General features: G+C 70.1%; 52 protein-coding genes (1 of these 52 running past the window's edge). 6 read left to right on the forward strand and 46 right to left on the reverse strand.

What is annotated here, in order from left to right:
* The 13 genes from metK to pyrR form a co-directional block, all read right to left on the reverse strand.
* Positions 1 to 768: methionine adenosyltransferase (metK, locus tag H4N64_RS31265; RefSeq protein WP_186285802.1), on the reverse strand; the 768-nt coding region annotated here is incomplete at its 3' end.
* A 239-nt stretch (positions 769 to 1007) separates the two neighbouring features.
* Positions 1008 to 2210, reverse strand: a complete 1203-nt coding sequence (gene coaBC / locus H4N64_RS31270; protein WP_186285803.1) for a bifunctional phosphopantothenoylcysteine decarboxylase/phosphopantothenate--cysteine ligase CoaBC — start codon at positions 2208 to 2210, stop codon at positions 1008 to 1010.
* 101 nt (positions 2211 to 2311) lie between these two features.
* Positions 2312 to 2584, reverse strand: coding sequence for a DNA-directed RNA polymerase subunit omega (rpoZ, locus tag H4N64_RS31275; RefSeq protein WP_003988945.1), 273 nt, complete (start codon positions 2582 to 2584; stop codon positions 2312 to 2314).
* A 50-nt stretch (positions 2585 to 2634) separates the two neighbouring features.
* On the reverse strand, positions 2635 to 3192 hold the full coding sequence (gene gmk, locus H4N64_RS31280; protein WP_186285804.1) for a guanylate kinase: 558 nt from the start codon (positions 3190 to 3192) through the stop codon (positions 2635 to 2637).
* 60 nt (positions 3193 to 3252) lie between these two features.
* On the reverse strand, positions 3253 to 3576 hold the full coding sequence (locus tag H4N64_RS31285; RefSeq protein ID WP_003977346.1) for an integration host factor: 324 nt from the start codon (positions 3574 to 3576) through the stop codon (positions 3253 to 3255).
* Positions 3577 to 3873: 297 nt separating this feature from the next.
* Positions 3874 to 4716: an orotidine-5'-phosphate decarboxylase gene (pyrF, locus tag H4N64_RS31290; RefSeq protein WP_186285805.1), complete on the reverse strand. Its 843-nt coding sequence runs from the start codon at positions 4714 to 4716 to the stop codon at positions 3874 to 3876.
* Entirely contained in the window at positions 4713 to 5819 is a 1107-nt protein-coding gene (locus H4N64_RS31295) for a quinone-dependent dihydroorotate dehydrogenase (protein WP_186285866.1), read from the reverse strand. The genes pyrF and H4N64_RS31295 overlap by 4 nt, the downstream gene beginning before the upstream one ends.
* 68 nt (positions 5820 to 5887) lie before the next feature.
* The gene (gene carB / locus H4N64_RS31300) at positions 5888 to 9196 is read right to left on the reverse strand and encodes a carbamoyl-phosphate synthase large subunit (RefSeq protein ID WP_186285806.1); all 3309 of its coding nucleotides are present in this window, start codon (positions 9194 to 9196) and stop codon (positions 5888 to 5890) included.
* Positions 9189 to 10346 carry a glutamine-hydrolyzing carbamoyl-phosphate synthase small subunit gene (gene carA / locus H4N64_RS31305; RefSeq protein WP_186285807.1) on the reverse strand — a complete coding sequence of 386 codons (1158 nt, stop codon included), beginning with the start codon at positions 10344 to 10346 and terminating at the stop codon, positions 9189 to 9191. The genes carB and carA overlap by 8 nt, the downstream gene beginning before the upstream one ends.
* The gene (locus H4N64_RS31310; protein WP_186285808.1) at positions 10343 to 10903 is read right to left on the reverse strand and encodes a PH-like domain-containing protein; all 561 of its coding nucleotides are present in this window, start codon (positions 10901 to 10903) and stop codon (positions 10343 to 10345) included. The genes carA and H4N64_RS31310 overlap by 4 nt, the downstream gene beginning before the upstream one ends.
* Positions 10900 to 12186, reverse strand: a complete 1287-nt coding sequence (locus H4N64_RS31315; RefSeq protein ID WP_186285809.1) for a dihydroorotase — start codon at positions 12184 to 12186, stop codon at positions 10900 to 10902. Before H4N64_RS31315 ends, H4N64_RS31310 begins: the two co-directional genes overlap by 4 nt.
* A gap of 4 nt (positions 12187 to 12190) precedes the next feature.
* A complete protein-coding gene (locus H4N64_RS31320; RefSeq protein WP_186285810.1) occupies positions 12191 to 13168 on the reverse strand; it encodes an aspartate carbamoyltransferase catalytic subunit in 978 nt (325 codons plus the stop codon).
* Between the two features lie 88 nt (positions 13169 to 13256).
* Positions 13257 to 13814, reverse strand: coding sequence for a bifunctional pyr operon transcriptional regulator/uracil phosphoribosyltransferase PyrR (gene pyrR, locus H4N64_RS31325; RefSeq protein WP_186285811.1), 558 nt, complete (start codon positions 13812 to 13814; stop codon positions 13257 to 13259).
* Between the two features lie 252 nt (positions 13815 to 14066).
* On the opposite strand from pyrR, the gene bldD reads away from it, so the two are divergent.
* The gene (gene bldD / locus H4N64_RS31330) at positions 14067 to 14567 is read left to right on the forward strand and encodes a transcriptional regulator BldD (RefSeq protein WP_003956405.1); all 501 of its coding nucleotides are present in this window, start codon (positions 14067 to 14069) and stop codon (positions 14565 to 14567) included.
* 200 nt (positions 14568 to 14767) lie between these two features.
* On the opposite strand, the gene nusB is transcribed toward bldD, so the two are convergent.
* The 13 genes from nusB to H4N64_RS31395 form a co-directional block, all read right to left on the reverse strand.
* Positions 14768 to 15199 carry a transcription antitermination factor NusB gene (gene nusB / locus H4N64_RS31335; RefSeq protein ID WP_186285812.1) on the reverse strand — a complete coding sequence of 144 codons (432 nt, stop codon included), beginning with the start codon at positions 15197 to 15199 and terminating at the stop codon, positions 14768 to 14770.
* A gap of 2 nt (positions 15200 to 15201) precedes the next feature.
* Positions 15202 to 15768, reverse strand: coding sequence for an elongation factor P (gene efp, locus H4N64_RS31340; RefSeq protein WP_015661807.1), 567 nt, complete (start codon positions 15766 to 15768; stop codon positions 15202 to 15204).
* Positions 15769 to 15817: 49 nt separating this feature from the next.
* Positions 15818 to 16924, reverse strand: coding sequence for an aminopeptidase P family protein (locus H4N64_RS31345; RefSeq protein WP_186285813.1), 1107 nt, complete (start codon positions 16922 to 16924; stop codon positions 15818 to 15820).
* A gap of 143 nt (positions 16925 to 17067) precedes the next feature.
* On the reverse strand, positions 17068 to 17934 hold the full coding sequence (locus H4N64_RS31350) for a Pro-rich N-terminal domain-containing protein (protein ID WP_186285814.1): 867 nt from the start codon (positions 17932 to 17934) through the stop codon (positions 17068 to 17070).
* Positions 17935 to 18099: 165 nt separating this feature from the next.
* On the reverse strand, positions 18100 to 19740 hold the full coding sequence (aroB, locus tag H4N64_RS31355) for a 3-dehydroquinate synthase (protein WP_186285815.1): 1641 nt from the start codon (positions 19738 to 19740) through the stop codon (positions 18100 to 18102).
* Complete coding sequence (gene aroC, locus H4N64_RS31360; protein ID WP_186285816.1) at positions 19737 to 20921, reverse strand: chorismate synthase; 1185 nt, start codon at positions 20919 to 20921, stop codon at positions 19737 to 19739. The genes aroB and aroC overlap by 4 nt, the downstream gene beginning before the upstream one ends.
* A gap of 183 nt (positions 20922 to 21104) precedes the next feature.
* Positions 21105 to 21386 carry a hypothetical protein gene (locus H4N64_RS31365; RefSeq protein ID WP_186285817.1) on the reverse strand — a complete coding sequence of 94 codons (282 nt, stop codon included), beginning with the start codon at positions 21384 to 21386 and terminating at the stop codon, positions 21105 to 21107.
* A 48-nt stretch (positions 21387 to 21434) separates the two neighbouring features.
* Positions 21435 to 22274, reverse strand: a complete 840-nt coding sequence (locus tag H4N64_RS31370; RefSeq protein WP_186285818.1) for a shikimate dehydrogenase — start codon at positions 22272 to 22274, stop codon at positions 21435 to 21437.
* Between the two features lie 22 nt (positions 22275 to 22296).
* Complete coding sequence (gene mltG, locus H4N64_RS31375) at positions 22297 to 23964, reverse strand: endolytic transglycosylase MltG (protein WP_186285819.1); 1668 nt, start codon at positions 23962 to 23964, stop codon at positions 22297 to 22299.
* 121 nt (positions 23965 to 24085) lie between these two features.
* The gene (ruvX, locus tag H4N64_RS31380; RefSeq protein ID WP_186285820.1) at positions 24086 to 24550 is read right to left on the reverse strand and encodes a Holliday junction resolvase RuvX; all 465 of its coding nucleotides are present in this window, start codon (positions 24548 to 24550) and stop codon (positions 24086 to 24088) included.
* A complete protein-coding gene (gene alaS / locus H4N64_RS31385) occupies positions 24550 to 27222 on the reverse strand; it encodes an alanine--tRNA ligase (RefSeq protein WP_186285821.1) in 2673 nt (890 codons plus the stop codon). Before alaS ends, ruvX begins: the two co-directional genes overlap by 1 nt.
* Entirely contained in the window at positions 27222 to 27572 is a 351-nt protein-coding gene (locus H4N64_RS31390; RefSeq protein WP_186285822.1) for a hypothetical protein, read from the reverse strand. The genes alaS and H4N64_RS31390 overlap by 1 nt, the downstream gene beginning before the upstream one ends.
* A 7-nt stretch (positions 27573 to 27579) precedes the next feature.
* On the reverse strand, positions 27580 to 28026 hold the full coding sequence (locus H4N64_RS31395; RefSeq protein ID WP_186285823.1) for a DUF948 domain-containing protein: 447 nt from the start codon (positions 28024 to 28026) through the stop codon (positions 27580 to 27582).
* 159 nt (positions 28027 to 28185) lie between these two features.
* Between H4N64_RS31395 and H4N64_RS31400 the strand changes: the two genes are divergently transcribed.
* A complete protein-coding gene (locus tag H4N64_RS31400) occupies positions 28186 to 30357 on the forward strand; it encodes an ATP-binding protein (RefSeq protein ID WP_186285824.1) in 2172 nt (723 codons plus the stop codon).
* 30 nt (positions 30358 to 30387) lie between these two features.
* On the opposite strand, the gene rpsD is transcribed toward H4N64_RS31400, so the two are convergent.
* The 5 genes from rpsD to H4N64_RS31425 form a co-directional block, all read right to left on the reverse strand.
* The gene (gene rpsD, locus H4N64_RS31405; protein ID WP_015661793.1) at positions 30388 to 31002 is read right to left on the reverse strand and encodes a 30S ribosomal protein S4; all 615 of its coding nucleotides are present in this window, start codon (positions 31000 to 31002) and stop codon (positions 30388 to 30390) included.
* A 302-nt stretch (positions 31003 to 31304) separates the two neighbouring features.
* On the reverse strand, positions 31305 to 32660 hold the full coding sequence (locus H4N64_RS31410; RefSeq protein WP_186285825.1) for an AAA family ATPase: 1356 nt from the start codon (positions 32658 to 32660) through the stop codon (positions 31305 to 31307).
* A gap of 43 nt (positions 32661 to 32703) precedes the next feature.
* Entirely contained in the window at positions 32704 to 33360 is a 657-nt protein-coding gene (locus H4N64_RS31415; RefSeq protein ID WP_186285826.1) for a vitamin K epoxide reductase family protein, read from the reverse strand.
* A 272-nt stretch (positions 33361 to 33632) separates the two neighbouring features.
* Complete coding sequence (gene hisS, locus H4N64_RS31420; RefSeq protein ID WP_186285827.1) at positions 33633 to 34895, reverse strand: histidine--tRNA ligase; 1263 nt, start codon at positions 34893 to 34895, stop codon at positions 33633 to 33635.
* 11 nt (positions 34896 to 34906) lie between these two features.
* On the reverse strand, positions 34907 to 35614 hold the full coding sequence (locus tag H4N64_RS31425) for an MBL fold metallo-hydrolase (RefSeq protein WP_186285828.1): 708 nt from the start codon (positions 35612 to 35614) through the stop codon (positions 34907 to 34909).
* Between the two features lie 180 nt (positions 35615 to 35794).
* Here H4N64_RS31425 and H4N64_RS31430 point away from each other — a divergent pair, with 180 nt between their 5' ends.
* Both H4N64_RS31430 and H4N64_RS31435 read left to right on the forward strand, forming a co-directional pair.
* Complete coding sequence (locus tag H4N64_RS31430) at positions 35795 to 36643, forward strand: peptidylprolyl isomerase (protein ID WP_186285829.1); 849 nt, start codon at positions 35795 to 35797, stop codon at positions 36641 to 36643.
* A 135-nt stretch (positions 36644 to 36778) separates the two neighbouring features.
* Positions 36779 to 38008: a DUF349 domain-containing protein gene (locus H4N64_RS31435; RefSeq protein ID WP_186285830.1), complete on the forward strand. Its 1230-nt coding sequence runs from the start codon at positions 36779 to 36781 to the stop codon at positions 38006 to 38008.
* Positions 38009 to 38098: 90 nt separating this feature from the next.
* Here the strand turns inward: H4N64_RS31435 and H4N64_RS31440 are convergent, their stop codons facing one another.
* The 15 genes from H4N64_RS31440 to pgsA form a co-directional block, all read right to left on the reverse strand.
* Positions 38099 to 40633 (reverse strand): RelA/SpoT family protein, encoded by a 2535-nt coding sequence (locus H4N64_RS31440; protein WP_186285831.1) that lies wholly within the window; start codon positions 40631 to 40633, stop codon positions 38099 to 38101.
* A 275-nt stretch (positions 40634 to 40908) separates the two neighbouring features.
* The gene (locus H4N64_RS31445; RefSeq protein WP_186285832.1) at positions 40909 to 41448 is read right to left on the reverse strand and encodes an adenine phosphoribosyltransferase; all 540 of its coding nucleotides are present in this window, start codon (positions 41446 to 41448) and stop codon (positions 40909 to 40911) included.
* Positions 41445 to 42560, reverse strand: a complete 1116-nt coding sequence (gene secF / locus H4N64_RS31450) for a protein translocase subunit SecF (RefSeq protein WP_186285833.1) — start codon at positions 42558 to 42560, stop codon at positions 41445 to 41447. Before secF ends, H4N64_RS31445 begins: the two co-directional genes overlap by 4 nt.
* Before the next feature lies 1 nt (position 42561).
* Complete coding sequence (gene secD, locus H4N64_RS31455) at positions 42562 to 44313, reverse strand: protein translocase subunit SecD (RefSeq protein ID WP_186285834.1); 1752 nt, start codon at positions 44311 to 44313, stop codon at positions 42562 to 42564.
* A 131-nt stretch (positions 44314 to 44444) separates the two neighbouring features.
* Positions 44445 to 44930, reverse strand: a complete 486-nt coding sequence (yajC, locus tag H4N64_RS31460) for a preprotein translocase subunit YajC (RefSeq protein WP_186285835.1) — start codon at positions 44928 to 44930, stop codon at positions 44445 to 44447.
* Between the two features lie 186 nt (positions 44931 to 45116).
* A complete protein-coding gene (gene ruvB / locus H4N64_RS31465) occupies positions 45117 to 46187 on the reverse strand; it encodes a Holliday junction branch migration DNA helicase RuvB (RefSeq protein ID WP_186285836.1) in 1071 nt (356 codons plus the stop codon).
* 21 nt (positions 46188 to 46208) lie between these two features.
* Entirely contained in the window at positions 46209 to 46814 is a 606-nt protein-coding gene (gene ruvA, locus H4N64_RS31470; RefSeq protein ID WP_186285837.1) for a Holliday junction branch migration protein RuvA, read from the reverse strand.
* The gene (ruvC, locus tag H4N64_RS31475) at positions 46811 to 47380 is read right to left on the reverse strand and encodes a crossover junction endodeoxyribonuclease RuvC (RefSeq protein ID WP_186285838.1); all 570 of its coding nucleotides are present in this window, start codon (positions 47378 to 47380) and stop codon (positions 46811 to 46813) included. Before ruvC ends, ruvA begins: the two co-directional genes overlap by 4 nt.
* 119 nt (positions 47381 to 47499) lie before the next feature.
* A complete protein-coding gene (locus tag H4N64_RS31480) occupies positions 47500 to 48252 on the reverse strand; it encodes a YebC/PmpR family DNA-binding transcriptional regulator (protein ID WP_186285839.1) in 753 nt (250 codons plus the stop codon).
* A 48-nt stretch (positions 48253 to 48300) separates the two neighbouring features.
* The gene (gene pdxT, locus H4N64_RS31485; RefSeq protein WP_186285840.1) at positions 48301 to 48906 is read right to left on the reverse strand and encodes a pyridoxal 5'-phosphate synthase glutaminase subunit PdxT; all 606 of its coding nucleotides are present in this window, start codon (positions 48904 to 48906) and stop codon (positions 48301 to 48303) included.
* Complete coding sequence (gene pdxS / locus H4N64_RS31490) at positions 48906 to 49811, reverse strand: pyridoxal 5'-phosphate synthase lyase subunit PdxS (protein WP_186285841.1); 906 nt, start codon at positions 49809 to 49811, stop codon at positions 48906 to 48908. The genes pdxT and pdxS overlap by 1 nt, the downstream gene beginning before the upstream one ends.
* A gap of 116 nt (positions 49812 to 49927) precedes the next feature.
* Positions 49928 to 50470 carry a LemA family protein gene (locus H4N64_RS31495; RefSeq protein WP_186285842.1) on the reverse strand — a complete coding sequence of 181 codons (543 nt, stop codon included), beginning with the start codon at positions 50468 to 50470 and terminating at the stop codon, positions 49928 to 49930.
* A gap of 310 nt (positions 50471 to 50780) precedes the next feature.
* A complete protein-coding gene (locus H4N64_RS31500; protein WP_186285843.1) occupies positions 50781 to 51944 on the reverse strand; it encodes a glycosyltransferase in 1164 nt (387 codons plus the stop codon).
* Positions 51941 to 52861, reverse strand: coding sequence for a phosphatidylinositol mannoside acyltransferase (locus tag H4N64_RS31505; RefSeq protein WP_186285844.1), 921 nt, complete (start codon positions 52859 to 52861; stop codon positions 51941 to 51943). Before H4N64_RS31505 ends, H4N64_RS31500 begins: the two co-directional genes overlap by 4 nt.
* Positions 52858 to 53592 (reverse strand): phosphatidylinositol phosphate synthase, encoded by a 735-nt coding sequence (pgsA, locus tag H4N64_RS31510; RefSeq protein ID WP_186285867.1) that lies wholly within the window; start codon positions 53590 to 53592, stop codon positions 52858 to 52860. Before pgsA ends, H4N64_RS31505 begins: the two co-directional genes overlap by 4 nt.
* Before the next feature lie 206 nt (positions 53593 to 53798).
* Between pgsA and H4N64_RS31515 the strand changes: the two genes are divergently transcribed.
* Together H4N64_RS31515 and H4N64_RS31520 are read left to right on the forward strand one after the other, a co-directional pair.
* A complete protein-coding gene (locus H4N64_RS31515; RefSeq protein ID WP_186285845.1) occupies positions 53799 to 55997 on the forward strand; it encodes an elongation factor G-like protein EF-G2 in 2199 nt (732 codons plus the stop codon).
* Between the two features lie 210 nt (positions 55998 to 56207).
* Positions 56208 to 57671, forward strand: the 5' portion of a protein-coding gene (locus tag H4N64_RS31520) for a hypothetical protein (RefSeq protein WP_186285846.1). Its footprint extends 192 nt past the window's final position; the window shows 1464 of its 1656 coding nt (coding positions 1-1464); the start codon lies at positions 56208 to 56210; the stop codon falls past the right edge of the window.

Below are 57671 nucleotides of genomic sequence, written 5' to 3' on the forward strand. Positions count from 1 at the left end.
GTCGCCCATCGGGCCGCCGATCTCGAAGCGGCCGGTCGGGTTGACCAGCAGGCGGTAGCCCTCGGTGTCCAGCTTGATGCCCTCGTCCAGGAGCGCCTTCAGCTCGGGCTCCACGACGAACTCGCGGATGTCGGGGGCGAGCAGCGACTCCAGGTCGATGTCGGAGGCGTGCTGCGAGGAGACGACGACCGTGTCGAGGCGGACGGCCTTGTCGCCGTCGTACTCGATGGTGACCTGCGTCTTGCCGTCGGGGCGCAGGTAGGGGATGGTGCCGTTCTTGCGGACCTCGGACAGGCGCTTCGACAGACGGTGCGCCAGGAAGATCGGCAGCGGCATCAGCGTCGGCGTCTCGTCCGTCGCGTAGCCGAACATCAGGCCCTGGTCACCCGCGCCCTGGCGGTCCAGCTCGTCCTCATCGCCCTCGACGCGGCTCTCGTACGCCGTGTCGACGCCCTGCGCGATGTCCGGGGACTGCGCGCCGATGGACACCGAGACGCCACAGGACGCGCCGTCGAAGCCCTTCTTCGAGGAGTCGTAGCCGATCTCAAGGATCTTGTTGCGGACCAGCGTCGCGATGTCCGCGTACGTCTTGGTCGTGACCTCGCCGGCCACATGGACCAGGCCGGTGGTGATCAGCGTCTCGACGGCGACCCGGGAGGTCGGGTCCTCGCGCAGAAGCGCGTCGAGAATGGTGTCGCTGATCTGGTCAGCGATCTTGTCTGGGTGACCCTCGGTCACGGACTCCGAGGTGAACAGGCGACGGGACACAACGCTCCCTGGGTTTGCAGCGGCTGCTGGCTGATCATGGGCGGACGGGCTCGGGGGCTGCGCCCGGCGTCGTCCGAGAACAGTTTATCGGTCGCGCTCGGCCGCGGGCCCACCTGTCTCGCCTCTCGGGAGCGCTGTGACCTGCGGCACGGGCATTCTGCCCAATCCCCCACGGCCTTGGCCAGGGGCGCCACGCCCCAATGTGGGGGTTTCAGCAGGTCGTGAAACGAATGCGACATTCAGCTCAGCCGTTCGGCCACCAGATCCCACACGGTTTCGGCCAAAGCCTCCTTGGGGCCGTACGGTACGGGCGTCTCGGTGCCGTCGGCGCCCAGCACCACGGCCTCGTTCTCCTCGGAGCCGAAGGTCTTGCGCTCGCCCACCTCGTTCACCACCAGCAGGTCGCAGCCCTTGCGTGCCAGCTTGGCACGGCCGTTTGCCAGCACATCGTCCGTCTCGGCGGCGAACCCGACGACCACCTGGCCGGGGCGGGCCCGGTCGGCGGAGATCTCCGCGAGGATGTCCGGATTCCGCACCAGGACGATCGGGTCCGGGTCCTGCCCGTCCTTCTTCTTGATCTTCCCGGCGGCGTAGGTCCCCGGGCGGAAGTCCGCGACCGCCGCGGCCATGACGACCGCGTCGGCGTCGGCAGCCGCCTTCAGCACCGCCTCCCGCAGCTGCACGGCGGTGCCGACCTGGACGACGTCCACGCCCGCCGGGTCCGGCAGTCCGGTGTTCGCGGCGATCAGCGTGACGCGGGCGCCCCGCGCGGCGGCGGTGCGGGCGAGGGCGTAGCCCTGCTTGCCGGAGGAGCGGTTGCCGAGGAAGCGGACGGGGTCGAGGGGCTCGCGGGTGCCGCCGGCGCTCACGACGACGTGCCGGCCCGTGAGGTCGGGCTCGGTGACGCCTCTGGCCAGCACCCGGCGGCAGATCTCGAAGATCTCCGCGGGGTCCGGCAGCCGGCCCTTGCCGGTGTCGACGCCGGTGAGACGGCCGACGGCGGGCTCGATGACGACGGCGCCGCGGCGGCGCAGCGTCGCCACGTTCTCCTGGGTGGCCGGGTGCTCCCACATCTCGGTGTGCATGGCCGGAGCGAAGACGACCGGGCAGCGGGCGGTGAGCAGGGTGTTGGTCAGCAGATCGTCGGCGAGGCCGTGGGCGGCCTTGGCGAGCATGTCCGCGGTGGCCGGGGCGACCACGACGAGGTCGGCGTGCTGGCCGATGCGGACGTGCGGCACCTCGTGGACGTCGTCCCACACCTCGGTCGAAACGGGGTTGCCGGACAGGGCCGACCATGTGGCGGCGCCGACGAAGTGCAGAGCGGAGGCGGTGGGCACGACGCGGACGTCATGACCGGACTCCGTCAGCCTTCGCAGCAGTTCACAGGCCTTGTAGGCGGCGATGCCGCCGCTGACCCCCAGAACGACCTTCGGCTTGTCCACGGTCTCTCCCCGGCTCGATAAACGTACATCCCCATGACACACCACAGGCCCGGCAGCACGACTGCCGGGCCTGTGGAAAAGACTGCTGCAAGCAGGAAATACTACTGCGCCGGGCCTTCAACGGCCTCGGACGTCAGCAGCCCCGCGTTGATCTCGCGCAGCGCGATCGAGAGCGGCTTCTCGTGGACGTGGGTGTCGACGAGCGGACCGACGTACTCAAGGAGGCCCTCGCCGAGCTGCGAGTAGTACGCGTTGATCTGTCGGGCCCGCTTGGCCGCGTAGATCACGAGGCTGTACTTCGAGTCCGTGGCCTCGAGAAGCTCGTCGATCGGCGGGTTGATGATGCCCTCGGGCGCGGAGATGGAAGAGGACACGCTCTACCTTCCGATGGATGGGAAAGATTCAGTCAGGCGATCAGAGACGATCACACAACGTCCATCAAGGCTAGCAGCTCGCGCGCCACGTCCTCGACGGAGGTGTTGACCAAGGTCACGTCGAACTCCGGCTCGGCGGCCAGTTCGACCTGCGCCGCCTGGAGGCGACGCTCGATCACCTCGGGCGGCTCGGTGCCCCGGCCGGTGAGCCTGCGCACGAGCTCCTCCCAGGAGGGAGGAGCCAGGAACACCAGATGAGATTCCGCCATGGACTCGCGGACCTGCCGGGCACCCTGGAGGTCGATCTCCAGCAGCACGGGCTCACCCGCCTCCAGGCGCTCCAGCACCGCCGCGCGCGGCGTGCCGTAGCGGTTGCCGGCGAACTCGGCCCACTCCAGCAGCTCGCCGTTGGCGATCAGCTTGTCCATCTCCTCGTCGGTGACGAAGAAGTAGTGGACCCCGTGCTTCTCGCCGGGGCGGGGCTTGCGGGTCGTCGCCGACACCGAGAGCCAGACCTCGGGGTGTTCCTTGCGCATATGGGCGACGACCGTGCTCTTGCCGACCCCTGAGGGACCGGAGAGCACGGTCAGCCGCGGACGTTCACTCATGCAGCGATTATTCCAGCAATCCCGGGGTGCCCGGGACTCCCTTCCCGGCAGTGCCCGGGATCAGGAGCCGGTGCTGCCGAACTCACGCTCCAGGGACGCGATCTGGTTGGAGCCGAGGCCACGCACGCGGCGGCTCTCGGAGATGCCGAGTCGCTCCATGATCTGCTTGGCGCGGACCTTGCCCACGCCCGGCAGGGACTCAAGGAGGGCGGAGACCTTCATCTTGCCGATGACGTCGTTCTCCTGGCCCTGCTTGATGACCTCGTGAAGGGAGGCGCCGGAGTGCTTGAGTCGATTCTTGACCTCGGCCCGCTCCCGGCGAGCCGCGGCGGCCTTTTCGAGCGCGGCTGCGCGCTGTTCAGGGGTAAGGGGCGGAAGAGCCACGCCTACGTCACCTCGGATGTTGAACTGTCGGATACGGACCGGTGAGGAACCTAGTCGCCCCACACCTGGGGAGCCACGAGCAACACGCTTGCCCGTTCTCTGCTCGGAGACTAGCGGGCAAGTCCGCCAGAGTCAGCGAGAACAGCGGAAAAGTCCTGGTCAGCCTCCGCCAGGACGGACATTTCAGAGATACTGCCCCGGATTTGAGGATGTATTCAGACTCAAGTCGATCCGCGGCCACTCATCGGAGGACTCGAACAAGCGTCTAAATACTCCCGGCCGACCGCCCCGCACGACTCACCCGGCCGTCACGGCCGCCCGGATCTCCTCCGCGAACCGCTCCGCGGCCGCACGCAGCGCTCCGACGTCGGGACCGTGCCGCAGCACCCCCCGGCTGACGTTCGGCACGACATTGCGCACCGCCGCCCCGAAGACCCGGGGAAGGTCCGCCGGGGTGGCTCCCTGGGCGCCGATGCCGGGCGCCAGGAGCGGACCGTTGATCCTCAGGTCATAGGACGACAGGTCGCCGAGCGTGGCACCGACGACCGCTCCGAAGGAACCGAGCGGCTCCTCCCCCTCGTTCTCGGCGGCGAGGTGGGCCAGCATCGTCGCGCCGACGTTACGGCCATCGGCCCGCACCGCGTGCTGGACCTCGCCCCCCTCCGGGTTGGAGGTCAGCGCCAGCACGAACAGCCCCGCGCCGCTCTCCCGCGCGAGCGCCACGGCCGGCGAGAGCGACCCGTAGCCGAGATACGGCGAGACGGTCAGCGCGTCCGAGAACAGCGGGGAGTCCTTGCGCAGGAAGGTCTCGGCGTACGCGGCCATGGTCGAGCCGATGTCGCCGCGCTTGGCGTCCATCACGACCAGCGCACCGGCCGCCCGCGCCTCCTCGACCGACTTCTCCAGGACGGCGACCCCGCGCGACCCGAAGCGCTCGAAGAACGCGCTCTGCGGCTTCAGTACGGCGACCCGGTCGGCCATCGCCTCGACGACCGTACGGCTGAACCGCTCCAGACCGGCGATGTCGTCGTTCAGGCCCCACTCCGAGAGCAGCGAGGCGTGCGGGTCGATGCCGACGCAGAGCGGGCCCCGCTCGTCCATGGCACGGCGCAGCCGCGCGCCGAAGGGTTCCAGAGTCATGCGGCGTTCCTTACGTCGGCGCCGACCGCGTCGGCGAGGGTGGCGTACGGGCTGGTGCGCAGGCGGGCGGCGAGGCCCTTGTGGATGGCGCGGCCCCAGAAGGGCCCCTCGTAGATGAAGGCGCTGTACCCCTGGACCAGCGTGGCGCCGGCCAGGATGCGCTGCCAGGCGTCCTCGGCGTTCTCGATGCCGCCCACGCCCACCAGGGTGATGCGGTCGCCCACGCGCGCGTACAGGCGGCGCAGCACCTCCAGGGAGCGTGCCTTGAGCGGGGCGCCGGACAGCCCGCCGGTCTCCTGGACCAGCGCGGGTGCGGAGGTCAGACCGAGTCCCTCGCGCGCGATGGTGGTGTTGGTGGCGATGATCCCGTCCAGACCGAGCTCGACGGCGAGGTCGGCCACGGCGTCGATGTCCTCGTCGGCGAGGTCCGGCGCGATCTTGACCAGCAGCGGGACGCGACGCGTGGTGACGGTACGGTCGGCGGCCTCGCGCACGGCGCTGAGCAGCGGGCGCAGCGCCTCGGTGGCCTGGAGGTTGCGCAGGCCGGGCGTGTTCGGCGAGGAGACGTTCACGACCAGGTAGTCGGCGTACGGGGCCAGCCGCTCGGTCGACTTCACGTAGTCGCCGACCGCCTCGGCCTCCGGCACCACCTTGGTCTTGCCGATGTTCACACCGACGACCGTGTTGAAGACGGGCGTACGGGAGGCCAGACGGGCGGCGACGGCCAGCGAGCCCTCGTTGTTGAAGCCCATGCGGTTGATCAGCGCCCGGTCCGGCACAAGCCGGAACAGCCGCTTCTTGGGGTTGCCGGGCTGTGCCTCCCCGGTGACCGTGCCGATCTCGACGTGGTCGAAGCCGAGCATCGACATTCCGTCGATGGCGACGGCGTTCTTGTCGAAGCCGGCGGCGAGCCCGAACGGCCCGTGCATCCGCAGTCCGAAGGCCTCGGTGCGCAGCTCCTTGTGGCGGGGCGCGAGCGCGGCGGCGATGAAGGTGCGCAGCACCGGGATACGCACGGCGAGCCGGATCCAGCGGAAGGCGAGGTGGTGCGCCTGCTCCGGGTCCATCCGCTTGAAGACGAGGTTGAAGAAGATCTTGTACATGGTCCTCACCAGGAATGGGTGTCCTCACCAAGAGGGGGACACCGTTTCCGGTGTCCCCCTCAGGGCTGCTAGTCGCGGGCCGCGGTCAGGTGTTCGGCGTGTTCCTGGAGGGAACGGACGCCCACGTCGCCGTGGTTGAGGGCGTCGATGCCCTGCACCGCGGCGGCCAGCGCCTGCACGGTCGTCAGGCACGGCACGGACCGCGCCACGGCAGCCGTACGGATCTCGTAGCCGTCCAGGCGGCCGCCGGTGCCGTACGGGGTGTTGACGATGAGGTTGACCTCGCCGTCGTGGATGAGCTGGACGATGGTCTTCTCGCCGTTCGGGCCGGTGCCCTCGGACTGCTTGCGGACCACCGAGGCGGTGATGCCGTTGCGCTTGAGGACCTCGGCGGTGCCGGAGGTGGCCAGCAGCTCGAAGCCGTGCGCGACCAGCTCACGGGCCGGGAAGATCACCGACCGCTTGTCGCGGTTGGCCACCGAGATGAAGGCGCGGCCCTTGGTGGGCAGCGGGCCATAGGCGCCGGCCTGCGACTTGGCGTACGCCGTGCCGAAGACGGAGTCGATGCCCATGACCTCGCCGGTGGAGCGCATCTCCGGGCCGAGGACCGTGTCGACGCCGCGGCCGTGGATGTCGCGGAAGCGCGACCACGGCATGACGGCCTCCTTGACGGAGATCGGCGCGTCCAGCGGCAGCTCGCCACCGTCCCCGGCGCGCGGCAGCAGCCTCTCGGCCCGCAGTTCGGCGATGCTCGCGCCCAGCGAGATCCGGGCGGCGGCCTTCGCCAGCGGCACCGCGGTCGCCTTCGAGGTGAAGGGGACCGTACGGGACGCGCGCGGGTTGGCCTCCAGGACGTAGAGGATGTCACCCGCCATCGCGAACTGGATGTTGATCAGGCCGCGGACGCCGACGCCACGGGCGATGGCCTCGGTGGAGGCCCTGAGCCGCTTGATGTCGAAGCCGCCCAGCGTGATCGGGGGCAGCGCGCACGCGGAGTCGCCGGAGTGGATGCCGGCCTCCTCGATGTGCTCCATCACGCCGCCGAGGTAGAGCTCCTCGCCGTCGTAGAGCGCGTCCACGTCGATCTCGATCGCGTCGTCCAGGAAGCGGTCGACGAGGACCGGCCGGGAGGGGCTGATCTCGGTCGACTCGGCGATGTAGGACGACAGCCGGGTCTCGTCGTAGACGATCTCCATGCCGCGCCCGCCGAGGACGTACGACGGCCGGACGAGGACCGGGTAGCCGATCTCGTCGGCGATGGCCTTGGCCTCGGCGAAGGTGGTGGCGGTGCCGTGCTTGGGGGCCGGGAGGCCGGCCTCCTTCAGGACGCGGCCGAAGGCGCCGCGGTCCTCGGCGGCGTGGATCGCCTCCGGGGAGGTGCCGACGACCGGCACGCCGTTGTCCTTCAGCGCCTGCGCGAGGCCCAGCGGGGTCTGGCCGCCGAGCTGCACGATCACACCCGCGATCGGGCCGGCCTGCGCCTCCGCGTGGACGATCTCCAGCACGTCCTCCAGCGTCAGCGGCTCGAAGTACAGGCGGTCGGAGGTGTCGTAGTCCGTGGAGACGGTCTCCGGGTTGCAGTTGACCATCACGGTCTCGTACCCGGCGTCACTCAGCGCGAAGGAGGCGTGGACGCAGGAGTAGTCGAACTCGATGCCCTGGCCGATGCGGTTGGGGCCGGAGCCGAGGATGATCACCGCGGGCTTCTCGCGCGGGGCGACCTCGGTCTCCTCGTCGTAGCAGGAGTAGAAGTACGGCGTCTTCGCGGCGAACTCGGCGGCGCAGGTGTCGACCGTCTTGTACACCGGGCGGATGCCGAGCGCGTGCCGCACCTCGCGGACGACGTCCTCGCGCAGCCCGCGGATCTCGCCGATCTGCTGGTCGGAGAAGCCGTGCCGCTTGGCCTCGGCGAGCAGTTCGGGGGTCAGCTCACGCGCCTCGGCGAGCTCGTCGGCGGTCTCCTTGATGAGGAAGAGCTGGTCGACGAACCAGGGGTCGATCTTCGTGTACTCGAAGATCTCCTCGGGCGTGGCGCCGGCGCGGATGGCCTGCATGACGGTGTTGATCCGGCCGTCGGTGGGCCGGACGGACTCGGCGAGCAGCGCGGACTTGTCGCCGGGGTCGCCGACGAAGATGAACTGGCTGCCCTTCTTCTCCAGCGAGCGCAGCGCCTTCTGGAACGCCTCGGTGAAGTTGCGGCCGATGGCCATGGCCTCGCCGACCGACTTCATGGTGGTGGTCAGCGTGGAGTCGGCCTGCGGGAACTTCTCGAAGGCGAACCGGGGGGCCTTCACGACCACGTAGTCGAGCGTGGGCTCGAAGGAGGCCGGGGTCTCCTGGGTGATGTCGTTCGGGATCTCGTCGAGGGTGTAGCCGACGGCGAGCTTGGCCGCGATCTTGGCGATCGGGAAGCCGGTCGCCTTGGAGGCCAGCGCCGAGGAGCGCGACACGCGCGGGTTCATCTCGATGACGATGACACGGCCGTCGTCCGGGTTCACCGCGAACTGGATGTTGCAGCCGCCGGTGTCGACGCCGACCTCGCGGATCACGGCGATGCCGATGTCGCGCAGGATCTGGTACTCGCGGTCGGTGAGCGTCATCGCCGGGGCGACGGTGATGGAGTCACCGGTGTGCACGCCCATGGGGTCGAAGTTCTCGATGGAGCAGACGACCACGACGTTGTCGTGCTTGTCGCGCATCAGCTCCAGCTCGTACTCCTTCCAGCCGAGGATGGACTCCTCCAGGAGCACCTCGGTGGTCGGCGAGAGCGTGAGGCCCTGCCCGGCGATCCGGCGCAGTTCCTCCTCGTCGTGCGCGAAGCCGGAACCGGCGCCGCCCATGGTGAAGGAGGGCCGGACGACGACCGGGTAGCCGCCGAGGGTCTCGACGCCCTTGAGGACGTCGTCCATGGAGTGGCAGATGACCGAGCGGGCGGACTCGCCGTGGCCGATCTTGGCGCGGACGGCCTCGACGACCTCCTTGAAGAGGTCGCGGTCCTCGCCCTTGTTGATGGCCTCGACGTTGGCGCCGATCAGCTCGACGCCGTACTTGTCGAGGGTGCCGGCCTCGTGCAGCGAGATCGCGGTGTTGAGGGCCGTCTGGCCGCCCAGGGTGGGCAGCAGGGTGTCCGGGCGCTCCTTGGCGATGATCTTCTCGACGAACTCCGGGGTGATCGGCTCGACGTAGGTCGCGTCGGCGATCTCCGGGTCGGTCATGATCGTCGCCGGGTTGGAGTTGACCAGGATGACGCGCAGGCCCTCGGCCTTGAGCACGCGGCACGCCTGCGTGCCGGAGTAGTCGAACTCGGCGGCCTGGCCGATGACGATCGGGCCGGAGCCGATGACCAGGACGGACTGGATATCGGTGCGCTTAGGCACGCTGGCCCTCCATCAGGACTGTGCTCATCAAAGACGTGAAGCGGTCGAACAGGTAGGCGGCGTCGTGCGGGCCCGCTGCCGCTTCGGGGTGGTACTGGACGCTGAAGGCCGGCTTGTCGAGGAGCTGAAGGCCCTCCACCACGTTGTCGTTGAGGCAGACGTGGGAGACCTCGGCGCGGCCGTAGGGGGTGTCGGAGACCTTGTCGGTCGGGGCGTCGACGGCGAAGCCGTGGTTGTGCGCGGTGACCTCGACCTTGCCGGTCGTACGGTCCTGCACGGGCTGGTTGATGCCCCGATGGCCGTACTTCAGCTTGTAGGTGCCGAAGCCGAGCGCACGACCCAGGATCTGGTTGCCGAAGCAGATCCCGAAGAGCGGGGTGCCGCGCTCCAGGACCGCCTGCATGACGGAGACCGGGTGGTCGGCGGTGGCCGGGTCGCCGGGACCGTTGGAGAAGAACACGCCGTCGGGGTTCACGGCGTAGATGTCCTCGACCGTGGCGGTCGCGGGCAGGACGTGCACCTCGATGCCGCGCTCGGCCATCCGGTGCGGGGTCATGCCCTTGATGCCGAGGTCGACGGCGGCGACGGTGAACTTCTTCTCCCCGATCGCGGGGACGACGTAGGCCTCCTTGGTGGCGACCTCGGCGGAGAGGTTCGCGCCCTTCATCTCGGGGGCCTGGCGCACCTCGGCGAGCATGGTGCCCTCGTCGGGCAGCGCGTTGCCCGAGAAGATGCCGACGCGCATGGCGCCACGCTCACGCAGATGACGCGTCAACGCGCGCGTGTCGATGTTGGAGATCCCGACGACGCCCTGGTGGCGCAGCTCCTCGTCCAGGGACCGCTTGGCACGCCAGTTGGACGGCACGCGCGCGGGGTCGCGCACGACGTACCCGGCGACCCAGATCTGCTTCGACTCCGGGTCCTCGTCGTTGACGCCGGTGTTGCCGACGTGCGGGGCGGTCATCACGACGACCTGGCGGTGGTACGACGGGTCGGTGAGGGTCTCCTGGTAGCCGGTCATGCCGGTGGAGAACACGGCCTCGCCGAAGGTCACCCCCACGGCCCCGTAGGCACGGCCGCGGAAGATCCGGCCGTCCTCCAGGACGAGGACGGCGGGAACCTTGGTGGCTCCCCTGGTGGAGGTCGTCATCGTGCGCCTTCCGTGTCGTTGATCATCTGGTTCAGGGTGTCGACCCACGCTCCGTGCTCGGCGGCCGTGTCCGAGCGGAAGCCGGAGTCGATCAGGCGGTCGCCGTGCTCCCAGGTCACCACGAGCAGTCCGCCCTCGGTCAGGACCTTGCCTGCGATGCCCTTGTCGAGCCGGGCCCCGCGCAGCTGCCCGGCCGGGACGAAGAAGTCGCCGGCCCCGGGCCGTACGACGTCCAGGCCCGCGTCCGTCAGCGTGAGCTCGACCCGACTGCGGGTGCCGAGGCCGTGCGCCACGATGCGGTCGAGCCACTGCCCGGCGGTGGTGGAGCCGTGGTAGCGGCCGCTCATGTCCAGTTTCACCGGCCCCGGCTCATCAGGCGCGCTGGGCAGCTCCGGGAGATCGCCCTGGAGCGTGCCGCGCCACTTCCAGCCCTCGCGCATCAGCCAGTAGACGAGCGCGACGAAGAGGGCCAGGCCGACGAGCCAGCCGATCCGGGCGGCCCAGTCGGTCACCTCGGCCGACTTCTGTTCGGCGGTGAGCAGAGTTACAGGTGTCACGTGAGCTTCCCGTCGTGGAGCGTGGCCTTGCCCCGGAGCCACGTGTGCGTCACACGGCCCGGCAGCTCACGCCCCTCGTACGGAGTGTTGCGGCTGCGCGAGGCGAAGCCCGCGGGGTCCACGGACCCACGGTATTCCGTGTCGACGAGCGTGAGGTTGGCGGGCTCACCAGCCGAGACGGGACGGCCGTGGCCCTTCGCCTGCCCGATCTCGGCGGGCTTGAAGGACATGCGCTCGGCGACCCCGGCCCAGGTGAGGAGCCCGGTGTCCACCATCGTCTCCTGGACCACCGACAACGCGGTCTCCAGGCCGACCATGCCCATGGCGGCCGCGGCCCACTCGCAGTCCTTGTCCTCGTGCGGGTGCGGGGCGTGGTCGGTGGCGACGATGTCGATCGTGCCGTCGGCGAGCGCCTCGCGCAGCGCCATGACGTCACGCTCGGTGCGCAGCGGCGGGTTGACCTTGTAGACCGGGTTGTACGTGCGCACCAGCTCGTCGGTGAGCAGGAGGTGGTGCGGGGTGACCTCGGCGGTGACGTCGATGCCGCGGGACTTGGCCCAGCGCACGATCTCGACGGACCCGGCGGTCGAGAGGTGGCAGATGTGGACGCGGGAGCCGACGTGCTCGGCGAGCAGGACGTCCCGGGCGATGATCGATTCCTCGGCCACCGCGGGCCAGCCGCCGAGACCGAGCTCGGCGGAGACGATGCCCTCGTTCATCTGGGCGCCCTCGGTCAGCCGCGGCTCCTGCGCGTGCTGCGCGACGACGCCGCCGAAGGCCTTCACGTACTCCAGCGCCCGCCGCATGATCACGGCGTCGTCGACGCACTTGCCGTCGTCGGAGAAGACGGTGACTCCGGCCGCGGACTCGTGCATGGCACCGAGCTCGGCGAGCTTCTTGCCCTCCAGACCGACGGTGACGGCGCCGATGGGCTGCACGTCGCAGTAGCCGTGCTCCTGGCCGAGCCGGTAGACCTGCTCGACGACACCGGCGGTGTCGGCGACGGGGAAGGTGTTGGCCATGGCGAAGACGGCGGTGTAGCCACCGCTCGCCGCCGCGCGCGTGCCGGTCAGGACGGTTTCGGAGTCCTCGCGGCCGGGCTCGCGCAGATGGGTGTGCAGGTCGACCAGGCCCGGCAGCAGCACCTTGCCCGCCGCCTCGACGACGTCCGCGCCCTCGGCCGAGAGCCCGGTGCCGACCGCCTCGATCAGCGAACCGTCGATCAGCACGTCCTGCGGCTCGCCACCGAGCACCTTCGCACCACGGATCAGGATCTTGCTCATGTGCTTACTTCTCCTCGATACGGGTGTGGGTGACGGCGGGCTGGTTGCCGCCCAGCAGCAGGTACAGGACCGCCATCCGGATGGAGACTCCGTTTGCGACCTGCTCGACTACGGTGCAGCGCTCGGAGTCGGCGACCTCGGCGGTGATCTCCATGCCGCGGACCATCGGGCCGGGGTGCATCACGATGGCGTGCTCGGGCATCTTCGCCATGCGCTCGCCGTCGAGGCCGTAGCGCCGCGAGTACTCGCGCTCGGTCGGGAAGAACGCGGCGTTCATGCGCTCACGCTGGACGCGCAGCATCATCACCGCGTCGGACTTGGGCAGTACGGCATCGAGGTCGTACGACACCACGCACGGCCAGGTGTCGACGCCGACCGGCACCAGGGTGGGCGGGGCGACCAGGGTGACCTCGGCGCCGAGGGTGTGCAGCAGGTCGACGTTGGAGCGGGCGACCCGGCTGTGCAGGACGTCGCCGACCAGCGTGATCCGCTTGCCGGCCAGGTCCTGGCCGATCCCGGCGTCCCGGCCGACGAGCCGGCGGCGCATGGTGAAGGCGTCCAGCAGGGCCTGGGTGGGGTGCTGGTGGGTGCCGTCACCGGCGTTGATGACGACCGCGTCGATCCAGCCGGAGTTGGCGAGCCGGTACGGCGCTCCCGAGGCGCCGTGCCGGATGACCACGGCGTCGACGCCCATGGCCTCCAGGGTCTGGGCGGTGTCCTTGAGGGACTCGCCCTTGGACACGCTGGATCCCTTGGCGGAGAAGTTGATGACGTCCGCGGACAGTCGCTTCTCGGCGGCCTCGAAGGAGATACGCGTGCGCGTGGAGTCCTCGAAGAAGAGGTTGACGATGGTGCGGCCGCGCAGGGTCGGCAGCTTCTTGATGGGCCGGTCGGCCACCCGGGCCATCTCCTCGGCGGTGTCGAGGATCTGGACGGCGTCGTCGCGGGTGAGGTCGGCGGCCGAGATGAGATGACGCTGCATCTGTCAGGCTCCGTAAGGCAGTTCAGGTTTGGGGAGATTCCGGGCAGGCGAGGGCGTACAGAACTGCGGCTGGGTACGCGGGCGCTTGCTACTGGGTCGGCTTCACACCGAGCAGCACGGTGTCGCGACCGTCCTCCTCGGTGAGCTGGACCTTGACCGTCTCGCGCAACGACGTGGGGAGGTTCTTGCCGACGTAGTCGGCGCGGATGGGCAGTTCGCGGTGGCCGCGGTCGACGAGCACGGCGAGCTGCACGGCGCGCGGCCGGCCGATGTCGCCCAGCGCGTCGAGGGCGGCGCGGATGGTGCGGCCGGAGAAGAGGACGTCGTCGACGAGGACGACGAGACGGCCGTCGAGCCCGTCACCGGGGATCTCGGTGCGGGCGAGCGCGCGCGGCGGGTGCATGCGCAGGTCGTCGCGGTACATGGTGATGTCGAGAGAGCCGACCGGGATCTTGCGCTCGGTGATCTCTTCGAGCTTTGTGGCCAGCCGCCGGGCGAGGAAGACGCCCCGGGTCGGAATGCCGAGGAGCACCACGTCGTCGGCGCCCTTGGCGCGCTCGACGATTTCGTGGGCGATGCGGGTCAGTACCCGCGCGATGTCGGGGCCTTCGAGAACGGGCCGCGCATCGGACGCTTGGGTGTCCATACGAAAAGGACCTCCTTCTCCGCCTCACGGGACGGACCTTAAAGGACGTCGGGTTTGCGTCATCCACGGTAGCAGGCCGGGAAAAGGACCCGGATCACCCCCTTGGCGTAACCGGCCGTGGCTACCACGGAAGAGTCGGTGTGGACCATTCGGCTTGACGCAGAAGAGTCACGCTGCGTAACCTCACAGTGAGTTACCAGCCGCGCGGCAGGAAGACGGCCGGCCGCGTCGACACAGTGTCCGGGGAGCCATATGTCCAGCGAATACGCCAAACAGCTCGGGGCCAAGCTCCGGGCCATCCGCACCCAGCAGGGCCTTTCCCTCCACGGTGTCGAGGAGAAGTCCCAGGGACGCTGGAAGGCCGTGGTGGTCGGCTCGTACGAGCGCGGTGACCGTGCCGTGACCGTGCAGCGCCTTGCCGAGCTGGCGGATTTCTACGGCGTTCCGGTGCAGGAGCTGCTGCCCGGCACCACGCCGGGCGGGGCCGCCGAGCCGCCGCCGAAGCTGGTCCTTGACTTGGAGCGGCTGGCCCACGTCCCGGCCGAGAAGGCGGGCCCCCTCCAGCGCTACGCTGCGACGATCCAGTCCCAGCGCGGTGACTACAACGGCAAGGTGCTCTCGATCCGCCAGGACGACCTGCGCACACTCGCCGTCATCTACGACCAGTCCCCCTCGGTCCTCACCGAGCAGCTGATCAGCTGGGGCGTGCTGGACGCCGACGCCCGTCGCGCGGTGTCCCACGAGGAGAGCTGAGCCTTCTGCCGACTGAGCAGAAACGTGCCGCCGGGCACCGGGACCAAGGGGTTCCGGTGCCCGGCGGCTTTGTGCATGCCCCGGAAGGGGGTGCTTCAAGGCGCCGTCAGGGACAAAGGCGGGGGCCGGCAGCCGCCGCACAGACGCCGGGGGCCCGCAGCGCGCTCGCTGCGGGCCCCCGGCGTTCGTCGTACCGCGGCTTACGCCTCGCGGCGCAGCGTCGGCTTCAGCTCCTTCAGACGGCCGAGGAGGCCGTTGACGAACGAGGGCGACTCGTCCGTGGAGAACTCCTTTGCCAGCTGCACCATCTCGTCGAGCACGACGGCGTCCGGGGTCCCGTCGACCCAGATCAGCTCGTAGGCGCCGAGCCGCAGGATGTTGCGGTCGACGACCGGCATCCGGTCGAGGGTCCAGCCGACCGAGTACTGCGCGATCAGCTCGTCGATCCGCCGCGCGTGCTCCGCGTAGCCCTCGACCAGCTGCATCGTGTACTCGCTCACCGGCGGCTGCCGGGTGTCGGCCCGGGAGAGCCGGACCCAGTCCGCGAGGACCGTCAGGACGTCGGCGCCGCGCTGGTCGCCCTCGAAGAGGATCTGGAAGGCGCGCTTGCGGGCCGTGTTGCGGGCAGCCACGGTTAGCTGTTCACCCGGCCGAGGTAGTCGCTCGTGCGGGTGTCGACCTTGATCTTCTCACCGGTGGTGATGAAGAGCGGGACCTGGATCTGGTGGCCGGTCTCCAGCGTGGCGGGCTTGGTGCCACCGGTGGAGCGGTCACCCTGGACGCCCGGCTCGGTCTCCTGGATGACGAGCTCGACAGCGGCGGGCAGCTCCACGAAGAGCACCTCGCCCTCGTGCTGCGCGACGGTGGCGGTGAAACCCTCGATGAGGAAGTTGGCGGCGTCGCCGACGGCCTTGCGGTCGACCATCAGCTGGTCGTACGTCTCCATGTCCATGAAGACGAAGTACTCGCCGTCCATGTACGAGAACTGCATGTCGCGCTTGTCGACAGTGGCCGTCTCGACCTTGACACCGGCGTTGAACGTCTTGTCGACGACCTTGCCGGAGAGCACGTTCTTGAGCTTGGTGCGCACGAAGGCCGGGCCCTTGCCGGGCTTGACGTGCTGGAACTCGACGACGGACCAGAGCTGGCCGCCTTCGAGCTTGAGCACCATGCCGTTCTTGAGGTCGTTCGTGGAAGCCACGGTTGCGGAATCTCCTGGACTGACGTGGACGACCCCGGCGCACGCACTCCTACAGCGCGAGCAGCTCCTTGGTCGTGATGGTGAGTAGCTCGGGTCCGCCGTCCGCCTCGGGGCGGACGACGAGCGTGTCATCGATCCGGACGCCGCCCCGGCCCGGGAGGTGGACCCCCGGTTCGACGGTGACCGGCACGCAAGCGTCCAGTTTACCCATGGCCGCGGGGGCCAGCTGCGGGTCCTCGTCGATTTCGAGCCCGACGCCATGGCCGGTGAGCGGTGGCAGACCCTCCGCATGACCCGCGGAGTCCAGCACCTGGCGGGCCGCGCGGTCCACGTCACGGTAGGCGGCGCCGGGTGCGAGGGACTCCCGGCCGGCGCGCTGAGCGGCGAAGACGAGGTCGTACAGCTCGATCTGCCAGTCCGCCGGTGAGGTGCCGATGACGAAGGTACGGCCGATCTCGCACCGGTAACCGCGATAGGTGGCGCCCAGGCAGACGGAGAGGAAGTCGCCCTCCTCGACCCGCCGGTCGGTAGGCCGGTGTGCGCGTCTGCCTGAGTTCGGGCCGGTGGCGACGGACGTCGGGAAGGCGGGGCCGTCGGCGCCGTGGTCGACCAGCCGGCGCTCCAACTCCAGCGCGAGATGCCGTTCGGTGCGGCCGACGAGGATGGACTCCAGCAGCTCGCCGAGGGCCTGATCGGCGATCTCGGCGCCGATGCGCAGGCAGGAGATCTCCTCCTCGTCCTTCACCACCCTGAGCTGCTCGACGGCTCCGCCCAGCTCTGCGAGGCGCAGCCGGGGCACCACCGAGCTGATGGCTCGGTACCGGGCGACGGTGAGGTGATGCTCCTCCACGGCCAGGGATTCGGCGTGCTGCGCTGCCGCGAGGTCGGCCGCGGCCACGGCGGGGTCGCCGTCGGTGCCGGGCAGGTTGTGCACCCTCAGCGCTTCGTCCGGGCGGCCTTCCGTCGGGCGGTCGTCGGGCGGGCCGGTGCACACCAGCAGATCCTCGGTACGTCCGATCAGCAGGGCCGCGCCCTTCGGCGCTGCGCCCGCGAGGTAGCGAACGTTCGCGGGGCGGGTGACGAGTGCGGACTGGCTGCCGCCGGCTTGGCAGCGGTCCCTGAGCCTTGCTCGGCGGGTGGCGTACACCTCTGACATGTGTCGAGCGTAGGAGCTTTGTAAGTGCGGCGCGTTTTGGGAGGGCCGAGTGGGGGGTGGTTCGGATGTGTGCCGGGTGCGGGTCTGTGGGGGCTTGTCGCGCAGTTCCCCGCGCCCCTTGGGTACGTCCCCCCTCAGGCCTGTTACCAGCTCGGGGGGCTTGCTATTGACCTTGCCAGTACGTCATCCAGGACCTGTGCCGTCTGTGGGACATCCAGCTGGGAGTTGTCGATGATCGGCAGGCCCGAGCCGTACCAGCCCGCCATGCGGCCGTGGATGCGGGCCACCTCCTCGTCGGTGAGGCGGCGGTTGCCTGAGCGTTCCGCGTTGCGTTCCAGGACGATTTCCAGGCCCGGCAACAGAACCACCGGCAACAGTCCCGGCCCTACATGTCGCTTCCAGCCGCCCAGGCCCACCACCGGGCGGTCCGGGAAGACCGCGTCGTCGAGGATGCAGGAGATGCCGTTCGCCAGGAAGTTGCGGGCGGCGAAGCCGCAGGTGCGACGGGCCAGGCGGTACTGGGCCTCGGAGTTGTCGTTCCAGCCGGTCTGGGGGTCGGCGAAGCCGGAGCGGACCCATTCGCGGACGTCGTCGAGGCTGATGTGGGCCGTGGGGACCCGGCGATGGTCGGCCCAGTACTTGGCGACGCTGGTCTTTCCTGCGCCCGCCGGGCCGATGAGCAGCACCGCGAGGGTCGTACCGGAAGGATCGGGCGCGGCCGGGGCGGGCGGGGTGCTCGGCCTGGCGACCGGGCCGCCGGGGGGCAGCGGCACATGGCCGGTGGTGTCCGGGGTCAGTGGCTGCGGGACGTGCTGGGGGGCGGGCGGAACCGAGCCGGGCGGCGGTCCGGTGAAGCCCGGGGCCGGGGGCGGCGGGGGCACGGGGGCGGCTCCCTGGTGCGGGCCCGGGTGCGGCGGACCCGGGTGTTGTGCGGCCGGGGACCAGCCGACGGCCGGTCCGTGCCCCGGCTGGTGGGGCGGCGGCAGCGGAGAACCCACTGCGTGCTGCATCCGGTGCCACTCCATCTCGTACGGGCCATTGGCGCTGGCAGCGAGGGGCGAGCCCCGCTCCCTACGGAACGGTACCGCCCCCGGCCATCGTTTGGTGAACGGCCGGGGGCGGTCCGAAGTGCCCATGCGCACACGGAAAATCGGGCGTACGGCGCCCCGGCGGACTTACTGGCCCACTTCTCCGTACGCGGCGAGCAGCACGGCCGGGTCCGGTCCCTCCAGGACGGTGGGCTTGGCCAGCCCGTCCAGGACGATGAAGCGGAGCAGGTCGCCGCGGGACTTCTTGTCGACCTTCATGGTCTCCAGCAGCTTGGGCCACTGGTCGTAGCGGTAGTGCAGCGGAAGACCGACCGCTTCCAGGATCGCGCGGTGACGATCGGCGGTCGCGTCGTCCAGACGGCCGGCCAGGCGGCCCAGTTCGGCGGCGAAGTGCATGCCGACGGCCACCGCCGCGCCGTGACGCCACTTGTAGCGCTCGTTCTTCTCGATGGCGTGGCCGAGGGTGTGGCCGTAGTTGAGGATCTCGCGCAGGCCCGACTCCTTCAGATCCGAGGAGACGACCTCGGCCTTCACGCGGATGGAGCGCTCGATCAGCTCGGCGGTGTTCGGTCCGGCCGGTGTGCGGGCGGCCCCGGGGTCGGACTCGATGAGGTCCAGGATCGCCGGGTCGGCGATGAAGCCGGCCTTGATGATCTCGGCGAGCCCGGAGACGTAGTCGTTGACCGGGAGGGAGTCCAGCGCGGCCAGGTCGCACAGGACACCGGCGGGCGGGTGGAAGGCGCCGACGAGGTTCTTGCCCTCGGCGGTGTTGATGCCGGTCTTGCCGCCGACTGCCGCGTCCACCATCGCCAGCACGGTGGTGGGGATCGCGATCCAGCGCACCCCGCGCAGCCAGGTCGCCGCCACGAACCCGGCGAGGTCGGTGGTGGCGCCGCCGCCGACGCCGACGACGACGTCGGTGCGGGTGAAGCCGGACTGGCCGAGCGCCTTCCAGCAGTAGGCGGCGACCTCGGCGGTCTTGGCCTCCTCCGCGTTCGGCACCTGGATGGCGACGGCCTCGAAGCCCTGCCCGGCGAGGTCGGCACGCAGCGCGTCACCGGTCTCCGCGAGCGCCTCGGGGTGGATGACGGCGACCCGCTTGGCCTTGTCGCCGATCAACCCGCCGAGCTCGCCTAGGAGTTGACGGCCCACCAGGACCTCGTACGGCTCACTGCCCGCCGTGCCGCCGACCTGAATTCTTGTGACCTGGCTAGCCATAACGTCCTCCGGCCGAGGGTCCGGGGGTTGTCCCCCGGGAGATGCAGTCAACTCCAGTGCGTCCAGGGCGGCTTGGGTCACTTCTTCGGGCGTACGGCCGTCCGTGGCCACGACCGCCGTGGCGATCTGCTCGTACAGATGACGACGGGCCTCCATCAACTCACGCCACTGCTTGCGCGGGTTGACGGCGAGCAGCGGGCGGGCGGCGTTCAGGCCGGTGCGCTTGACGGCCTCCTCGACGTCCATCGAGAGGTAGACGACCCGCTGTCCTGCCAGCAGGGCGCGGGTGTCCTCGTCGAGGATCGCGCCACCGCCCAGGGCCAGGACGCCGTCGTGCTCGGCGAGCGCCTGGTGCACCGCCTGCTTCTCGATCGCGCGAAAGGCGGCCTCGCCCTCGTCGACGAAGATCTCGGCGATGGTCCGGCCCTCGGCGGCGACGATGTCCTCGTCGGTGTCGCGGTAGCCGACGCCGAGCCGCTCGGCGAGGAGCTGTCCGACGGTGGACTTGCCCACGCCCATCGGGCCGACGAGCACCACCACAGGGTTCATCGGATGGCCAGGTTGTCGAGGTACGACCGGACGTTGCGGCGGGTCTCGGCCACGCTGTCGCCGCCGAACTTCTCCGCAACCGCGTCCGCGAGGACGAGGGCCACCATGGCCTCGGCGACGATGCCGGCGGCCGGGACCGCGGACACGTCGGAGCGCTGGTGGTGCGCCTGCGTGGCCTCGCCGGTGGTGACGTCCACGGTCTGCAGCGCGCGCGGCACGGTCGCGATCGGCTTCATCGCCGCGCGGACCCGCAGCAGCTCACCGGTGGTCAGACCGCCCTCGGTGCCGCCGGAGCGGCCGGAGACCCGGCGGATGCCCTCGGGCGTGTTCACGATCTCGTCGTGCGCCTTGGAGCCCGGCACCCGCGCCAGCTCGAAGCCGTCGCCGATCTCGACGCCCTTGATCGCCTGGATGCCCATGAGGGCACCGGCGAGCCGCGCGTCCAGCTTGCGGTCCCAGTGCACATGCGAGCCGAGGCCGACCGGGACGCCGTACGCCAGGATCTCGACCACGCCACCGAGGGTGTCGCCGTCCTTGTGTGCCTGGTCGATCTCCGCGACCATCGCCTTCGACGCGTCGGCGTCCAGGCAGCGCACGGGGTCGGCGTCCAGCTTCTCCACGTCGGCCGGGGTCGGGTACACGCCCTGCGGCGCCTTCGCGGAGGCCAGCTCCACGACGTGGCTGACGATCTCGATGCCGGCGGTCTCCTTCAGGTACGACCGCGCCACCGCGCCGAGCGCCACCCGGGCCGCCGTCTCACGCGCCGAGGCGCGCTCCAGGATCGGCCGGGCCTCGTCGAAGCCGTACTTCTGCATGCCCGCGAGGTCCGCGTGACCGGGCCGGGGCCGGGTCAGCGGGGCGTTGCGGGCGAGCCCGGCGAGGATCTCCGGGTCGACCGGGTCGGCCGCCATGACCTGCTCCCACTTCGGCCACTCGGTGTTCCCGACCATGATCGCCACCGGGGAGCCCAGGGTGAGGCCGTGCCGGACGCCGCCGAGGAAGGTGACCTCGTCGCGCTCGAACTTCATCCGCGCACCGCGGCCATAGCCGAGCCGGCGCCGGGCCAGGTGGTCCGCCACCATCTCCGTGGTGATCGGCACGCCGGCCGGAAGGCCCTCCAGCGTCGCCACGAGTGCGGGGCCGTGGGACTCCCCCGCGGTCAGCCAGCGCAACCTGCTCAACGATGCTCCTCAGTCTCGCGCCCTGGTACTGCCCTTCGTACGCGCGTCCTCGCGTACGGCGACGGCAGACCAGGTGCGCGGCCCCGGCCCGCCACTTCCGATCCTCCCACGTCCCGGGGCCGTCCCCGGCCGCCGGTCCATCAGTCGGACGCGAATGTGTCAGCCCGCGACGCGGCTGCGCCATCAGGCGGAGCCGTCCTCCGTGCGCCGCGGCGGGGCGTACGCGCCGAGGTAGTCCGCCCCGCGCCCCTGGTCGTACTGGACCTCCGCCGGAACCGGCTGCGCCTGTGCCTGGCGCAGGGCACGGCGGTAGGCGATCTTGTTGCGCAGCTTGATGACCCAGGTCGCCAGCACGGCCACGATGATCAGTACGAGCACGGTGTTCTGCGCCCAGTCGGGCAGGAACCACAGCAGGCTCTCGAAGATCTGGCTCTTGGCGGACGCCAGCGGCTGGCCTGTGGACATCGAACGTGTTCCCCTCCTGGTCCCGCCCCCTGCGGAACCGGAAGGATCTTATCGGGCGTCGAGCGCGTGTTCGCCCGCTTTTCGCATCGCGTCCAGCGGGGCCGGAGTGCGTCCCGTCATCTGCTCGACCTGGAGCACCGCCTGATGGACCAGCAGGTCGAGACCGCTGACGACGGCCCCGCCGAACATGGACCAGCGGGCCGCGAGTGCGGTGGGCCACGGCTCGTAGAGCACGTCGAACAGTGTCGCGGGCCGCTCCGGTACGGCGGCGGCGAGCTCGTCGGTCGTACCGGCCGGCGTGGTCGCGATGACCAGGGGCGCGCGGAGCGCCTCGGCGGCGTCCGCCCAGTCCGCCGTACGCACCTCGACGTCGAGTCGCTCGCCCCACTCCCGCATCTCCGCGGCGCGGGCGGCGCTGCGGACGTAGGCGACGACCTCGCCGGTGCAGATACGCGCGAGCGCGGCCAGCGCGGAGGAGGCGGTGGCGCCGGCGCCCAGGATCGCGGCGGAGCCGACCTGTTCGATGCCGCGTTCGCGGAGGGCGGCGACCATGCCGGGGATGTCGGTGTTGTCGCCGACGCGGCGGCCGTCCTCGGTGAACACCACGGTGTTGACCGCCTCGACCGAGCGGGCCGTCTCGCTGATCTCGTCGAGCAGCGGGATGACCGCCCGCTTCAGCGGCATGGTCAGCGACAGTCCGGCCCACTCCGGTCCGAGTTCGGCGAAGAACCCGGGCAGCGCGGCCTCGTCCACCTCGAACCGGTCGTACGTCCAGCCGGCCAGCCCCAGCTCCTCGTACGCGGCGCGGTGCAGCACCGGCGAGAGGGAGTGGGCGATGGGCGAACCGAGCACGGCGGCCCGGCGGGCGTCAGTGCCCTGAACTGTCATTGAACCTGTTCCTCAGTACTTGTTACCGCGACGCGTTGAACCGCTCGACCAGCTTCTCGTGTTCGGCGAGGGTCTTGGTGAACTTGCTGGTCTTGCCGTCCAGCGAGATGAAGTAGTACCAGCCGTCGTCCGTCGGGTTCAGCGCGCCCTTCAGCGCCTCTTCGCCGGGGTTGTCGATGGGGCCGGGCGGCAGACCCTTGACGAAGTATGTGTTGTACGGGTTGTCGTACTGCCTCAGCTCGGCGATCGACAGGTCGATCTTGCTCTGGTTCTTGATGTAGTTGTACGTGGAGTCGAACTCCAAAGACCCGTAGGTCTCGGGGTTGCCGGGCTTGAGGCGGTTGTAGACGACCTCGGCCATCTTGCGGAAGTCGTCGTGGCTGGTGCCCTCGGCCTGCGCCAGGCTCGCCACGGTGAGCAGCTCCCAGGGGCCGTCCAGGCCCAGGCTCTCCGCCTTCTTCTCCAGGCCGAGCTCCTCGTACTGCTCCGTGGCCCGGGCGACCATCTGCTTGAGGACGGCCTCGGGCTTCTGCCCCTTGGCCACCGGGTAGCTGGACGGGTAGAGGAAGCCCTCCAGGGGATCCTTGACGTTCTTGTGGTTCGTCGCCCAGTCGGGGAGGCCGAGGCTCTTCCACTTCTCGTCGGCGATCTCCGCTGTCGTGCCCTTGTCGAGTTCGAGACGCGAGTCGATCATCTCGTAGACCCGGACGTTGCGGGTGCCCTCGGGGATGATCAGGTTGTTCTGGCTCTTCGGGCTGAGCATCAGTTCGACCGCACTGTCGGCCGACATCTCCTTCTCCAGCGTGTAGACGCCGGCCTGGATCGTGTTGCCCTTCGGGTTCTGCTGCTGAGCGGCGACGAACGCGTCGACGCTCTTGACCACGCCCTTCGCCTTCAGCTCCTGGCCGATGGCATAGCCGCCGGCGCCCTTGGGAATCTCGACGGTCACCTGCTCGCCGTTGCCGCTGCCCGCGTAGTCCGGGGCGTCGCCGAAACGATCCTGGTAAAACTGGTACCCGAAATATCCGACACCGGCGACGCCGCCGCCGAACACCAGCAGGACCACCAGACAGGCGCATCCACTGCGCCGTTTCTTGCCCTTGCCGCCCCGGCCGCGCCGCTCACCGCGGCCGCGCCGGTCCCCCGGCTCGTCGTCGAAGTCGTCGTCATCGTCCCCGCCGCCACCCGCGAAGAAGGCGTGCTCACCCTGGTCGGGACCCGGGTCCCAGTCGGTACGCGGCTCCGGCTCGGTCTGTCGCCGGCTCGGCGGCTCCGGCGGCGGGTACGCCTCGGGCGTGCCGTAGTAGTCCGGCTGCTGCTCGCCATAGGCGGCGGCCTGCTGGTCGTACGGGTCCGAGGGGTCGGTGTACTGGACATGCGTATGCGTGCCGGTGCCCCAGCCGGTGTTGTCGTACCCCTGCTGACCCTGGCCCGGATACTGCTGCTGGTCGTACTGCTGCGGGTACTGCTGCTGCGCCTGACCGTATCCGGCCTGCTGGCCGGTGCCCCAGTCGCCGTACTGCGGCTGCTGCGGCTGCGGCTGCGGCTGCGGCGGATAGTGCTGCGGCTGGCCGCCGTAGGGGGACTGCCGGCCCGCGTCGGCCTGCTGTCCCTCCCATCCACCGTCCCCGTAGTACGGGTCCTCGGGATGCCACGGTTCGGAGCCCTGGCCCCGGCCATACTCAGTCATCGATCCCCTAGAGCCGCGAGGCGGCGGTCGCGCGGCGTCGAGCCCGGCTTCCGTTCCGCCTCTCTTTGTGCGGTGGCTGTTCGAACACCGCCGCATCGCGCGGAACGTTACCGTATCGCGATCAGATGACCACTTCGACGCCCTCGCCGGGTGCTTTACCTGACACCCGTTCGGATTCCAGTGCCTGCTGGAGGATGATCACAGCGGCTGCCTGGTCGATGACCGATCTGCCCTTTTTCGACTTCACCCCCGAGGCGCGCAGTCCTTGACTGGCCGTCACCGTGGTCATCCGTTCGTCCACGAGCCTCACCGGAACCGGCGCGATCATGCGGGCCAGTTCCTGCGCGAAGCCACGGACCTTGACCGCGGCCGGGCCCTCGCCCCCCTTGAGGGAGCGAGGGAGACCGACGACGACCTCGATCGGCTCGTACTCCTCGACCAGCTGCTTCAACCGGCGCTGTGCCGCGGGGATGTCCCGGCCGGGGACCGTCTCCACCGGGGTGGCGAGGATCCCGTCGGGGTCGCACGAGGCGACCCCGATCCGGGCGTCCCCGACGTCGATGGCGAGCCGACGTCCTCTGCGCATTACTTGGCCGTCTCCCCGACCAGGCGCTCCACGGCGTCCACGGCGTCACCGACCGCGGCCGGGTTCTGGCCGCCGCCCTGGGCGACGTCCGGCTTGCCGCCACCGCCGCCGCCGAGCGTCTTGGCGGCCGTACGGACCAGGTCGCCGGCCTTGAGGCCGCGCTCGCGGGCGGCCTCGTTGGTGGCGATGACCGTCAGCGGCTTGCCGTTCACCACGGTGAACAGGGCGACCACGACGGGCCGGCCGCCCTGGATGCGGCCGCGCACGTCGAGGACCAGCTTGCGCAGGTCGTCGGCGGTGGTGCCGTCCGGAACCTGGCCGGTGACCAGGGCGATGCCGCGTACGTCCTTGGCGGACTCGGCGAGACCGGCCGCGGCCTGGAGGACCTTCTCGGCGCGGAACTTCTCGATCTCCTTCTCGGCGTCCTTCAGCTTGCCGAGCATGGCGGAGACCTTCTCCGGGAGCTCCTCCGGACGGCCCTTGATCAGCTCCTGGAGCTGGGCGACGACCGTGTGCTCACGGGCGAGGAAGTTGTAGGCGTCGACACCGACGAGGGCCTCGATACGGCGCACACCCGAGCCGATCGAGGACTCACCGAGCAGCTTGACCAGGCCGAGCTGGGCGGTGTTGTGGACGTGGGTGCCGCCGCACAGCTCCTTGGAGAAGTCGCCGATGGTCACCACGCGGACCCGCTCGCCGTACTTCTCGCCGAACTCGGCGATGGCGCCCTGCTTCTTGGCCTCGTCGATGCCCATGACGTCGGCACGGACGTCCAGATCGCGGGCGAGCACCTCGTTGATCTTCTGCTCGACGTCGGTCATCACGGCCGTCGGAACGGCGGACGGCGAGCCGAAGTCGAAGCGGAAGCGGCCGGGCTGGTTCTCGGAACCGGCCTGGGCGGCCGTCGGGCCGAGGGCGTCGCGCAGGGCCTGGTGGGTCAGGTGGGTCGCCGAGTGGGCGCGGGCGATGGCCTTGCGGCGGAGGTTGTCGATCAAGGCCTGGGCCTTGGCGCCGACGGTGACCTCGCCGACCTGGACGACGCCCTTGTGGACGTACACGCCCGGCACCGGCTTCTGGCAGTCGCGCACCTCGATGACGGCACCGGAGTCCACCTTGATGCGGCCGGTGTCGCCGATCTGGCCGCCGCCCTCGGCGTAGAACGGGGTGCGGTCGAGGACGATCTCGACCTCGTCGCCCTCGGTGGCGGCCGGGGAGGAGACGCCGTCGACGAGGATGCCGACGATCGTCGACTCGCCCTCGGTGTCGGTGTAGCCGATGAACTCGGTCTCACCGGCGCTGTCGGCGATCTCGCGGTAGGCGCCCATGTCGGCGTGGCCGGTCTTCTTGGCCTGGGCGTCGGCCTTGGCGCGCTCCCGCTGCTCCTTCATCAGGCGCCGGAAGCCGTCCTCGTCCACGGACAGGCCCTGCTCGGCGGCCATCTCCAGGGTGAGGTCGATCGGGAAGCCCCAGGTGTCGTGGAGCAGGAACGCCTTGTCGCCGGCGAGGACGGTGCCGCCGGAGGCCTTGGTCTCGGTGACGGCGGTGTCGAGGATGTTGGTGCCGGCCTTCAGCGTCTTGAGGAAGGCGTTCTCCTCGGCGAGGGCGACCTTCTCGATGCGCTCGCGGTCGGTGACGAGCTCCGGGTACTGCCGGCCCATCATCGCGATGACGGTGTCGACCAGGTCCTTGACGACCGGACCGGTGGCGCCGAGCAGGCGCATGTTGCGGATGGCGCGGCGCATGATGCGGCGCAGGACGTAGCCGCGGCCCTCGTTGCCCGGGGTGACGCCGTCGCCGATGAGCATCACGGCGGTGCGCATATGGTCGGTGACCACGCGCAGGGAGACGTCCGAGGCGTGGGCGTCGCCGTAGGCCACGCCGGTCAGCTCGGTGGCCTTCTTGATGACGGCCATGGAGGTGTCGATCTCGTACATGTTCTGCACGCCCTGCAGAATCATGGCGAGCCGCTCAAGGCCGAGCCCGGTGTCGATGTTCTTGCTCGGCAGGTCGCCGAGGATCTCGAAGCTCTCCTTGCCGGTGCCCTCGCCCCGCTCGTACTGCATGAAGACGAGGTTCCAGATCTCCACGTACCGCTCGTCGTTGACGGCGGGGCCGCCCTCGACGCCGAACTCGGGGCCGCGGTCGTAGTTGATCTCGGAACAGGGGCCGCAGGGGCCGGGGACACCCATGGACCAGAAGTTGTCCTTCATGCCCAGGCGCTGGATGCGCTCCTTGGGCACGCCGACGACCTCGTGCCAGATCTGCTCGGCCTCGTCGTCGTCCTTGTAGACGGTGATCCACAGACGCTCGGGGTCGAGGCCGTAACCGCCCTTGTCCTGGGGGCTGGTGAGCAGCTCCCAGGCGAGCTTGATGGCGCCTTCCTTGAAGTAGTCGCCGAAGGAGAAGTTGCCGCACATCTGGAAGAACGTGCCGTGCCGGGTGGTCTTGCCGACCTCTTCGATGTCCGGCGTGCGCACGCACTTCTGCACGCTGGTGGCGCGGTCGAAGGGCGGCTTGACCTCGCCCAGGAAGTAGGGCTTGAAGGGCACCATGCCGGCCGGGACGAGGAGCAGAGTCGGGTCGTCCGCGATGAGCGACGCCGAAGGGACGACGGTGTGCCCGCGCTCCTCGAAGAAGCTCAGCCAGCGGCGGCGGATCTCAGCCGACTCCATCAGTGGTCCTCATTCCGGTTGTACGAGTACGTCGTGCTGTCGATGACGTACGTCTTCGGCTTGGTGCGGTTCTCGATCGCGGCGTGCCGCCGCGGCGCGGGCAGTTCGGGGCCCGCCTGGATGCCCAGCGCGTCCTCCAGCTCGGCCTCCCGCTGGGCCATGTTGTCGCGGACGTCGAGCGCGAAGCCCACCGCGCGGTCCTTGAGGCGGTTTCCGGCCTCCAGTGCCTTGTTGGCGGCCTGCGTGGCCAGGTGCTCGGGGGTCAGCTGCTTCAGTTTGCGGTTGACCTTGGTGGTGGCCCACACACCGGCCGCGACACCTGTGGTGAACCAGAAGGTACGGCGGAACATCGCTGGATCAGTCCCTCTTTCCACGGTTGTTCCGCTTGCTGCGCCGTGCGGCCGGAACCGTGCGGCCCACGATCACGGTACGTCGGGGTTCCTTGGCGGGCACGTCGTCCTTGCGGCCCGCGATCGCCCGCCGTACGCCGTAGCCGAAGGCCGCGACCTTGACCAGGGGGCCGCCGAAGGTGGAGGCCACCGTGGTGGACAGCGCGGAGGCGTTGGAGGTGACTTCCTGGACGTCGGAGGCGATGGAGTCGACCCGGTCGATCTGGGTCTGCGCCGAGCGCACCGCGGCGGAGGCGTCCGCCAGGAGCGGGACGGCCTGATCGGTCACGTCCGCGACCAGCTTGGTGGTCGCCCTGAGCGTCTGGGCCAGCCTCACCAGTGCCACGGCGAGGAAGGAGACCAGGATCGCCCAGAACACGGCCACCAGGATCCCGGCCACCTCTCCACCGGACACTGTTGCACCCGCTCCCTGAAACGTGTCTCAACATCGAAAGTCGTGGGTCGAGCCTATCGCGCCGGGCGTGGCGCTCCGTACCGCATTACCGCCCGCCGGACCCCGAGTTCGGCGAAGCGATTGTACGGACTGAATACGCTTCAGTACGCTCCGTATCCCATGCGAGATCGACAGCGTGAGGACACCCCGGTGGCGGGCAATCTGCCCTTGGAGCTCGACGCGTTCGTCGGGCGTACGGCCGAACTCGCGGGGCTGACCGAGGCGCTCGGCGAGACGCGGCTGGTGACGGTCACCGGGGTGGGCGGGGTCGGAAAGTCTCGGCTGGCGGCCCGTGCGGCCTCCCGGTGCGCGCCGTCGGACGGGGTGTGGCGGGTGGAGTTGGCGCCGGTGCGCGATCCGGCGTGCGTCGACCACGCGGTCGTGGCGGCGCTGGGACTGACCGACCACACCACCCGCCCGGCGCGCGAGACGCTCCTGTCCCATCTCGCCGAACGTCAACTCCTGCTGCTCCTGGACGGGTTCGAGCACCTGGTCGACGCCTGCGCCGAGCTGGTGACCGAGCTTTTGTGCCGGGCGCCGGGGCTGAAGGTGCTCGCGGTGGGCCGCAGACCGCTGTCGGTGCAGGGCGAGAAGCTGCTCCCGCTGACGCCGCTCGCCGAGGACGAGGCGGTCGAGCTGTTCGCGGCCCGGGCCGCACTGCACGGGATCCAGGTCGCCGGCGATGACGACGTACGAGAGCTGTGCCGACGCCTCGACGGGATTCCGCTGGCGGTGGAACTGGCGGCCGGGCGGCTGCGGGCGCTGTCCCCGGGGCAGTTGCTGGTCCGGCTGGACGACCGGTTCCGGCTGCTGACCCGGGCCGGCGGGGACTCGCCGTGGCGTCATCGGACGCTGCGCACGGCGATCGGCTGGAGCCATGAACTGTGCACGCCCGAGGAGCGGTTGCTGTGGGCGCGCCTTTCGGTGTTCGCCGGGCGCTTCGATCTGGAGGCCGTGGAGTACGTGTGCAGCGGGCACGGTCTGCACGCCGACGACGTCCTCGACGTGCTCTCGGAACTCCTCGCGCAGTCGGTGGTCTCCCGCGAGGAGACCGACTCGGGCGTGCGCTACCGCATGCTGGACACGGTCCGGGCCTACGGCGCCGACTGGCTGGCGGCGACCGGTGACGCGGAGCGGCTGCGGCGCCGGCACCGCGACTGGTACCTGGGCCTGGCGACCTGGTGCGAGCTGGACTGGTTCTCGCCGCGCCAGGCGGAGCTCGCCGCGCGCGTGGAGGCGGAGCTGCCGAATCTGCGCAGCGCCCTGGAGCACTGTCTGTCCGAGCCGGAGGAGGCACATCTGGGCCAGCTCCTCGCGGGCTCCCTGTGGTTCTGCTGGGCCGGCTGCGGCCGCCTCTCGGAGGGCCGGCACTGGCTGGACCAGGCCGTGCAGCTGCACTCCGGCCATGAGCAGTCCCGGCTCAAAGCCCTGTGGGTGCTCGGCTATGTGGCAGTTCTCCAGGGCGACACGCTCGCCGCGCTGGCCGCGCTGCACGAGTGCCGTGAGGAGGCGGAGCTGTCGGCGAACCCCACCGCGACGGCCTACGCCGAGCACCGCACCGGTTGCCTGGCCCTGGTCAGCGACGACATGCCCCGTGCTGAAACGCTGCTGCGCTCGGCGCTGGCCCGCTACCAGGAGATCGGCGAGCTCAACAGCAACGTCCTCATGGGCCAGGTGGAGCTCGCGATGGCCCGGGCCTTCCAGGGCGATCTGGAAGAGGCGGAAGTGCTGTGCGAGGACGTGCACCGGGTGTGCGAGGACCACGGCGAGCGCTGGGCCCGGTCGTACGCGCTGTATGTGCTGGCGTACGCGGCCTGGCGGGAGGGCGATCAGGGCCGTGCGCGCGAGCTGCTGACCGACTGCCTGGCCGCCGCCCACTCCTTCCGCGACCTGCTCGGCTCGGTCCTCACGGTGGAGCTGCTGGCCCTGGTCACCGCGACGGAGGGCGACGCGGCGGAGGCGGCGGTGCTGCAAGGGTCGGCCGACCGGATGTGGCCGCCGGTGGGGCTGCCGCTGTTCGGCTCGGCGTACTTCAACGCCCCGCACGAGCTGTGCGAGGCGATGACCCGGGAGCGGCTGGGCGATGAGCGGTACGAGGAGTGCGTACGGGCGGGTGCGCTGCTGGACCGGGAGGCGGCGGTGGGCCGGGCGCTGCGCCTCGGGCGGCCGACGGCCACGGCGCTGGAGGCGCTGCCCGCGCCGCGCGAGCCCCTGCGGCACTCCAAAGTCACCCTCGACATGCACGAACCCGCCGCCTCGCCCACCCGGAAGGGCGGGGAGACGGCGGGCTGACGCGCAGGTGGTGCTACGTCCGCTGAAGGATCAACGGGCGTAGTACTCGACGACGAGCTGCTCGTCGCAGATCACCGGGATCTCCTTGCGGTTCGGCTCACGGTCCAGGCGGAACGCCAGGGCCTTGAGGTTCACCTGGAGGTAACGCGGGGTCTCACCCTCGGGGGCGAAGCCGCCCTCACGGGCGATCGAGAAGAGGGTCTTCTCGCGGCTGCGCTCGCGGACCATCACGACGTCGTCGGGACGGACGCGGAACGACGGCTTGTCGACCTTCTGGCCGTTGACCTCGATGTGGCCATGAACGACCATCTGACGGGCCTGGTAGATGGTGCGGGCGATGCCCGAACGCAGGACCAGGGCGTCGAGACGACGCTCAAGCTCGATGATCAGGGCCTCACCGGTCTTGCCCTGAACCTTGGAGGCACGCTCGTAGGCGCGGACGAGCTGGCGCTCGGACACGTCGTACTGCGCACGCAGACGCTGCTTCTCCAGCAGACGGACCTTGTAGTCCGAGTTCTGCTTGCGGCCACGGCCGTGCTCACCCGGCGGGTAGGGACGGGCCTCGAAGTACTTGACGGCCTTCGGGGTCAGCGCGATGCCGAGGGCACGCGACTTCTTGACCTTGGGGCGGGACTGGTTCGCCACTTGTTTCTCATTTCCTGGTTTTCGGCTTGTCAGGGTTGAGGGAGGTCGCATCCGCAGCCGGGGAAACCCGCCGGGTCCACGAGGGACCTGTCGGGCAGCCGCTCCCCTGGTCTGGGCACATACGTGCAGCACGCGAGTGGCCCACCGACCTCTTCCGTCGTACGACGAGTGGTGGTGGGCTGCCCGCGACACCGATCGACGGTGCGCGACGCTCCTGGAGTCGGTCCGAGGACCGGGTCTCCGGCTGACCGTCCCGTTCTGACTGCACGGGACACAGCACTTCAAGGCATTCTACAGGCTGCTCAGGACCGCTTGCGACCGAGGTGCTTCCTGGTCCACTCCACCGCGTCCGCGTACCGCGCCTCGGCGCCGTGCCGGGTCGGGGTGTAGTACTCGCGGTCCTTGAGGGCGTCCGGGGCGTACTGCTGCTCGGCGATGCCCTCGGAAAGGTCGTGCGGATACACATACCCCTGCGCGTGCCCGAGCTTGGCGGCGCCCTTGTAGTGGCCGTCGCGCAGATGCGGCGGCACGGGTCCGGCCAGTCCCTTGCGTACGTCCTCCATGGCGGCGCCGATGGCGGTGGTCGCGGAGTTGGACTTCGGGGCCAGGGCGAGGGCGATGGTGGCGTGGCTGAGGGTGAGGGCGGCCTCGGGGAAGCCGATCATGGCGACGGCCTGGGCGGCGGCGACCGCGATGGGCAGGGCGTTCGGATCGGCGAGGCCGATGTCCTCGCTGGCCGAGATCATCAGGCGGCGGGCGATGAAGCGGGGGTCCTCGCCGGCCTCGATCATCCGGGCCAGGTAGTGCAGGGCCGCGTCGACATCGGAGCCGCGAATGGACTTGATGAGGGCGCTCGCCACGTCGTAGTGCTGGTCGCCGTCGCGGTCGTACTTCACCGCCGCCCGGTCGACCGTCTGCTCCAGTGTCCCGAGGCTGATCTCGCTCTCGCCCTGGTCCAGGGCGGCTCCGGCCGCGGCCTCCAGGGCGGTCAGGGCGCGGCGGGCGTCGCCGCCGGCGATGCGCAGCAGGTGGGCCTCGGTGTCCTCGGGCAGGGTGACGGCATCCCTGAGGCCCCGCTCGTCGGAGAGGGCGCGCTCGATGAGGCCTCGCACGTCGTCGTCCGTGAGGGGTTCGAGGGTGAGGAGGAGGGAGCGGGAGAGCAGGGGTGAGATCACGGAGAAGTACGGGTTCTCCGTCGTCGCCGCGATCAGGGTCACCCAGCGGTTCTCGACCGCCGGGAGCAGGGAGTCCTGCTGTGCCTTGCTGAAGCGGTGGATCTCGTCGAGGAAGAGGACGGTCTCCTTGCCGAAGCCGCCGGTGGCGCGGCGGGCGCCGTCGATGACCGCGCGGACCTCCTTGACTCCGGCGGTGATCGCGGACAGTTCCACGAAGCGCTTGTTGGTGGCCTTGGAGACGACGTACGCGAGGGTCGTCTTGCCGGTGCCGGGCGGGCCCCAGAGGATCACCGAGGAGGGTCCGGCCGGGCCGCCTCCGGACTCGCCGACCAGTCTGCGCAGCGGTGAGCCCGGCTTGAGCAGGTGCTGCTGGCCCACCACCTCGTCGAGGGTGCGCGGGCGCATCCGGACGGCCAGGGGGCTGGCGGTCGGGTCCTTCTCCTGGCGTTCTTCGGCTGCGGCGGTGAACAGGTCGGGCTCCACGCTGAAACCCTAAATCACCGCACTGACAATGCCCTCGGCGCTGTCAGCTGGTCCAGAAGTCCCACCAGCGGGTCATGATCAGGATGCCGATGACGCCGATGTGCAGCACCGGCAGGACCCAGGTGAACTCGCTGAAGAAGCCCTTCAGCCGGCGCGGTCCTGGCAGGAAGCCGTTGCGCACGTTGAACGAGGTCACGTACCAGAACATGATGATCGTCGCGACCCAGGCGAGCGAGCACCACAGGCACAGGGCTCCGATGCGGTACAGCGACTGGAACTGCAGCCAGGTGCAGAAGCCGACGCCGAAGAGGGTGCCGGCGTTGAAGGTGAGCCAGTACCAGCACGGGAAGCGGGCGCGGGCGAGCAGGCTGACGCCGACGCAGATGACGATGCCGTAGGCGACGAGGCCGAGCATCGGGTTGGGGAAGCCGAAGACCGAGGCCTGGTCGCTCTCCATGACGCTGCCGCAGGAGACGACGGGGTTCAGGCTGCACCCGGGGACGAAGGTCTTCCCCTCGACCTTGGCCTCCAGCAGCTTGAACTTGTCGATCGTGATGACCCACGCGGCGAGCAGTCCGGCCGCGCCGGTGATCACCAGCATCAAGGCGAATGCGCGACTGCCGCCCATCGCGCGCGACACCTCGATGGTGCGCTCCGGCTCGGGCTCGGTGGAGACGTCCTTGACTGTCGTCTTGCTCATCACGCCGATTCCGTCTGCTTGAGAGTTGGACCTTCTTCGAGCAGGGGCCATTGTGCCGCACCAGGACCCCTTTCCACCGTTCGGTGGACATAAGGACGGCCGCCCCATCGACCCTGAACGCTCGGTTCCGGCCAGTTCGGAGCGGACCCGGCGGACGGCACGCGTGCGTGGCACTCAGGCGCCGGAATCGCCCGGCAGGACGAATCCGCACCCGCCGCATTGACGGTCCACCCCTTCAGGCGCCGGGTACCCGGCGCCTGAAGGGGTCCCGGTCAGCCGAGTCTCGACTCCAGTTCCGCCACGATCTCGTTCACGCCGATCGGCGTCTGCTCGCCGGACTCCATGTCCTTGAGCTGGACGACGCCCTCGGCGAGGTCGCGTTCACCGGCGACGACCGTGTAGCGGGCGCCGCTGCGGTTGGCGTTCTTCATGGCGCCCTTGAGGCCCTTGGCGCCGTAGGAGAAGTCCGCGGCGATGCCGACCTTGCGCAGCTCGGTCACCTTGGCGAACAGGACCCGGCGGGCCTCCTCGCCGAGCGGAACCGCGAACACGCTGGTCGTGGAGGGGAGTTCGAGCTCGACGCCCTCCGCCTCCAGCGCGAGGACCGTGCGGTCGACGCCGAGGGCCCAGCCGACGGACGGCAGCGCGGGGCCGCCGATCATCTCGGACAGACCGTCGTAGCGGCCGCCGCCGCCCACCGCGGACTGGGAGCCCAGACCGTCGTGGACGAACTCGAAGGTCGTACGCGTGTAGTAGTCCAGGCCGCGCACCAGCTTCGGGTCGTCCTCGAAGGAGACGCCGGCGGCCGTGATCAGCTCGCGGACCTCCTCGTGGTACGCCTTGCAGGCGTCGCAGAGGTAGTCGCGCAACAGCGGCGCGTCCCCGAGCTGCTTCTGGACCGACTCGCGCTTGTCGTCAAGGACGCGCAGCGGGTTGATCTCCGAACGGCGCAGGGTGTCCTCGTCGAGGTCCAGGACGCGCAGGAAGTCCTGCAGCGCGGCCCGGTAGACCGGACGGCACTCCTTGTCGCCCAGGCTGTTGAGCAGGATCCGGAAGTTGCTCAGGCCCAGCGAGCGGTACGCCTGGTCCGCCAGGATGATCAGCTCGGCGTCCAGCGCCGGGTCCTCCGCGCCGATCGCCTCGGCGCCGACCTGCGAGAAGTGCCTGTAACGGCCCTTCTGAGGGCGCTCGTAGCGGTAGTACGAGCCGGAGTACCAGAGCTTGACCGGGAGGTTGCCTGCCTTGTGCAGATTGGCCTCCAGCGCGGCGCGCAGCACGGACGCCGTGCCCTCGGGGCGCAGCGCGAGCTGGTCGCCGCCCTTGGTCTCGAAGGCGTACATCTCCTTGGTCACGATGTCGGTGGACTCACCGACACCGCGCGCGAACAACTCGACGTTCTCGAAGCCGGGCGTCTCGATGTAGCCGTAGCCGGAGTTGCGCAGCGGGGCGGCGATGGCCTCGCGGACGGCGAGGAACTTGGCGCTGTCCGGCGGGATCAGGTCGTACGTGCCCTTGGGGGCCTTGAAGGTGCTCACGGAAGGTCTCGTCACATTCCTCGTCGGGGAACCTCAAAGGCTCCCTGGCCGGTGGCCACCTGCCGTAGATACGGGTTGGTGGCGCGCTCCTGGCCGATGGTCGTCTGGGGGCCGTGGCCGGACAGCACCACGGTCGAGTCGTCGAGCGGCAGGCACACGCGGGCCAGCGAGTCGAGGATCTCGGCCATGTCACCGCCGGGCAGGTCGGTGCGTCCGATGGAGCCGGCGAACAGCAGGTCGCCCGAGAACAGGATCGGCGGGATGTCCGCCGCCTCGGGCAGGCCGAAGGTCACCGACCCCTTGGTATGGCCCGGAGCATGGGCGACGGACAGTTCAAGTCCCGCCAGCTCCAGCTTCGCGCCGTCGGCCAGCTCCTTGACGTCGTCCGGCTCCCCGATGGTCAGCTCGCCCATCAGCGGCATCCCGATGGAACGGCCGAGCGCCTTCTCGGGGTCGCTCATCATGTACCGGTCCTCGGGGTGGATCCAGGCCGGTACGTCGTGCGCGCCGCACACGGGGACGACCGAGGCCACATGGTCGAGGTGGCCATGGGTGAGGACGACGGCGACGGGCTTGAGCCGATGCTTCTTCAGCGCTTCCTCGACTCCGGGGGCCGCCTGATGGCCCGGGTCGATGATCACGCACTCCTCACCGGCGGCGGGGGCGACGAGATAGCAGTTCGTCCCCCAGGCCCCGGCGGGGAACCCGGCAATGAGCACGATCGTCCTTCGTTGTGTCGGTTCGGGTGACAAGTCGGTGGGCTGCGCCTGAGGTCAGAGCCTACCGGCGCTGCCGATTCCTCAGCGAACCCATATACGGTACGGGGCACACGCAGACGGTCGGCCCACCGGACGCACACGCACCGGTCGACGCATACAGACGCTTGAGGAGACAACCCCGTGGTCAGCCAGGAACAGCGGCGGCGTCAGCTCGCCCGGGAGAAGTTCTTGCGGCAGCAGCAGCGGCGCACGGACGCGCGGCGCAAGTCACGCACGCGCAACGCGGTGATCGCTTCGGCGCTCGGCGTCGTACTCGTCGGCAGTCTCGGGCTCTATACGGCCGGCGCCTTCGACGGGGACGACGGCAAGTCGAACGCGGGCGCGGAGGTCACGCCGAGCGCGACGCCGACCAGCAAGGTCCCGGACCCGTGCGAGAAGGCGGCCGCGGGCAAGGTCGAGACCATGAGCTGGAAGAAGGAGCCGGCCATGACCATCGACAAGTCCGCGGACTACACGATGAAGCTGGACACGACGTGCGGTGAGATCGACATCGCGCTCAAGGCCTCCGCCGCCCCGCACACGGTCAACTCGTTCAACTTCCTCGCGGGCAAGGGCTACTTCGACCACACCAACTGCCACCGGCTGGTCGACAGCGGCATCTACGTGCTCCAGTGCGGCGACCCGACGGGCACCGGCAGCGGCGGGCCCGGCTACACGATCCCGGACGAGAACCTGAAGGACAAGAGCGTCAAGGACGACGTCTACCCGGCGGGCACGGTCGCGATGGCGAACCAGTACAACGCCCAGACCGGCGAGGGCCGCGACTCCGGCGGCAGCCAGTTCTTCCTGGTCTACCAGGACAGTCCGCTGCCGGCCGACTACACGCCGTTCGGCACGGTGTCGGAGGCGGGGATGAAGGTCCTCAAGAAGCTGGCGGCCGCTGGAGCGCAGGCCGCGGACCCCACGACGGGCAACACGGCGCCGAACGCGACCGTGGTGATCAACAAGGCAACTGTCACCGAATCCTGACCCCCCAACTGCGAAATTTCGGTCGCGCGGGATGCGGACAGGCAACCCGCCGGTCGCCTATGTTGGCCGTGACGAAACTGTGGACGATGCCGGGGGCGCTGAAGCCCTACGCAGGCATCATGTGGAGGAGGCGCTGTGAGCAGCGACCCGTGGGGCCGCGTCGACGAGACGGGGACCGTGTACGTGCGTACGGCCGATGGCGAGCAGGTCGTCGGTTCCTGGCAGGCCGGCTCCCCTGAGGAGGCGTTGGCCTACTTCGAGCGCAAGTACGAGGGCCTGGTTGTCGAGATCGGCCTCCTCGAAAAGCGAGTGAAGACCACCGACCTGTCGGCCAAGGACGCGCAGGTGGCGATCGACCACATCCGCGAGCAGGTCGACGCGCATCACGCGGTCGGTGACCTGGCCGCGCTGCGGCAGCGTCTGGACAAGCTCGTGGAGACCGTCGAGAAGCGGCGTGAGGAGCGCAAGCAGCAGCGCGCGAAGCAGTCCGACGAGGCGCGGCATTCCAAGGAGGCGCTGGTCGCGGAGGCGGAGGAGCTGGCGCAGTCCGACCAGTGGCGGGCGGCCGGTGAGCGGCTGCGGGCGCTGGTGGACACCTGGAAGGGCCTGCCGCGGCTCGACCGCAAGTCGGACGACGAGCTGTGGCACCGCTTCTCGCACGCGCGCTCGGCGTTCTCCAAGCGGCGCAAGGCGCACTTCGCGGCGCTGGACGCACAGCGCGAGGAGGCCCGCAAGACCAAGGAGCGGCTGGTCGCCGAGGCCGAGTCGCTGTCCGGGTCGACGGACTGGGGTCCGACGGCGGCGCGCTACCGCGAGCTGATGTCGGAGTGGAAGGCCGCGGGCCGCGCCCAGCGCGAGCACGAGGACGACCTGTGGAACCGCTTCCGTGGTGCCCAGGACGTGTTCTTCGCCGCGCGCAGCTCGGTCTTCGCCGAGCGCGACGCCGAGCAGGCCGAGAACCTGAAGCTGAAGGAGGAGCTGGCCCAGGAGGCCGAAAAGATCCTCCCGGTGACGGACCTCAAGGCCGCGCGTGCCGCGTTCCGTTCGGTCAATGAGCGCTGGGAGGCCATCGGCCATGTGCCGCGGGACGCCCGGCCGAAGGTCGAGGGCCGGATGCACGCCGTGGAGCGGGCCATCCAGGAGGCCGAGGAGGCCGAGTGGCGCCGGACCAACCCGGAGGCACGCGCGCGTGCCGAGGGTCTGACCGGCCAGCTCCAGGCGGCCGTGGACAAGCTCCACAAGCAGATCGAGCAGGCGCGCGCCCAGGGCAACAACGCCAAGGCCGACAAGCTGGAGCGTGAGCTGGAGGGCCGCCAGGCCCTGCTGGACCAGGCCCTGAAGGGCCTCCACGAGTTCGGCGGCTGACAGCAGCGCACATGAGAAGGGGCTCCCCCGAGGGGAGCCCCTTTTTGATGTCCTACGGCTTTGATGTCCTACGGCTTCGTCGTACGGCCGTTACGACCGGCTGCGCGCCGAGGTCACCCGGTAGACGTCGTAGACGCCCTCCACGCCCCTGACCGCCTTCAGGACGTGCCCGAGGTGCTTGGGGTCGCCCATCTCGAAGGTGAAGCGGGAGGTGGCGACACGGTCGCGGGAGGTCTGTACGGCCGCGGAGAGGATGTTGACGTGCTGGTCGGACAGGACGCGGGTGACGTCCGACAGCAGCCGGGAGCGGTCCAGGGCCTCGACCTGGATGGCGACCAGGAACACCGAGGACTGGGTGGGCGCCCACTCCACGTCGAGGATGCGCTCGGGCTCGCGGGACAGTGACTCCACGTTGACACAGTCGCTGCGGTGAACCGATACGCCACTACCCCGGGTGACGAACCCGATGATCGGGTCGCCCGGGACGGGAGTACAGCAGCGGGCGAGCTTGACCCACACGTCGTCGACACCCTTGACCACGACACCCGGATCCTGGCTGCTGCGCCGCTTGCGGCCGCGGCCACGGGCCGGCGGTACCGACTCGTCGATCTCCTCGGTGGCCGCCTCCTCGCCGCCGAGGGCCTGCACCAGCTTCTGTACGACGTTCTGCGCGGCCACATGGCCCTCGCCGATCGCCGCGTACAGCGAGGAGATGTCGGGGTAGCGCATCTCGTGCGCGAGCGTGACGAGGGAGTCGCCGGTGAGGATGCGCTGGATCGGCAGGTTCTGCTTGCGCATCGCGCGGGCGATGGCGTCCTTGCCCTGCTCGATCGCCTCGTCGCGGCGCTCCTTGGAGAACCACGCCCTGATCTTGTTGCGGGCGCGCGGCGACTTCACGAAGCCGAGCCAGTCGCGGGACGGGCCCGCGCCGGGCGCCTTGGAGGTGAAGACCTCCACCAAGTCGCCGTTGTCCAGGGTGGATTCGAGCGGGACGAGACGGCCGTTGACGCGTGCGCCTATGGTGCGGTGGCCGACCTCGGTGTGGACGGCGTAGGCGAAGTCGACCGGGGTGGCGCCCGCCGGGAGCGCTATGACGTCGCCCTTCGGGGTGAAGACGAAGACCTCGTTGCGCGACAGGTCGAAGCGCAGGGACTCCAGGAACTCGCCCGGATCCTCGGTCTCCTTCTGCCAGTCCAGCAACTGGCGCAGCCACGCCATGTCGTTGAGGTGGTCGTCCTTGCCCTTGCCGGCCTTGGGCACGTCGGTGCGCACCTTGGAGGCGCCGGCGACGGCCTCCTGCTTGTACTTCCAGTGCGCGGCGATGCCGTACTCGGCGCGGCGGTGCATGTCGAAGGTGCGGATCTGGAGTTCGACCGGCTTGCCGTTGGGGCCGATGACCGTGGTGTGCAGCGACTGGTACATGTTGAACTTGGGCATCGCGATGTAGTCCTTGAACCGGCCGGGGACCGGGTTCCATCGCGCGTGCACGGTGCCGAGGGCGGCGTAGCAGTCGCGGACGGTGTCGACAAGGACGCGGATACCCACCAGGTCGTAGATCTCCGCGAAGTCACGGCCGCGGACGATCATCTTCTGGTAGACGCTGTAGTAGTGCTTCGGGCGGCCGGTGACGGTGGCCTTGATACGGGCCGCGCGCAGGTCCTGCTGGACCTCGTCGGTCACTATGGCCAGATACTCGTCACGCTTGGGTGCCCTTTCGGCCACCAGCCGGACGATCTCGTCGTACATCTTGGGGTAGAGGATCGCGAAGGCGAGGTCCTCCAGTTCCCACTTGATGGTGTTCATGCCCAGGCGATGGGCGAGCGGCGCGTAGATCTCCAGCGTCTCGCGCGCCTTCTTCTCCTGCTTCTCGCGCTTGAGGTAGCGCATGGTGCGCATGTTGTGCAGGCGGTCGGCGAGCTTGATGACCAGGACGCGCGGGTCCTTGGCCATGGCGACGACCATCTTGCGCACGGTCTCGGCCTGCGCGGCCTCGCCGAACTTGACCTTGTCCAGCTTGGTGACGCCGTCGACGAGCAGCGCGACGGAGTCGCCGAAGTCACGGCGGAGCTGGTCGAGGCCGTACTCGGTGTCCTCGACGGTGTCGTGCAGCAGGCCCGCCATCAGGGTGGCCGGATCCATACCCAGCTCGGCGAGGATGGTGGTGACCGCCAGCGGATGCGTGATGTACGGGTCGCCGCTCTTGCGCTTCTGGCCGCGGTGCCAGCGCTCGGCGACCTGGTAGGCGGTCTCGATCTTGCGGAGGGTGGCCGTCTCGATCTTCGGGTCGTTGCTGCGCACTATCCGCAGCAGCGGCTCCAGCACCGGGTTGTACGGGTTGGAGCGCTGGACGCCGAGGCGGGCGAGGCGGGCGCGGACGCGGTTGGAGGAGCCGGTGCGGGGCGGCTGGCCGGTGTTGGGGCGGACCGCGGGGGTCGAGGGGCGCTCGGGCGGGGCCGGCTTGGGGCGCGACTGGTCTGCCGACTTGTCGACGGGCGCGGACTGGGCATGCTCGACCGGCCCGCGGACGTCGTTCTTCGCGTTCGACGTGTTCGGCGCGGGCTTGGCCGCGGGGCCCGAGGCGGAGTCGGGCTTGGCGGCGGTCAGGTGCTGGGCCTCGTCTGGCAAGAGGGCTCCTCGTGCGCGATCCGGGTCCCCCGGTCAGGCTCCGGAGACCCCATGGTAGCGATCCTGGGCCGCAGGATCGCCTTCAGGCCGATGTGAGGGCCGTATACGGGAGGAACAAGAGGGACCGGCCCGGGATTCCTCGGCGGTGTCCTCCGGGTGTCCGAAGGCTTTCGGGGGCCTCGCGTGCGGGTGTCCCGTCGCCCCGCGCCCGGACATGCGCGCGGGGCGCACGCCTCCCTTCCGGGAAGTGTGCGCCCCGCGTACATGGGTCTGGCTCAGATCCTGAGCAGGGCCTCCAGAGGGGCTCCGTCGAGGGCCGGCGCCAGGCGGGCGCGGCCGCCGAGGAAGCCGAGCTCCATCAGGACGGCGAGGCCGGCGACCTCGGCGCTCGCCCTGCGGATGAGCTGGATCGAGGCCTCCGCGGTGCCGCCGGTGGCGAGGACGTCGTCGATGACCAGGACGCGGTCGCCGGCGGTGAGGTCCTCGGCGTGCACCTCGATCTCCGCCGAGCCGTACTCCAGGTCGTAGGCCTGGCTGAGGGTGGCTCCGGGGAGCTTGCCGGCCTTGCGCACCGGGATGAAACCGAGTCCGGCGCGGACGGCGACGGGGGCGCCGAGGATGAAGCCGCGGGCCTCCAGGCCGACGACCTTGGTGGCGCCGGTGCGCTCGGCGATCTGCGCGAGGGTATCGGTGAGCGCGGTGAACGCGGCCGGGTCCGCGAGCAGCGGGGTGATGTCCTTGAACATCACGCCCGGCTCCGGGTAGTCGGCCACATCCCGGATGCGGCTGAGCAGCAGCTCCTCGATGTCGGTCATCGGCGCTTCCCCGAGGGTCGGCCACGGCCCCGGCTGCGGGACGCGGGCTGGTTGCGGGGGCCGACGACCGCGGGCGCGGCGTCGTCCGGCTCGTCGTCGAGGGGCTCCTCGACATGCCCGGCGTCCAGGGGCTCGCCCTTGGCCGCGGCCTGGGCGCGCTTGGCGAGTACGCGCTTCCTGAGGGCCTTCATCTGCGGCTCGCGCTCCTTGAGGTCGGCGACGAGCGGGGTGGCGATGAAGATCGAGGAGTACGCACCGGCCGCGAGGCCGACGAACAGCGACAGGGAGATGTCGTTCAGCATGCCGGCGCCGAGGAAGCCGCCACCGATGAACAGCAGGCCCGCCACCGGCAGCAGCGCGACCACCGTGGTGTTGATGGAACGGACCAGCGTGCTGTTGATCGACCGGTTGGCGACATCGCTGTAGGTCCAGCGGGTCTGCTTGGTGATGTCCTTCGTCTGCTCCTTGAGGCTGTCGAAGACGACGACCGTGTCGTAGAGCGAGTAACCGAGGATCGTCAGCAGACCGATCACCGTACCCGGGGTGACCTCGAAGCCCACGAGGGCGTAGATGCCGACCGTGATGGTGATGTCGTGGATCAGGGCGACGAACGCGGCGAGCGCCATGCGCCACTCGAAGGCGATGGCCAGATAGATCACCACAAGGACCAGGAAGATCCCGAGGCCCTGCCAGGCCTTGTTGGCGATCTGCTCACCCCAGCTGGGGCCGACCAGCTCGCCGGTGACGTCGTTCTCGTCGACCTTCAGGTCCTTGGCGAGCTCCGCGGAGACCCTGTCGGCCTCCTTGGTCTCGATGCCCGCGACCTGGATGCGCAGCTTGCCGTCGCCGAGCTTCTGCACGATCGCGTCGTGGCCGGAGGCCTCTTCCGCGTACTCCTGCGCCTGGGAGACCGAGACGGAGGTCTTCGGGGTGGTGAAGACCGCGCCGCCCTGGAACTCGATGCCCATGTTCAGGCCGCGCACCGCGAGGCCCACGATCGCCGTGATGGTGATCAGGATGGACAGGCCGTACCAGATCTTGCGGTTGCCGACGAAGTCGTAGCCGACCTCGCCACGGTGCAGTCGGGCGCCGAGGTTGCCGATCTTCGACATCTCACGCCTCCTTCGGGTCGACGGGGCCGGCGGGACGACGGGTACGGCGCAGCGGCGGCTTGGCCCCCAGTCGCTTGGGGTCGAGGCCGGACCAGGCGTGGCCGCTCGCGAAGAACTTCCTGCGGGCCAGGATGGTCAGCAGGGGCTTGGTGAACAGGAACACGACCACCACGTCGAGCACGGTGGTCAGGCCGAGCGTGAACGCGAAGCCCTGGACCTTGCCGACGGTGACGACGAACAGGACCGCGGCGGCGAGGAACGACACGAAGTCGGAGACCAGGATGGTGCGCCGGGCGCGCGGCCAGGCCCGCTCGACAGCGGGGCGCAGCGTGCGGCCCTCGCGGATCTCGTCCCGGACGCGTTCGAAGTAGACGATGAAGGAGTCCGCTGTGATGCCGATCGCGACGATGGCACCGCAGACGGCCGGCAGGTTCAGCGCGAAGCCGATGGCCGGGCCGAGCAGCGACATGATCACGTAGGTCAGGGCGGCGGAGACCAGCAGCGAGGCCACGGCGATGAGCGACAGGCCGCGGTAGTAGACCACCAGGTAGATGACGACCAGGGCGAGACCGATCGCGCCCGCGATCAGACCGGCCTTGAGCTGCTCGCCACCGAGCGCGGCGGTCACCGTGGTGACGCTGTCCTCGCTGAAGGTCAGCGGCAGGGCGCCGTACGACAGCATGTTGGCGAGGCTCTGGGCGGACTCCTGGTCGAAGTTGCCGGAGATCTCGGCGTTGCCGCCGGTCAGCGCCTGGCTGACGTAGGGGTCGGAGACGACGTCGTTGTCCAGGACGATGGCGAACTGGTTCTGCGGCGACTGGTTCTGGGCGAGCTGGCCGGTGATGTCGGCGAACTTCTTGCGGCCCTCGCCCGTGAACTTCATGGTCACGGTCCAGCCCGCGGCGGTCTGGGTGTCGAAGACCGCCTCGGCCTCGTCGACGTCGGTGCCGTCGACCTCGGCCGGGCCCAGGATGTACTTCTGCCACTGGCCCTGCGCGTTCTGACCGCAGGCGATGGTGGACTCGCTTGGCTTGGAGCCGTCACCGGCCTTGGCGCGGGCGGTCTTGTCGGTGCAGTCGAGCGCGGCGTACTGCGCTTCGAGCTTGCTGGTGTCCGCGGAGCCGGAGGGGCTGGCGCTGGCCGACGGAGAGGCGCTGGAGCTCGCGCTCGTGGACGGAGTGGGGTCCGCCTTCAGGGCGTCGGCGGCCGCGCGGCCCTGGGTGGTGGAGGTTGCCGACGGAGTGCCGGTCGCCGAGGGGGACGAGGAGGAGGTCGCCTTGTCGGTCGCCTTGTCCGTCGCGCTGCCCGACGGGCTCGGGGACGGGCTGGTCGTCGCGGCGGCGCCGGTGACCTCGGTGGCGATGACCGGGCGGAAGTACAGCTTTGCGGTGGTGCCGACCTGGTCCCGGGCTTCCTTGGAGTTCGTGCCCTTGGGGATGTTGACGATGATGTTCTTGTCGCCCTGGGTCTGGACCTCGGCCTCCGAGACACCAAGACCGTTGACACGCCGCTCCATGATCTCGACGGCGGTGTCCATGTTGGTCTTGTTGATCGCGGATTCCTGGCCCGGCTCTGCCTCCGCGCGGAGCGTGATGCTCGTACCGCCGGCCAGGTCGATGCCGAGACGCGGGGTGGTGTGCCCGGAGAGGAACATTCCCCCGGTGAGCGCCACGATGGCGATCAGAATGAGGGCCAGCGAGCGCCCCGGCCTGCTCTGGGCGCTCGCGCTTCGGCCCTTCTTAGGTGCTGCCACCTTCTCGTACTCCCTCTCGGGCCGCCTCTCGCCGGGTCGGCGCCGGCGGCCATGACATGTAGTCGGGATCCCGTGCGAGAGCCGCGCGTGCCCGGGGCGCGCGGGTCACGCCCGCGCGCTCCGGGAGGCGGCTACTTCGCGTCGGACTCGCCGTCGGACTTCTTCGGCTCGCTGTCGGCCTTCGTCTCGGCGGTCGCGACGTCGTCGGAGGGCTCCTCGTCCGCGTCCTTCTTCTCGAGGTCGACGGACTTCTCGTCGGAGGCGGCGGCAGCGTCGTCGGACTCGGTGAGGGAGGAGGCGTCGTCCGGAACGACGTCGGACTTCAGGTCGTGCTCGACGCCGTGGACGATGCGGTTGTACTCGTCGTCCGAGAGGACGGCACCGATGGCGTTCTTCGCGAAGAGCAGTTCCACGCCCGGACCGGCGTCGACGAGGACCGTGTCCTCGTTGACCTCCTTGACCGTGGCATACATGCCCCCGATGGTGCGGACGCCGGAACCGGGCTGCATCTGGTTCCGCATGTCGGCGGCCTGCTGTTGCTTCTTCTTGGCCGACCGGGTCATCAGGAACATGGCCCCGATGAGCACGATGAACGGGAGGAGGGTCACGAGACTCACGGGTCGGAACTTCCTTCACACGACCGCGATGGTGAGCGGCCTGATGGTTGGGGGTATGTGTGCCGCCGACAACGGCGGCATCGGCGGAGTCTAAGCGAGTCCGCGTGCAAGGAACAACGCTCAGCATGGCACCCAGGTTCCTGACCCGGCCAATGCCCGCGCCGACCGGCCGCCATCGCGGCGCCCTCACGTCCCGAACAGGTCCCCTTGTCCGTTTCCCGCAGCCCCCGAGCGGGGCGGGGTGAGGCCGAGATGCGCCCATGCGGCGGGCGTGGCCACCCGGCCGCGGGGGGTGCGGGCCAGCAGACCTTCTCGTACGAGGAAGGGCTCGGCGACCTCCTCGACCGTCTCGCGCTCCTCCCCCACCGCGACCGCGAGGGTGGACAGGCCGACGGGGCCGCCGCCGAACAGCTTGAGCAGAGCCTCCAGGACGGCCCGGTCCAGCCGGTCCAGGCCCCGGGCGTCCACCTCGTAGACCGCGAGGGCCGCCGCCGCGATGTCCTTGGTGATCAGACCGTCGGCCTTGACCTGGGCGTAGTCACGCACCCGGCGCAGCAGACGGTTGGCGATGCGGGGGGTGCCGCGGGAGCGGCCGGCGATCTCGGCGGCGCCGGCCGGGTCGATCTCGACGTCGAGGAGGTGCGCGGAACGGTGGACGACGCGCTCCAGCTCGGTGGGCTCGTAGAACTCCATGTGCGCGGTGAAGCCGAAGCGGTCGCGCAGCGGGGGCGGCAGCAGACCCGCGCGCGTGGTGGCGCCGACCAGGGTGAAGGGGGGCAGCTCAAGGGGGATGGCGGTGGCACCCGGGCCCTTGCCGACGATCACGTCGACACGGAAGTCCTCCATCGCCATGTAGAGCATCTCCTCGGCGGGCCGGGACATGCGGTGGATCTCGTCGAGGAAGAGGACCTCGCCCTCCTGGAGGGAGGAGAGGATCGCCGCGAGGTCGCCGGCGTGCTGGATCGCGGGCCCTGAGGTGATGCGGATCGGGGCGCCCATCTCGGCCGCGATGATCATCGATAGGGTGGTCTTGCCGAGACCGGGGGCGCCGGAGAGCAGGACATGGTCGGCGGTGGCGCCACGCGCGCGTGCGGCGCGCAGGACCAGGTCGAGTTGTTCGCGGACCTTCTCCTGGCCGATGAACTCGCCCAGGTCCTTGGGGCGCAGCGCCGCCTCCACGGCCTGGTCGTCACGGTCGGCGGACGCACCGACGAGCCGCTCTTCGGCGGGTGTGTCGGTCGTGTCGTCCCAGTTCACGGAAGTTCTCCTCGGTACGGGCTAGCGGGCGCGGTTCAGCGTCTGAAGGGCCGCCTTCAGCAGCTGCCCCACTTGCGGCGTGCCCTCGGCCGCCTCCGCCTGCGGTGCCACGGCGGACACGGCCTCGTCGGCCTCGCGGGTCGCGTACCCGAGGCCGATCAGCGCCGCGTGCAGCTGGTCGCGCCAGCCCTGGGTGACCGGTGCGCCGACGGCGGGGGCGCCGATCGGTTCGCCGAGCCGGTCCCTGAGCTCCAGCAGCAGCTTCTGCGCACCCTTCTTGCCGATGCCGGGGACGGCGGTGAGCGCCTTCTCGTCGCCGGTCGCGACGGCTCTGCGCAGGGCGTCCGGCGAGTGCACGGCGAGCATCGCCTGAGCCAGGCGGGGTCCGACTCCGCTCGCGGTCTGGAGCAGTTCGAAGACCTGACGCTCGTCGTCGTCCGCGAAGCCGTACAGGGTCAGCGAGTCTTCGCGCACGACCAGGGAGGTGGCGAGCTTGGCGAGCCGGCCGAGGCGGAGGGTGGAGAGGGTGTTCGGCGTGCACTGTACGGCCATGCCGACACCGCCGACCTCGACGACGGCGGCGTCGGGGGCGAGTGCGGCGACCGTGCCGCTCACGAAGGCGATCATGCCGTACGGCCTTTCGATGCTTTGGATTGCGGTGCTTTGGCTTGCGGTGCTTTGGCGGTGTGCAGGGCCACGGCCTGCTGGAGTCGGTTCTGGGCGGGGGCGCGCCAGATGTGGCAGATGGCGAGCGCGAGGGCGTCGGCGGCGTCCGCGGGCTTGGGCGGCGCGCTGAGCCTCAGCAGCCGGGTGACCATGGCGCCGACCTGCGCCTTGTCGGCGCGGCCGCTGCCGGTGACGGCCGCCTTGACCTCGCTGGGGGTGTGCAGGGCGACCGGGATGCCACGGCGGGCGGCGCACAGCATGGCGACGGCGCTGGCCTGGGCCGTGCCCATCACCGTACGGACGTTGTGCTGGCTGAACACCCGCTCCACGGCGACGAATTCGGGCCGATGCTCATCGAGCCACTGCTCGATGCCCTGCTCGATCGCGACGAGGCGCTGCCCCAACTCGGCGTCCACGGGCGTGCGTACGACACCGACGCCGAGCATGGTGAGCGGGCGGCCCGCGACCCCCTCGACGACACCGACACCGCACCGCGTCAGTCCGGGGTCCACCCCGAGTACGCGCACCCGCGCCCCCTCCCTCTCGATCGCCTGTTTGTGCAGGCTATCGGGTGCCACTGACAACGACGGCGGGCCGGTGGATGTGTCCCACCGGCCCGCCGGAATCCGCTCGGTCCGCGGCAGCGCTACGCGTCGACCTTCTCCATGATCTCGTCGCTGACGTCGAAGTTGGCGAAGACGTTCTGCACGTCGTCGCTGTCCTCCAGCGCGTCGATCAGCTTGAAGATCTTCTTGGCGCCCTCCTCGTCCAGCTCGACCTGGACGGACGGCACGAAGCTGGACTCGGCGGAGTCGTAGTCGATCCCGGCGTCCTGGAGGGCGGTGCGGACGGCGACCAGGTCGGTGGCCTCGCTGATGACCTCGAAGGACTCACCGAGGTCGTTGACCTCCTCGGCGCCCGCGTCCAGGACGGCGCCGAGGACGTCGTCCTCGGTCAGCTCGCCCTTGGGGACGATGACGACGCCCTTGCGGCTGAACATGTACGACACCGAGCCCGGGTCGGCCATGTTGCCGCCGTTGCGGGTCATGGCGACGCGGACGTCGGAGGCGGCGCGGTTGCGGTTGTCGGTGAGGCACTCGATGAGCACCGCGACACCGTTCGGGCCGTAGCCCTCGTACATGATCGTCTCATAGTCGGCGCCGCCGGCCTCAAGACCGCCACCGCGCTTGATCGCGGAGTCGATGTTCTTGTTCGGAACCGACTGCTTCTTCGCCTTCTGGACGGCGTCGTAGAGCGTCGGGTTGCCCTCGAGGTCGACGCCGCCCATCCGCGCCGCGACCTCGATGTTCTTGATCAGCTTCGCGAAGAGCTTGCCGCGCTTGGCATCGATCACGGCCTTCTTGTGCTTCGTCGTGGCCCATTTAGAGTGGCCGGACATCTGCCTGTCTCCTTCGCGTAACCCGTCTATGAACGAACGCCAGAGATCCTACAAGGACTCCGCTGTCCGGTTCGCGCGCACCATGTCGACGAACAGCCCGTGCACACGGTGGTCGCCGGTCAGTTCCGGGTGGAACGAGGTGGCGAGCGCGTTGCCCTGGCGGACCGCGACGATGTGGCCGTCGTGCTCGGCGAGCACCTCGACCTCGGCGCCGACGGACTCCACCCAGGGGGCGCGGATGAAGACGCCCTCCACAGGATCGCCCGCGATGCCCTTCACGTCGAGCGTGGCCTCAAAGGACTCGTTCTGACGTCCGAAGGCGTTGCGGCGCACGATCATGTCGATGCCGCCGATGGTCTCCTGGCCCGAGCGCGGGTCGAGGATCTTGTCGGCCAGCATGATCATGCCCGCGCAGGTGCCGTAGACGGGCAGTCCGGCACGCACGCGTGCGCGCAGCGGCTCCATCACGCCGAACAGGACGGCGAGCTTGGAGATGGTGGTGGACTCGCCGCCGGGGATGACCAGGCCGTCGATGTCATCGAGCTCTTCGGGGCGCCGCACCGGCCTGGCCACGGCGTCGGCCGCGGCCAGGGCGATGAGGTGCTCCCGTACGTCGCCCTGGAGTGCGAGCACTCCGACCACGGGAGCGGTCATCACCAGCCTCGGTTCGCGTAGCGCTCGGCCTCGGGCAGGGTGTCGCAGTTGATGCCGACCATGGCCTCGCCCAGGTTGCGGGAGGCGTCCGCGATGATCTTCGGGTCGTCGTAGAAGGTGGTGGCCTTCACGATGGCGGCGGCGCGCTTGGCCGGGTCGCCGGACTTGAAGATGCCGGAGCCGACGAAGACGCCCTCGGCGCCGAGCTGGCGCATCAGCGCGGCGTCGGCCGGGGTGGCGACGCCACCGGCGGAGAACAGCACGACCGGGAGCTTGCCGAGCTGGGCGACCTCCTGCACGAGCTCGTACGGGGCGCGCAGCTCCTTGGCGGCGGCGTACAGCTCGTTGTTGTCGTAGCCGCGCAGCTTGGCGATCTCGTTCTTGATCTGGCGCAGGTGGCGGACAGCCTCGACGACGTTGCCCGTGCCGGCCTCGCCCTTGGAGCGGATCATGGCCGCGCCCTCGGCGATGCGGCGCAGGGCCTCACCGAGGTTGGTGGCGCCGCAGACGAAGGGGGTGGTGAAGGCCCACTTGTCGGAGTGGTTGACCTCGTCGGCCGGGGTGAGGACCTCGGACTCGTCGATGTAGTCCACGCCGAGGGACTGCAGGACCTGGGCCTCGACGAAGTGGCCGATGCGGGACTTGGCCATCACCGGGATGGAGACCGCGTCGATGATGCCCTCGATCATGTCCGGGTCGGACATCCGGGCCACGCCGCCGTCCTTGCGGATGTCGGCCGGGACCCGCTCCAGGGCCATGACGGCGACGGCGCCCGCGTCCTCGGCGATCTTCGCCTGCTCCGGCGTGACGACGTCCATGATCACGCCGCCCTTGAGCTGCTCGGCCATGCCGCGCTTCACGCGGGCGGTGCCGGTTGCGGGAGCCTGGTTCTCGGTGATGGACACGGGTTGACCTCACATACGTGAAAAGAGGGTTTCTACCGCACTGAGGAAACGTGAATGGACCAGGCCACATCAAGGGCCAATGGTGAGGCGGTGGATCCTTTTCGCGTACGGACCCGCTAGGCGGCCCGGTCCGTCAGTGCCGATGGCGGCTCGTCGTCCATCTCGAAGGCCATCGGGAACGGCGCGTGGCCGGCCAGCCGGAACCAGCGCACCTTGCGGTGCCGGCGCAGTGCCCGGGCGGCGCGCACGGCGTCGTTGTGGAAGCGCCGGGCCATCGGCACCCTGCGCACCGCCTCGGTGAGTTCACGGGCGGCGGCCTCTCCCCCGGGCGCCTGGCGGACCTCCTCGACCTGCTGGGTCTCGGCGAACACGGCCCGCAGCGCCTGGCTCAGCTCGCTCTCGGCGACCTCCCGCTGCTCCTCCTCGGCCTGCCGGGCGGCATGGGCGGCCTCGTAGAGGACGATCGAGGCGGCCGGGTCGAGCACCCCGGAGGTCGCGAGTTCCTGGGTCACCGAGGCCCGCCTGAGCAGTTGCGCGTCGAGCGCGGCGCGGGTCGCGTCGATCCGGGCGTGCAGCCGGTCGAGCCGGCCCGCGGTCCAGCTCAGGTACAGGCCGATCGCGACAAGGGCGACGAGGATCCAGATGAGGGTTGCGGTCACGGGCGGCAAGGTTACCGAGGTGCGGGCCCGGCCTTACGAGCGCCCACGCGCGTGCGGGGTTGCCCGAGCCCACGCGCGCGTGCGGGGTTGCCCGACCCCACGCGCGCGTGCTCAGTCCCACGTGAGCCCCACGCGCGTGCCCGGGATTGATCCCAGGCCCCACGCCGCCCGTCCCCAGTCCACGCGCGTGCCCGGGACTGACCCGAGTCCCCACGCAGCCCGTCCCCAGTCCCACGCGAGCCCCACGCGCGTGCCCGGCCGAGGCCCCACGCGCCCGTGCTCAGTCCCGCGAGCCCCACGCTGCCCGTGCTCAGTCCCGTGCCAGCCCCAGCCGTGCGCGCAGCCCCGGCGGCCGCTCGTCCGCCGCCACCGCCGTCGTTCCGTCGGTCACCGTCTCGTACACCGAGAGGATGTCGGCACCGACCGTCGACCAGTCGAACCGGCGGACATGGGCGCTGCCCCGCTCGCGCAGTTCCGCGCGGCGCGCAGGGTCCTCCAGCAGCCGTATCGCCGCCTCTGCGAGCGCGTCGGCGTCCTCGTTGGCGAACAGCTCGCCCGCCGCTCCCTGGTCCAGCACCTGGGCGAAGGCGTCCAGGTCCGAGGCGAGCACAGGCGCGCCCGCCGACATCGCCTCGACCAGGATGATCCCGAAGCTCTCGCCGCCGGTGTTGGGGGCGATGTACAGGTCGACACTGCGCAGGAAGCGCGCCTTGTCCTCGTCGCTGACCATGCCGAGGAACTGCGCGCGCGAGCGCAACTCCTCGGGCAGGTTCTCCACCGCCTCCTCCGCGTCGCCGCGCCCGGCGACCAGCAGCCGGGTCTGCGGCCGGGCGGCGAGGATCCTCGGCAGCGCCTTCATCAGCACCGGCAGTCCCTTGCGGGGCTCGTCGATACGGCCGATGAAGCCGATCGTGTCGCCCTGCCACTCCGGCTTGGGCTCGGCCTTGGCGAAGAAGTCGACGTCGACGCCGTTCGGGATGACGACCGCGTCCCCGCCCAGGTGTTCCACCAGCGTGCGGCGGGCGTACTCGCTCACCGCGATGCGCGCGCTGATCTTCTCCAGGGCGGCCTGGAGGATCGAGTACGCGGCGATCATGGCCTTGGAGCGCGGGTTGGAGGTGTGGAAGGTGGCGACGAGCGGCCCCTGCGCGGCCCAGCAGGTCAGCAGGCCGAGGGACGGCGAGGACGGCTCGTGGATGTGCACGACGTCGAAGGCGCCGTCGTGCAGCCAGCGCCGTACGCGCGCGGCCGACAGGAAGCCGAAGTTCAGCCGGGCCACCGAGCCGTTGTACGGCACCGGGACCGCGCGGCCGGCCGAGACGACGTACGGCGGCAGCGGGGTGTCGTCGTCGGCGGGGGCGAGCACGGACACCTCGTGGCCGAGCCTGATGAAGTACTCGGCGAGGTCGCGGATGTGGAACTGGACGCCGCCCGGCACGTCCCAGGAGTACGGGCAGACGATGCCGATCCTCACGACGAGCCCTTCTGGGGGTCGAGATCCGGGTCGAGATCGGCCACCCACAAGCGCTGAAGCATGTGCCAGTCCTCCGGATGCTCGGCGATCCCCGTGGCGAAGGCGTCGGCCAGCGCCTGTGCCATGACAGACGTCTTCTCGGCCCGGGTACCTGTCTCGGGCACCTCGACCGGGGGATGCACCCGCCCCCGCATCACGGGCGAGTCGTCGTACCAGAGCGTGACGGGCAGCAGCAGCGCGCCGGTCTGCTGGGCGAGCAGGGCAGGGCCGGCCGGCATCCGGGCCGTCTCGCCGAAGAACTTGACCTCGACGCCGGAGGCGGACAGATCGCGGTCGGCGACCAGGCAGACCAGTCCGCCGTCGCGCAGCCGCCGGGCCAGCGTGCCGAACGCGGAGCCGCCGCTGTGCGGCAGGACCTCCATGCCGAGGCCCTCCCGGTAGGCGACGAACCGGTCGTACAGTGTCTCCGGCTTCAGGCGCTCGGCGACCGTCGTGAACCGCGTCTCCAGCTTGGTGGTCACCCAGGCACCGGCGAGGTCCCAGTTGCCGAGGTGCGGCAGCGCCAATATGACGCCCCTGCCGGACGCGAGGCCCTCGGTGAGGTAGTGCACGTCCTTGGGGTCGAACCCCGTCTTGACGCGTTCCGCGCTCCAGGCCGGGAGCCGGAAGGACTCCATCCAGTAGCGCAGGTACGAGCGCATGCCCGCGCGCGAGAGCTCGGCGAGGCGCTCCGGGCTCGCGTCGGGCACCACGCGCGCGTAGTTGTTCTCCAGCCGCAGCACCCCCTTGCCGCGTCGCTTCCAGGCGGCGTCGGCGATGGTGCGGCCGAGCCGTACGGCGACCGGCTCGGGGAGCTTCTTGACGGTGCCCCAGCCCAGGCCGTACAGCGCGTCCGTCAGCCGTTCCTGGGCGTTCATTTCGCCGCCTCGCTCCCCTGCGTGGCGTTCTCCCGCGCGGCCGCCGCGTCGGCCTCGGCGGACTCCCGGCGCACGGTGACCACCCGCTGGATCAGCGTGACCAGGCTGCCCACGGCGACGATCCACAGCGCGACGGGCAGCAGGTACTGGATGCCGGGTACCCCGAACTTGTGCAGGCCCGCGAAACCGGCCGCCACCAGGGAGATCACCAGCCGCTCGGCCCGCTCGACCAGACCGTTCACGGCGACCGGAAGACCGATCGACTCACCCCGGGCCTTGGTGTACGACACCACCTGGCCGCTCGCCAGACAGAAGATCGAGACGGCGCACAGGACGAGGTCGTCGCCGCCACCGGCGTACCAGAGCGCGAAACCGCCGAAGATCGCGCCGTCGGCGACGCGGTCGAGCGTGGAGTCCAGGAAGGCGCCCCAGCGGCTGGAGCGCCCCAGCTGGCGGGCCATGTTGCCGTCGACGAGGTCGGAGAACACGAAGAGCGTGATCACCACCGTGCCCCAGAAGAACTCGCCCTGCGGGTAGAACACCAGCGCGCCCGCGATCACGCCGGCGGTGCCGATCAGCGTGACCGTGTCGGGGCTGACGCCCCGCCGGATCAGAAACGCGGCGAACGGTGTGAGGACACGCGTGAAGAATGCACGCGCGTACTTGTTCAGCATGGCCTTCCCGAGGTTCGGTGTGGCCGCGCGGCCCCTGCTGGCCACCGGCTGGCCCATCGTAGCCACGCGCGTGCGTGGGCGGCGGCCGGGCGCCCGTTCCCGCGACGCGCGCGAGCGGCGGGCGCGATCACGTCCGCCGTATGGACGCACCGTGACGGGAGTGGAAAGCTCGAAGAACCGCGGGCGTCACCGGAGCCGCCACCGCACGCGGATCCGCATGTCCGCGCCCACAGAAGACCTCACCGTGCACGGGAGGCAAGGCCATGGGCGACAAGGCGAACGCACACCCCGGAGCCGCCGGCAGGGCAACAGCGGCCGACCACCCCGCGTCCGTACGGAATGTGGTGCTGGTCGGCCACTCCGGATCGGGCAAGACGACATTGGTGGAAGCTCTCGCACTCACCGCGGGGGCAGTGAACCGGGCGGGCCGCGTCGAGGACGGCGGCACCATTTCCGACTACGACGACATCGAGCACCGCCAGCAACGGTCCGTACAGCTCTCCCTGGTGCCCGTCGAATGGGACGGCATCAAGGTCAATCTTCTGGACACCCCCGGATACGCCGACTTCGTCGGGGAACTCAGGGCCGGTCTGCGGGCGGCGGACGCGGCCCTTTTCGTCGTCTCCGCCTCGGACGGCGTGGACGGCTCGACCCGCATGGTGTGGGAGGAGTGCGCGGCGGTCGGCATGCCGCGCGCCATCGTGATCACCCACCTGGAGGCCGCGCGGGCGGACTACGAGGAGATGACGCGGATCTGCGCGGACGCCTTCGGCGCCGACGACCCCGACGCCGTGCTCCCGCTGTATCTGCCGCTGCACGGCCCGCAGGCGCCGGACGGGCACGCGCCCGTGACCGGGCTGATCGGGCTGCTGTCGCAGAAGCTGTTCGACTACTCCTCCGGGGAGCGCAAGGAGTCCGAGCCGGGCGAGGACCTGCTGCCGGGGATCGAGGAGGCCCGCAACCGGCTCATCGAGGGGATCATCGCCGAGAGCGAGGACGAGACCCTCATGGACCGCTATCTCGGCGGCGAGCAGGTCGACGTCAAGACGCTCATCCAGGACCTGGAGCGCGCCGTCGCGCGCGGGGTCTTCTTCCCCGTCCTGGCCGCCGCCCCCGCGGCCGAGGGCGCCCGCCAGGGGCTCGGCACCGTCGAGCTGCTGGAGCTGATCACGGGCGGCTTCCCGACCCCGCTGGAGCGCGAGGCACCCCGGGTCACCACCGTCGACGGCAAGCCGCGCGAGCTGAAGCTGTGCGATCCGGACGGGCCGCTGGTCGCGGAGGTCGTGAAGACCGCGTCCGATCCCTACGTCGGCCGCGTCTCGCTCGTCCGCGTCTTCTCCGGCACCCTGCGCCCCGACGAGACGGTCCATGTCTCCGGGCACGGGCTCGCCGACCGCGGGCACGAGGACCACGACGTCGACGAGCGGATCGGCGCGCTGTCCCGGCCGTTCGGCAAGCAGCAGCGGGCCCTCACCCACTGCATCGCGGGCGACCTGGCGTGCGTGGCGAAGCTGAACCGCGCGGAGACCGGCGACACCCTCTCCGCCAAGGACGACCCGCTCCTGATGGAGCCCTGGGAGATGCCCGACCCACTGTTGCCGCTCGCCATCCAGGCGCACAGCAAGCAGGACGAGGACAAGCTCTCCCAAGGCCTGTCCCGGCTGGTCGCCGAGGATCCCACGATGCGTCTGGAGCAGAACCAGGACACCCACCAGGTGGTCCTGTGGTGCCTCGGCGAGGCCCACTCCGACGTCGCCCTGGAACGGCTGCGCAGCCGCTACGGCGTCCAGGTCGACGTCGTACCGCACCGGGTCTCCCTTCGGGAGACGTTCGCCGCCAAGTCGGCCGGGCGCGGGCGGCATGTGAAGCAGTCCGGCGGGCACGGGCAGTACGCGATCTGCGAGATCGAGGTCGAACCGCTGCCCGGCGGCTCGGGCATCGAGTTCGTGGACAAGGTGGTCGGCGGAGCGGTACCGCGGCAGTTCGTCCCGTCCGTCGAGAAGGGCGTACGCGCCCAGGCCGCCAAGGGCGTCGCGGCCGGCCATCCGCTCATCGACGTACGGATCACCCTGCTCGACGGCAAGGCGCACTCCGTGGACTCCTCCGACGCCGCCTTCCAGACGGCGGGTGCGCTGGCGCTGCGGGAGGCCGCGTCCGACGCGAGGATCCATCTCCTGGAGCCGGTCGCCGAGGTGAGCGTGCTGGTCGGCGACGAGTACGTGGGCGCCGTGATGAGCGACCTGTCCGGCCGGCGCGGCCGGGTGCTCGGCACCGAGCAGACCCCGGGCGGGCGCACGCTGGTCCGCGCCGAGGTGCCGGAGATCGAGATCGGCCGGTACGCCGTCGATCTGCGCTCCCTCTCGCACGGCACGGCCCGCTTCAACCGCTCCTACGCGCGGCACGAGCCGATGCCACCGCAGATCGCCGAGAGGATCCGTGAAGAGACCCGGGATTCCGCGTAGTTGGCACCGGGCACAACCCAGGTGGGGCCGAACGGGCCCCACCCGAAAGGCCTTTGTGGAACGCTCCCCTCCGCGTCGGCGGGCGGCTTCGGCCGTCCGCCGACGAACTGTCGGTGGCTGCGGATACGCTGATGACCTGATCAACAGGTGTGCCGGGCAAGGAAGTCGGGAAGGCCGCAGAACGACAGTGGGCGGCGATCGGGGGCGGGAATGACCGTTGACAGCGGTTACGGGGACATCTTCGGTCCCCAGGTGCCGCGCACGGGCGACGAGGGACAGACGGCGACGTTCGCGCTGGCCTCGGCGGCCTATCGCGACACCGACGTCGAGAAGATCCTGGACGCCAACAGCGAATGGCACCAGTCGGCCGTCAAGGCCGGCAAGATCAAGCTGTTCAAGCCGAACCTCGGCGAGGCCTTCTCCCGCGCGGTGGTCGACCGCATGGTCGGCCCCGGCCGCAAGCCGCTCATCCAGTCCTTCGGCGCCGAACCCCAGGTCGTCGTCGAGCACTGCCTCGCGGCCAACAACATCCGCAAGGAGCGCGACAACCGCCTGACCGTCGTCATGGTCCTGTGCGGAGTGCTCTTCCTGCCCGGACTGCTCGCCTGGCTGCTCGTCTTCCAGCTGCGCACCACCATGGCCAAGCGCGAGGACAAACGGGCCGGCGCCCTCGCCACCGCGCTGCTCGTCGCCGTCGGCGCCCTCGCCGTGATCTTCCTGATCCGGATGCCGTTCACCGGCTTCTGGGCCTGGTACGCGCGCGGGGCGGTAGCCCTCCCCGTCGTCGGCTGGTACCTGGCCAAGCAGATCTGCGAGCGTACGGCCAAGGACCTGCGCGAGCGCTGGGACGGCCTGCTGGCCGGCAGCAGCGTCGGCGCCAAGGTCCCGGAGGCCGTACCGAGCAGCCCCGGCGAGAACGCGGCCGAGCAACTGCGCCAGTCCCTGGCCAAGCTGAGCGCCGAACAGCAGTCCAACTCCGTGTTCTACGCCGGGCCCAAGGGCATCCTCGGCATGGGCACGCGGTGGGGCAGCTGGCAGCTCGCCGAGGACCTCGCCCCGGCCGACCCCGCCCGCGAGATCCACCCGTTCCGCAGCTGGGACGTCATCCGTTCCATCCACGACCAGCTGAAGATGCTGACCCGCGGCCCGTTGAACACCGGCGGCTTCACCCCGCCGTCCGTACGGCACTGGATCGTCACGCCGATCGGCGAGAACGCCAAGGCGGTGGCCCGGCCCGGCGGCACCGACGTCGAGGCCTACCAGGTCAAGCAGCACGCCATACAGGACATCTGCAACAAGCAGCAGTTCGGCGCGGGCGACCGGCACTACCTGGGCGTGCAGTGGACGCTGTGGGAGGGGCAGCTGGTGATCACCATGCTGATCACGGTCACCGTGCTGCACGAGACACTGCGCATCGAGGTCACCGGGCACGCGCTCGGCCCGGTTCACTCCCTGTTCACCTCGAAGTCCGAGGCGCCCACCAAGGAAGTCCAGAAGTCCCTCAAGCCCTGGGAGACCCGGACGATCAAGCTGCCGCTGGTCAACGCCGACGAGGTGGTCCGGCTCGCCGCCCGGGCCCCGCTCGGCTGGTACCCGCCGCTGCTGAACTGGCTCGGCGGCACCCTGAGCCTGCCCGAGCCGTTCGGCCTCCGGCACGCCTGGGCCGACAAGCCC

The organism is Streptomyces cupreus, assembly GCF_014257025.1.
In the GTDB taxonomy this organism is placed as follows: domain Bacteria; phylum Actinomycetota; class Actinomycetes; order Streptomycetales; family Streptomycetaceae; genus Streptomyces; species Streptomyces cupreus.

Bases quoted from the DNA above. Each gene is read 5' to 3' on its own strand.
- secF (WP_186285833.1), bottom strand. From the start codon at position 42,560: ATGTCGAAGATCGGCAACCTCGGCGCCCGACTGCACCGTGGCGAGGTC.
- H4N64_RS31390 (WP_186285822.1), bottom strand. From the start codon at position 27,572: ATGTTCCGCCGTACCTTCTGGTTCACCACAGGTGTCGCGGCCGGTGTG.
- H4N64_RS31505 (WP_186285844.1), bottom strand. From the start codon at position 52,861: ATGAACGCCCAGGAACGGCTGACGGACGCGCTGTACGGCCTGGGCTGG.
- H4N64_RS31345 (WP_186285813.1), bottom strand. From the start codon at position 16,924: ATGTCAGAGGTGTACGCCACCCGCCGAGCAAGGCTCAGGGACCGCTGC.
- H4N64_RS31295 (WP_186285866.1), bottom strand. From the start codon at position 5,819: ATGTACAAGATCTTCTTCAACCTCGTCTTCAAGCGGATGGACCCGGAG.
- H4N64_RS31320 (WP_186285810.1), bottom strand. From the start codon at position 13,168: ATGCAGCGTCATCTCATCTCGGCCGCCGACCTCACCCGCGACGACGCC.
- H4N64_RS31315 (WP_186285809.1), bottom strand. From the start codon at position 12,186: ATGAGCAAGATCCTGATCCGTGGTGCGAAGGTGCTCGGTGGCGAGCCG.
- H4N64_RS31365 (WP_186285817.1), bottom strand. From the start codon at position 21,386: ATGTCCACAGGCCAGCCGCTGGCGTCCGCCAAGAGCCAGATCTTCGAG.
- pgsA (WP_186285867.1), bottom strand. From the start codon at position 53,592: ATGGGCCAGCCGGTGGCCAGCAGGGGCCGCGCGGCCACACCGAACCTC.
- ruvX (WP_186285820.1), bottom strand. From the start codon at position 24,550: ATGCGCAGAGGACGTCGGCTCGCCATCGACGTCGGGGACGCCCGGATC.
- H4N64_RS31350 (WP_186285814.1), bottom strand. From the start codon at position 17,934: ATGCAGCACGCAGTGGGTTCTCCGCTGCCGCCGCCCCACCAGCCGGGG.
- pyrF (WP_186285805.1), bottom strand. From the start codon at position 4,716: ATGACTCTGGAACCCTTCGGCGCGCGGCTGCGCCGTGCCATGGACGAG.
- H4N64_RS31515 (WP_186285845.1), top strand. From the start codon at position 53,799: ATGGGCGACAAGGCGAACGCACACCCCGGAGCCGCCGGCAGGGCAACA.
- H4N64_RS31480 (WP_186285839.1), bottom strand. From the start codon at position 48,252: ATGTCCGGCCACTCTAAATGGGCCACGACGAAGCACAAGAAGGCCGTG.
- H4N64_RS31445 (WP_186285832.1), bottom strand. From the start codon at position 41,448: ATGACCGACATCGAGGAGCTGCTGCTCAGCCGCATCCGGGATGTGGCC.
- alaS (WP_186285821.1), bottom strand. From the start codon at position 27,222: ATGGAGTCGGCTGAGATCCGCCGCCGCTGGCTGAGCTTCTTCGAGGAG.
- pyrR (WP_186285811.1), bottom strand. From the start codon at position 13,814: ATGGACACCCAAGCGTCCGATGCGCGGCCCGTTCTCGAAGGCCCCGAC.
- H4N64_RS31370 (WP_186285818.1), bottom strand. From the start codon at position 22,274: ATGACAGTTCAGGGCACTGACGCCCGCCGGGCCGCCGTGCTCGGTTCG.
- ruvA (WP_186285837.1), bottom strand. From the start codon at position 46,814: ATGATCGCCTTCGTGAGCGGCACGGTCGCCGCACTCGCCCCCGACGCC.
- aroB (WP_186285815.1), bottom strand. From the start codon at position 19,740: ATGAACCCTGTGGTGGTGCTCGTCGGCCCGATGGGCGTGGGCAAGTCC.
- carA (WP_186285807.1), bottom strand. From the start codon at position 10,346: ATGACGACCTCCACCAGGGGAGCCACCAAGGTTCCCGCCGTCCTCGTC.
- pdxT (WP_186285840.1), bottom strand. From the start codon at position 48,906: ATGACCGCTCCCGTGGTCGGAGTGCTCGCACTCCAGGGCGACGTACGG.
- H4N64_RS31400 (WP_186285824.1), top strand. From the start codon at position 28,186: ATGCGAGATCGACAGCGTGAGGACACCCCGGTGGCGGGCAATCTGCCC.
- H4N64_RS31415 (WP_186285826.1), bottom strand. From the start codon at position 33,360: ATGAGCAAGACGACAGTCAAGGACGTCTCCACCGAGCCCGAGCCGGAG.
- gmk (WP_186285804.1), bottom strand. From the start codon at position 3,192: ATGAGTGAACGTCCGCGGCTGACCGTGCTCTCCGGTCCCTCAGGGGTC.
- bldD (WP_003956405.1), top strand. From the start codon at position 14,067: ATGTCCAGCGAATACGCCAAACAGCTCGGGGCCAAGCTCCGGGCCATC.
- mltG (WP_186285819.1), bottom strand. From the start codon at position 23,964: ATGACTGAGTATGGCCGGGGCCAGGGCTCCGAACCGTGGCATCCCGAG.